This window comes from Kitasatospora sp. NPDC089913 (assembly GCF_044748625.1).
GTDB lineage: Bacteria > Actinomycetota > Actinomycetes > Streptomycetales > Streptomycetaceae > Kitasatospora.
Window position 1 is genome coordinate 207,927 of record NZ_JBIVGI010000011.1, and the last position, 44,412, is coordinate 252,338.

The following is a 44,412-nucleotide window of genomic DNA, read 5'->3' on the forward strand; positions in this document are numbered from 1 at the left end:
GGGGGGGGGGGGGGGGGGGTGGGGGGGGGGGGGGGGGGGGCGGGGGGGGGGGCGGGGGGGGGGCCCCCCCCCCCCCCCCCGCCCCGGCCCGCCTCAGCCGATCGGCCGATCCGTCGTCACTTCTGTTCCACCAGCGCCTTGTTGAGCAGGACGACATTGACGCCCGGCTGTCCGAGGAAGCCGAGGGAGCGGCCGTCGGTGTTCTGGTCGACCAGCTTGCGGACGGTATCCACCGGCAGGTTGCGGGCCTTGGCGACCCGGTCGACCTGCTGCTCGGCGTAGGCGGTGGAGATGTGCGGGTCGAGGCCCGAGCCGGAGGCGGTGAGGGCGTCCACCGGGACGCTCGCCGGGTCGACGCCGTCGAACGCGGCGACGGCCTGGCGGCGGTCCTCGATGTTCTTGGCGAGGTCCTCGCTGTTGGGGCCCAGGTTGGAGGCGCCGGAGGCCTTGGGGTCGTAGGCGCCCGGGCGGGGCTGGAACCACTGCGGGTCGGGGCGGGGGGCCTCGTCCGGGTCGTCCGGGTTCTGCTTGGGGAGGTTGAAGTTCTGGCCCAGCAGGCCGGAGCCGGCCTCCTTGCCGTCGACCTTCACGATCGAGCCGTTCGCCTTGTCCGCGAAGGCCAGTTGGGAGATGCCGGTGACCAGCAGCGGGTAGGCGATGCCGAGGAGCACCGTCAGGACCAGCAGGGCGCGCAGCGCGGTGAGGTGGGTGCGCACGGCGGTGGGCAGGGGCTTGGACATGATGCGTCTCTCCTCTCGTACTAGTTGAGGCCGGGGACGAACTGGACGACCAGGTCGATCAGCTTGATGCCGACGAACGGGACGACCAGGCCGCCGAGGCCGTAGAGGCCGATGTTGCGACGCAGCAGGGAACTGGCGTCGGAGGGGCGGTACTTCACCCCGCGCAGGGCCAGCGGGATCAGACCGACGATGACCAGGGCGTTGAAGACGATGGCCGAGGTGATCGCGGACTGGGGGCTGTGCAGCTGCATGATGTTGAGCTTGTCCAGGCCCGGGTAGACCGCCGCGAACATCGCCGGGATGATCGCGAAGTACTTGGCGACGTCGTTGGCGATGGAGAAGGTGGTCAGCGCGCCGCGGGTGATCAGGAGCTGCTTGCCGATCTCGACGATCTCGATCAGCTTGGTCGGGTCGGAGTCCAGGTCGACCATGTTGCCGGCCTCCTTGGCCGCCATGGTCCCGGTGTTCATCGCGACACCGACGTCGGCCTGGGCGAGGGCGGGGGCGTCGTTGGTGCCGTCGCCCGTCATCGCGACCAGCTTGCCGCCGGCCTGCTCCTTCTTGATCAGGGCCATCTTGTCCTCGGGGGTGGCCTCGGCGAGGAAGTCGTCCACGCCCGCCTCCTCCGCGATCGCCCGGGCGGTCAGCGGGTTGTCGCCGGTGATCATGACGGTCCTGATGCCCATCCGGCGCAGCTCGTCGAACCGTTCCCGCATGCCCTCCTTGACCACGTCCTTGAGGTGGATCACACCGAGCACCCGGGCCGGCGTGTCGCCGATCCTGGTGGCCACGACCAGCGGGGTGCCACCGGCCGCGGAGATCCCGTCGACCAGGTCGGCGACGTCCTTGCCGACCGTGCCGCCGTTCTCGGTGACCCAGTTGGTGACCGAACCCGCCGCGCCCTTGCGGACCTGGTGCACGCCGTCGGCCTCGTCGAGGTCCACGCCCGACATCCGGGTCTGCGCGGTGAACGGCACCCAGGTGGCGTGCGTCAACTCGCCCTGGGCGCGGGCCCGCAGACCGTACTCGGTCTTCGCCAGGACGACGATCGAGCGGCCCTCGGGGGTCTCGTCGGCGAGCGAGGAGAGCTGTGCGGCGTCCGCGAGATCCCCGACCGCGACGCCCTCGGCGGGCTGGAACTCGGCGGCCTGGCGGTTGCCGAGGGTGATGGTGCCGGTCTTGTCGAGCAGCAGGGTGTTGACGTCGCCCGCCGCCTCGACGGCCCGGCCCGACATCGCCAGCACATTGCGCTGGACGAGGCGGTCCATGCCGGCGATGCCGATCGCCGAGAGCAGTGCGCCGATGGTGGTCGGGATCAGCGCCACGATCAGCGCGACCAGCACGATCATCGACTGCGGGGCGCCGGCGTAGGTGGCCATCGGCTGCAGGGTGACGACCGCCACCAGGAAGACGATGGTCAGCGAGGCCAGCAGGATGTTGAGCGCGATCTCGTTCGGCGTCTTCTGCCGGGCGGCGCCCTCGACCAGGGCGATCATCCGGTCGATGAAGGACTTGCCGGGCTCGGAGGCGATCTTCACCACGATCCGGTCCGACAGCACCTTGGTGCCGCCGGTCACGGCCGAGCGGTCGCCGCCCGACTCGCGGATCACCGGCGCGGACTCACCGGTGATCGCCGACTCGTCGACGGAGGCGACGCCCTCGACGACGTCGCCGTCCCCGGGAATGACCTGGCCGGCCTCGACCACCACGTGGTCACCGAGCCGCAGCGCGGTACCGGCGACCTCCTCCTCGGCCCGCGAGCGCGGCCAGTCGGTGAGGCGGCGGGCCACGGCGTCGGTCTTGGTCCGGCGCAGGGTGTCCGCCTGCGCCTTGCCGCGGCCCTCGGCGACGGCCTCGGCCAGGTTGGCGAAGACCGTGGTCAGCCAGAGCCACACCGTGATCGCCCAGGCGAACGCACTGGGGTCGGCTATCGCGGCGACCGTGGTGACGACCGAGCCGACCTCGACCACGAACATCACCGGGTTCTTGACCATCACCCGGGGGTCGAGCTTCTTCACCGCGTCCGGCAGCGACGCCAGGACCAGCTTCGGGTCGAGCAGGCCGCCGGACACTCTGTGCGGCGACCCGGCGGACGACGTCTCCGGCTGCGGGACCGGCTTCTCGGCCCGCTCGGATTCTTCGGTCATGGTGGACGACATCAGGAGAGACCTTCCGCGATCGGCCCGAGAGCCAGGGCCGGGAAGTAGGTGAGGCCGACGACGATCAGGACGACGCCCGACAGCAGGCCCACGAACAGCGGCTTGTGGGTGGGCAGGGTGCCCGGGGTGGCGGGGACCGGCTGCTGCTGCGCGAGCGCGCCGGCCAGGGCCAGGACGAAGACCATCGGCAGGAACCGGCCGAACACCATCGCCAGACCGATCGCGGTGTCGTACCAGTCCGTGTTCACCGTGATGCCGGCGAACGCCGAACCGTTGTTGTTGGCACCCGAGGTGAACGCGTACAGCACCTCGGAGAAGCCGTGGGCGCCGGAGTTCAGCATCCCGGCCCGCTCTCCCGGCAGCGCCATCGCGACACCGGTGCCGACCAGCACCAGGGTCGGCGTGGTCAGGATGTAGAGGGAGGCGAACTTCATCTCCCGGCCGCCGAGCTTCTTGCCCAGGTACTCCGGGGTGCGGCCGACCATCAGACCGGCCACGAACACCGCGACGATCGCCAGCACCAGCATCCCGTACAGGCCCGAGCCCACACCGCCGGGCGCGATCTCGCCCAGCATCATGTTGAACATCGTCAGCCCGCCGCCGAACGCGGTGTACGAGTCGTGGAAGGAGTTCACCGCACCGGTCGAGGTCAGCGTCGTCGAGGCCGCGAACAGGCTGGACGCCGCGATGCCGAACCGCTGCTCCTTGCCCTCCATCGCCCCGCCCGCCGACTGCAGGGCGGTGCCCGCGTGGTGCGACTCGGCCAGGGTCAGCAGCGCCACCGAGGCGACCCAGAACAGGCCCATCACCGAGACGATCGCGTAGCCCTGGCGGTTGTCCCCGACCATCCGGCCGAAGGCCCGCGGCAGCGCGAACGGGATCACCAGGATGAGGAAGATCTCCAGGAAGTTGCTCAGCCCGGTCGGGTTCTCGAACGGGTGCGCCGAGTTGGCGTTGTAGAAGCCGCCGCCGTTGGTGCCCAGCAGCTTGATGACCTCCTGCGAGGCCACCGCCCCGCCCGGGACCGACTGCGGGTCGCCCGCCAGCGTGGCCACCTCGTGGAAGCCGTGGAAGTTCTGCACCACGCCGGTGGCCACCAGGGCCAGCGCGAACACGATCGAGACCGGCAGCAGCAGCCGGACCGCGATCCGGGTGAGGTCCACCCAGAAGTTGCCCAGCCGGTCGGTGCGGTTGCGGGTGAAGCCCCGGATCAGGGCGGCGACCACCGCGATGCCGACGGCGGCGGAGACGAAGTTCTGCACCGCCAGACCGGCCATCTGGGCCAGGTGCCCCATCGCGGCCTCGCCGCTGTAGGACTGCCAGTTGGTGTTGGCCACGAAGGAGATCGCGGTGTTCCACGCCTGGTGGCCGGACATCTGGTCCACGCCCAGACCCAGCGGCAGCCACTGCTGCACCCGGATCAGCGTGTAGAGGAAGAGGACGGACACCGCCGAGAACGCCAGCACCGAACGCAGGTAGACCGGCCAGCGCTGGTCGGCGTCGGCGTCCACGCCGATCACCTTGTAGAGGGCCTTCTCGGCTCTCAGGTGCTTCTTCGAGGTGAGGGTGTGGGCGATGTAGTCACCCAGGGGGCGGTAGCACAGGGCCAGCGCGCCCACCAGGGCGAGGACCTGCAGCCAGCCCGCGAGAGTCGAACTCATGTCAGAACTTCTCCGGGTAGATCAGCGCGAGGACGAGGTAGCCGACGAGGGCCACCGCCACGATGAGACCTGCGACGTTCTCTGCGCTCACAGCTTCTCCACCCCCCGCGCGATCAGGGCGATCACGCCGAACACGGCGACCGTGACGACGACGTAGATGAGATCGGACATGGACTCCACCACGGTGGTTCGGAGGTGGCCGCGGCCCGCGTTCAGGTGCCGGCACGGCGCGCCGGCGGAGAGGCCGGCAAGGCCCAGCCAACCGCGCTCACGGAGCGTCAACGGCGTTCTTGACGCCCTCCATACGGCGCCCGTTCGATTGTTGACGGGCTCCATACGGGGCCTTGTCCGGGCTGTGACCGGGCCCGTTCCGGACATGGCGCGGCCCCGGTCAGCAGGGTGCTGCCCGGGGCCTCGTGCCTCGTCCTCGGATGCCTACGCGTGTTCGGGGGCCTGCAGCTTCTCCCGCTCCCGCCGCACCGCCGGCTCGCCGCGCCGGACCGCGCCCGGGGCCCGTCCCGAGGGCCGGTCCGCCCGGTTGGAGGAGGTCAGCTGCCACGGCACGCTGATCACCATCACCCCCGGGGTGAACAGCAGCCGGCTCTTCAGCCAGAGCGCCGACTGGTTGTGCAGCAGGTGCTCCCACCAGTGACCGACCACGTACTCCGGGATGAACACCGCCACCGCGTCCTGCGGGCTGGTCCGCCGGTAGTCCCGCACGTACTGGACCACCGGCCTGGTGATCTCCCGGTACGGCGAGTCCAGCACCTTCAGCGGCACCGGCAGGGCCAGTTCCTCCCAGCGGCGTTCCAGTTCCCCGGTGGCCTCCGGCTCGACCGCGACCGTGAGCGCCTCCAGCGAGTCCGGCGCGAACGCCTGCGCGTAGCCGACCGCCCGCAGGGTGGGCTTGTGCACCTTGGAGACCAGCACGATGCCGTGCACCCGGGACGGCCGCACCGACTCGGCCTCCGGGTCGTCCACCGCCAGTTCCTCGGCGACGCCGTCGTAGTGCCGGCGGATGCCGCGCATCATCACCCACAGCACCGCCGCCGCGACCACGGCCAGCCAGGCGCCCTGGGTGAACTTGGTCAGCAGCACGACGACCAGCACCAGCGCGGTGGTGACCGCGCCGAAGAAGTTGATCACCCGGGAGCGCTGGGCGGCGCCCCGCACCGCCGGGTCGGTCTCGGTGGCCAGGGCCCGGTTCCAGTGCTTCACCATGCCGATCTGCGACAGCGTGAAGGAGGTGAAGACGCCCAGGATGTAGAGGTGGATCAGGCTGGTGACGTCGGCGTCGTACAGCCAGAGGAGGCCGCCGGCCACCACCGCGAGCGCGATGATGCCGTTGGAGAAGGCCAGCCGGTCGCCGCGGGTGTGCATCTGCCGGGGCAGGTAGCGGTGCTCGGCCAGGATCGAGGCCAGCAGCGGGAAGCCGTTGAACGCCGTGTTGGCGGCCAGGATCAGCACCAGCGCGGTGACCGCCTGGATGAAGTAGAAGAGGACACTGCCGTCCCCGCCGAGGATCGCCGCCGCCAGCTGGGCGATCACGGTCTGCTGCGGCGCGGTCGCGCAGTCCCCCGGGAAGCCGGTGAGGTGGCAGGCGTTGTCGGCGATGTGGACCTCGGAGATCAGCGCCAGCGCGGTGATGCCGATGAACATCACCACCGCCGTGGTGCCCATCACGGCCATCGTCGCGGCGGCGTTCCTCGACTTCGGTGCCCGGAACGCCGGCACGCCGTTGGAGATCGCCTCCACCCCGGTCAGCGCCGTGCAGCCGGAGGCGAAGGCGCGCAGGCCCAGCATCAGCAGCCCCAGCCCGGCCAGGGTGTCCTTGCCGTCCTCCGGCACGATCCCGTACGCGGCGCTGGCCGCCACCGGGGCGTCGCCGAGCGCCACCCGGACCAGCCCGGTGACCACCATCAGCAGGATGCCGCCGATGAACAGGTAGGTCGGTGCGGCGAAGGCCTTGCCGGACTCCCGGACACCGCGCAGGTTCACCGCCATCAGCAGGACGACGAAGCCGACCGCCAGCTCCACCCGGTGGTCCGCCAGCGAGGGCAGCGCCGAGATGATGTTGTCGACGCCGGAGGCCACCGAGACGGCGACCGTCATCACGTAGTCGACCAGCAGCGAGGCGGCCACCACCAGGCCCGAGTTGGCGCCCAGGTTGCGCGACACCACCTCGTAGGAGCCGCCCCCGCTGGGGTAGGCGTGCACGACCTGGCGGTAGGACATCACCACGACCGCCATCAGCGCGACCACGCCGGCCGCGACCCACGGGGTCAGGTTGAGGAAGGCGGCGCCACCGACGGTGAGCACCAGCAGGATCTCCTGGGTCGCGTAGGCGACCGAGGAGAGCGGGTCGGAGGCGAAGATCGGCAGGGCCAGGCGCTTGGGGAGCAGCGTCTCGCCGAGCTCCTCGCTGCGCATGGCCCGGCCGATCACTAGGCGCTTGAGCGCCTGGGGCAGGTTGAACACATGGGCGAGCGTAAGGGCGCACACCGGGCGCGCAATGGGCCGTCATGGCGTGCGCGGGACGCCCCGCACGCCCGAGCGGCGGGATGTTTCCGCAGGTAGGAGCCGCTATGGGTGGGGCGTTCCGGGCAGGGCGGAGGCATTTCGGCGGGCTGCCGGAGGGCCGTTAAGACATCGTCAAGATATGACGATCGGCTCGCTTACATCCGGGCATAAGGCAGCAATTCACCCGGCATCAATCCCCCCCCCCCCCGCACGGGCTCCGGCCCTCGTCACATCCGCATCCGGAGCCGGCAGACCACCGCGTCGGTGTGCCGGCGCAGGGCCCGGTCGATGACGGCGCCCCGGCGGTTCTGCAGCGCGCGCTGCCAGGGCCGGGCCGGCTCGACCTCGGGAATCAGGACGGTGAGGCGGTCGTAGGCGTGCTCGGCGGCGAGCCCGTTCACGAAGTCCGCGATCGGCTGCCCCAGCCGGCGGTGGCCGTCCGGGATCTCCACCAGCGGAACGCCCGGGGCCCACAGCTCCCAGTCCCGGCGCAGCGTCTCGGTCTCGGCGCGGTCGTGGACGACGGTGACGGCCATCACCTCGTCGCCGAGGGAGAGGGCGGCGGAGAGGCCGTCGCGGGTGAGTCGGGTGATCGCGGTGACCGGGACGACGACCAGGCTGCGCTGCGGGGTGAGCGGGCCGGGGACGCGGCCGAGTTCCAGCCGCTCGCCGATCCGGGCGTAGCCGCGGTGGACCGCCTCGAAGAGCAGCACCAGCAGGGGCAGGGCCAGGCAGATGCCCCAGGCGCCCTCGGCGAACTTGGTGCCGGTGACGACCAGGGCCGCGGTGCCGGTGAGCAGCGCGCCGAAACCGTTCAGCGCGGCCCTGGCCCGCCAGTGGGCCGGCTTCTCCAGCGCCCAGTGCCGGACCATGCCGACCTGGCAGATCGTGAAGCCGACGAAGACGCCGATCGCGAAGAGCGGGACCAGGCTGTTGACGTCGCCGCCGGAGGCGACCAGCAGCACGGCCGAGACGGCGGCCAGGAACAGCACGCCGTGGCGGTGCACCTGGCGGTCGGCGCGCAGGGCGAAGACGTGCGGCAGGTGGTTGTCGCGGGCCAGCAGGTGCAGCAGGACGGGCAGGCCGCCGAAGGAGGTGTTGGCGGCCAGGCCGAGCAGGACGACGGTGGCGCACTGGACGACGTAGAAGCCGGCGCCGTGGCCGAGCGAGGCGTCGGCCAGCTGGGCGAGCACGGTCACGCCCTCGACCGGCTGCAGGTGGAAGCGGCCGATCAGCACGGCCAGTCCGATCAGCATCACGCCGAGCAGCGCGCCGAGCACGACCTCGGTGCGCTGGGCGCGCTTCACGCCCGGCGCGCGGAAGGACGGGACGGCGTTCGCCACTGCCTCCACGCCGGTCAGCGCCGAGCAGCCGGCCGCGAAGGCCTTGAGCAGCAGCAGTGCGCCGACCGCCGTGGCGTTCTCCGTCAGCACCGAGGCGTGCCCGGCGGCCGCCTCGGTACTCGCCGGCGCGTCCCGGAACAGGCCGACCACGACGATCGCCAGGATCGACAGCACGAAGACCGCCGTGGGCGCCATGAACCAGCGGGCGGACTCGGCGATCCCGCGCAGGTTCACCGCCGTCACCAGCGCCAGCACGCCCAGGCAGAGCCAGACCCGGTCCTCGTACAGGCCCGGGACGGCGGAGGTCAGCGCCGCCACACCGGCCGTCACCGAGACCGCGACGTTCAGCACGTAGTCGATCACCAGGGAGGCTGCGGCCGTCAGCGCCGTCCGCCGGCCCAGGTGCGCCTTCGCCACCGCGTAGGAGCCGCCGCCGTCCGGGAACGCCGCGATCACCTGCCGGTAGGAGGCCACCAGTACCGCCAGCAGCACCGCGATGGCCACTGTGACCGGCAGGGTGAACCCGAGCCCGTACGCCCCCGCTGCCGCGAGCACCAGCACGATCGACTCCGGCCCGTACGCCACCGAGGCCATCGCGTCCAGGGAGAGCGCCGCCAGTCCGCCGGGCACCGTCAGCCGGTGCCGGTCCTCACCGCCCGCGTCGGGCGGCGCGGCGCCGGTGCCGGGCGGCTCGGGCTCGGCGGCGAGGGCCGGGGGGAGGGCGAGGGGGCTGGGCATCGGACGGGACCTCCGCAGTCGATCGGTGATCCGATCCTGCGGGCCGCGCGGCGGCGCGGGCACTGGTCCGAACGGCTCCTTGACGCCCTCCGGCCGGCTCCTGACGGTTCTTTGACGGTCCGGGGCGACCGGCTTGGGCGGGGTGGGCGGACCGCTGTCCCGGCGGGCGCCGGTTGGGAAGACGATCAGCTGCGAAGGAGGACTCCCGGCGCACTTCCGCACGACCGGGACTGCTCTGCGGAGTAGCCGAAACGGTCCGGCCCCACCCTGCTCCACCACTGTGCTGCCTGCCACAGGTAATTGCAAGTCATTCGCAATAAGTCGGACTCCGGCAATCCGCTACTCTCCGCACATGTCCAACCACTCCCCGCCATCGCCTCTGCTCCTGGTCGACCTGGACCACACGCTGGTCGAACGCGAGGGCGGCCCCGACGCCTGGACGCCGGCCTTCTGCGCCGCCCACGGCCTGCCGCCCGAGGCCGCCCCCACCGTCTTCGCGCTCCTCCGCGCCGACCGCTCCCCCACCGGCTTCGCCCGGATCGCCGCCCACTACGGCCTCCCGCGCACCGGCGCCGACCTCTGGGAGGAGCACGTCGCCCACGAGGCCGCCCGCACCCACCCGCTCCCCGGCGCCCCCGAGGCCCTCGCCGCCCTGCGCGCGGCCGGCTGGCCCATCGCCGTCGTCACCAACGGCTGCACCGACATCCAGCGCGCCAAACTCGCCCGCACCGGCCTGCTCCCCGCCGTCGACGCCGTGGTCGTCTCCGAGGAGGCCGGCGCCCGCAAACCCGACCCCGCGATCTTCCACCTCGCCGCCGCCCGCCTAGGCCGCACCCTCGGCCCCGCCGACTGGATGGTCGGCAACAACCCCGCCACCGACCTCCGCGGCGCCCACGCCGCCGGCCTCCGCTCCATCTGGATCACCCCGACCCCTCCCCCACCCCTCCCACCGGCCCACCCCACCCCCACCCACACCGCCCCCGACACCCCCGCCGCCGCCACCCTCCTCCTCGCACCCCCCTGACCCGGAGGCCGGCCGCCGGCCGCAGAACCCCGACCACCCCGAACCCGAACCCGGAGCACCCCCACCACCGACACCCCACCCGACCGCTTCCCGCGACACCCCACGCCATCAGCACCCGGACAACGAAAAGAGCCCCTGCCACGCGTTTCCGCATGACAGGGGCTGCTTCTCTATCCTGTGGCTGGTGCAGGGTTCGAACCTGCGTAGCTTGCGCGACAGATTTACAGACCGCTGACGGGAGTGGCACTGACCAGCGGCGGAGCGGAATGCGCCCGGCCGTGGTCCGCCACTGGTCCGGATCATGGTCGAATCGCCTCAAGAGCGGTGAGCATCTACCCCATGGCCACTTCGTCCCGAAGCAACCCGAGGGCACTCTCTGCCTGCAAGTGATCGGCAGCTGACCTGCAGTTCCGTTCCATAAGCGTCCGCCTCCGTCCGTCGGAGTACGGGGCTCTTGCAGCGCAGTTAGACACTCAGTGCCCATGGGTACCCCCAGCTCAGCCCCTGAGCCTCATCTGCCCGCTCCGACCGAGCGACGAGCAGAGGCGCCGGCGGACCTATGGCAGAGGTCCCTGCTGCCGGGCGTCACCGCGATGGGACCATCAACTCTTCCACGCCCCATGGCAGGCCCAGCTAGAGTAGATCGCTGTGAACCCAAGCGGCAGCCAGCCACAGCGCGGCGTCCCCACAAGCCATCAGCTGCTACTTCGTGTCAGCAAGGCTGAGCAGAAGACCCTGGGCTACTACGCCGAGGGAATCAACCTTGTGAGTGCGACCGGGCGAACCCTGATCGACCTGCAGCATCAGGCATGTGCTGACCGGATCGTGCTAGCCAAAGGATTCCTTGACACCGGCGACCGACTCATGCGCACGAGACCGCAGCAGTATCGAAGCGCTATCAGTCGCTACTATTACTCGATGTATCACGCCATTCGAGCAGTCGCGTATTTTCATCTGGGAGGTGACGACAAGCAGTCACATTCGGCCCTGCCGGGTGCCCTCCCAGACGACTTCGTCGATAGCGCAATTTGGCAAAACGAGCTGAAGGATGCGCGATCGCGCCGCAACGAGGCTGACTACGACCCGTATCCCATAGCGGACACGGATTGGCGTCCGGTTGCCCAGGGGCTCCAAGCGAAAGCCCCCCAGCTTTTGGCCCATGCAGAGGCCTACCTGAGAAAGAAGGGATGCACCAACCTATGACTCCCGCGAGCGATGATATTGCGGACTTCTTGCGTCGGGAATTTCGATCCCGTGGGGGCGTTGAGGTTCTGGAGATCTCTGTCCGCGCCTATCCGGATGAGACGAATTATATCGTTCTCGTAAATGAAGAAGATGTCCCGGTTTCTGCCCAGATCGGCAATGACCTGGATGGGATCATCTCCTCTCCTGAAAGCCGGGCGTTCGTAATTGTTCGCAAGGCTCCGCCGGAGCTCGTAAAAGCGTCTTCGTCGCCGCTCACCGAGGGCGTTCAGGACTCACGCGCCACGGACCTTCAGCGGCTAATTAGCGCGCGCTCGCGGGTTTCCGAGGCGCAACCAAGTCTCTCGTACATCCGCGACATGGAGTTCAATCTCTCGACCGTCACGGCATCCCGTCATCACTTGATCTTTGGTCGACGCGGTGCAGGGAAGACTGCATTGCTGGTCGAGGCAAAGCGGAAGCTCCAAGTCGAAGGGGCCATTTCGTGCTGGGTGAATATGCAAACCCTGAGAAATGAGTCGCCAGATCGGGTATTCCTCTACATCCTTGATGAAGTTGCGCAGGCGGTAGTAACTCGACAGCAGCAACTTAAGCCGGAGTCGGTAATTTCCGTCAAGGCAGTCGAGCTCTACGAGGAAGTAGGCCGCCTTCTCTCTTCTCACGGGGAGGTGAACTCGCAGGCAGTCATGCGGATCATTCCACAGGCCCAGCGCGTATTGCGCCGTTTCCTGGATATGAATGACTTGCGCCTCTATGTCTTCGTGGATGACTTTTACTATCTTCCCCGAGCCGACCAGCCTCGAATTCTGGACATGCTCCACGGGGCGGTGAGGGACTGCAATGCCTGGCTTAAGATCGCCTCAATTCGCCATCTTACACGATGGTTCCAGTCGTCCCCTCCGCTAGGGTTGCAGACGATGCATGATGCGGATTTGATCGACCTGGATGTAACTCTCCAAGATCCTCTCCGGGCAAAGAACTTTCTGGAGAGCATTCTCCATCAATATGCAAAGCACGTCGGAATTGCATCGCTTGGCCGCCTCTTTCACCCGGCCGCATTGGATCGCCTGGTGCTAGCGTCTGGGGCAGTCCCCCGAGACTATCTGGTCTTGGCAGGGAGTGCTATTGCGAAAGCTCAGCGGCGCCAAAATGCTCGGCTTGTTGGCGTTCAGGATGTGAATCTGGCAGCTGGTGACGCTGCGGCGGTGAAGCTGCAGGAGCTTGAGGATGACATGGCTGCCGATGTTGAGTCGGCGACCCGAACCGTGTCAGGCTTGAAGGTAATTCGAGACTTCTGCCTTGAGGAAACCAGCTTCACTTACTTCCTCGTCCGATACCGAGACAAGGAAGATAATCCGCATCTCTATAGCGTCATCACTGATCTGCTTGATGTTCGAATGATTCATCTGATCGACGCCGGCGTTTCAGATGCACATGCCGCGGGCCAGCGCTCCGAGGTTTACATGCTGGACCTGAGTCAGTTTTCGGGGTCAAGGCTCAAGCAGGGAATTCAAGTTCTGGACTTCTCCGGAGGGAAGATCGAATCACGGAAGACGAGGACTTCTGAAGCTGCAAAGACTGGCAATACTCCTCGGCAGGTAATCGCAATCCTTCGGGCTGGTCCTACTTTCGAGCTTACTAGGCTGCGAGAGCTCGTTGCTGAATAGCGAGCAAGCGTAAAGTTGACCTCGCTGGGCGGCGGAGCAGTTTTGGCCGGTGTCCTGTCGGGATTGGGTCCGAGCATGATCGGTGGCCGTAAGCTGACCCGCAAATCGGGCAGGCTCCTCGCCTGCCCGCAATCTGGTCGAGTGCCCCCGTTCTTGCTGGGCGCCGGCCCCGGGCTCGACGGGTGGGTAAAACCGCGGAGCCGCCCGTCCCCAGCCACGGCGGGGTTGGCCCACCTCGGATCGTCCGTCCCGCCTGGCGCGGCCAGCCGCTGCCAAAGCGGGGCGAAGACAGGAGCGACGGCGAGCGAGTGGGGCCGCGCGCGGCGCGCTTGACTCTGAAGAAGAAGTCTTTACGCAGCCCAGAGTTGATGTAAGCCTGCTGCTGATTTTCCCATCGCAACCTGATCAGCAACCCACTGCCCCGTTCTGGCGGTCGCGTCGGGATCGGGGCAGCGGCGCCGCAGGACTGAAACTCAGGCCAGGGCGTCCGCGATGAACCCCATCGAGTCCACGATCGCCACGGCGCCAGCGGCGGCCAGCTTGGCAGCTTTCCCCGGCTTATTGGCGTAGCCGATCGTCCGGACGCCGGCGGCGGCCCCTGCCTCGACGTCGCGGGCCGCGTCGCCAATGAACATGCAGTGCTCTGGGCCAGTGCCAGCGGCTTCCATCGCTTCGAGCAGGAGACGCGGGTTCGGCTTCATGGACGAGGGGTCGCCCGGAGTGCGGCCAAAGACGCCAGCCACATAGTCGTAGAGGCCGTGTTCGGCGAGGTAGGCCTCAATGGCCACGCCCGCGTTGTTACTGACCACCGAGACCAGCCGCCCCGATCGGGCTGAAGCGCGCAAAACCGACTCTCCCCCTACGGTCGGGCGACCGACCTGGACAGCTTCGATCTCCAGCGCGGCCAGCGCGGCGTCTGTGCTCTCCGTGAGATCAGGCCTCGCGTCCGAGACTAGCCGGAGCAAGGCCAGCGGATCGCTCTCCTCTGCTGTTCCTGCCGGGGCCTGCTCGCCGATCGCAAGCAGGCCCTCACGGAGTCGCCGTGCGACTTCCGGAGCAGGGAGGCCCGCGAAGACCGCGCACACCGGGCCGTCGAAGTCGAGGAGTACGTGCTTCACCGGCCGTAGCACGTCGGCGAGTTGCTGAGGGGTGGCGATCATGACTGCCGCTCGTAGGCGATCGTGCTCCACACGCTGTCGAACCACATCTGAGCCTGCTGGACGTACTGCGATCCGAGCGAGGCGTCGTCCGGGCCGGCGGCGTGATGGAACAGGGTGGTGTCCTTGCCGGTGACGTCGTAGAAGGTGTGGGCGGTGTCGTCGATCGCCACAGTGCGCTCACGGAGCGGGTAGAAGCCGAAAAACGCCTCCGACCGGTTCAGGATGTACAGCTTGAAGAGGCTGGACGCCCGGTGGACCTTGACCTCGACGCTCGCCTTCTGGACGAGGCCCAGTTCGGCCAGCATCTCCACCGAGTGCGCGATGCCGCCTGCGTTCGTCAGGGCGATGTTGCGGGCGCGCTGCCGGAGTGCGGCCTCGTCCTGGAGCCCGTCGACGAGCACCGGCACAGCCATCGGCGCCGTGGTGTCCGGCAGTAGCAGCCGGATGGCGATGGACTCCGGCGCCATCCGGCCGGAGCGGACCTTGTCCAGCGGCTCCTGGAGCGCGTTGTGCAGCGTCTCGCTGGAGAACCCCGCGAAGTCGAGGGTCACCTGCTGCTGCTCGAAGGCAGCTTCGAGGTGAGGCCGCAGGCCGACCGGCCGGGAGGTCCGCTCCCGGACGAAGGAGCCGCTCCCCTGCCGGGTCACGATCAGTCCTTCGGTGCGGAGCAGGTCGAGCGCCTTGTCCACCGTGCCGCGCGCCACGCCGAAGTGCTTCGCCAGCTCGGGGCCTGAGGGGAGCTTGTCGCCGGTCTCGAAGCCCGGCTTCTTGGTGAGGATCGAGGCCCGCAGGGAGCTGCCGACCTGCTGATACGGGGGGCGGGAGTCGTCCGGGTCCAAGGCCATGGACCAATGCTAGGGGAGGTGCTCAACAGGCGCGAGAAACCCAACTCTCTTGACCTGCCTAAGCAGGTTCTCTATGTTGTGAGTGTCGCACCGAGTGAGACAGGCGTGACACAGAGGGGCCTTCTTTGGGCTGCTCTGACCTGCACGAATGCGCCCGTAGACGGCCGGCCTTCCGCCGTGCCCAGGGCGAAGGGGCCCGGGACAGATCGGGCCGAGGCATCCCGGCGCCTTGTCAGATCGGAGACCTAGATCAAAAGGCCGCGCCCACCTGCAAGGGCGCAGACCTGCTGACCGTCCTGGGCAACCGGGGCGGCCAGTGCTGTTGATCAACGTTGGCCGGGCCTGTGAGAACGGGGCCGCCGCGCCTTCCTTGGCCGGAGCGCGGCGACCCCTCACGGGCCCACACCCCAGAGAAGAGGTAGGCCCATGAGGCTGATTATCGCGGGCCAGACGGCCGCGGACGAGGACGAGTTCGCCGAGTTGGCGCTCGGCGTGGACGAGCAGCTGTTCGCCGGGGTCGCCGGCGAGGACGAGAACGAGCGCGCGGCCCGGCTGGACGCTGCGCACGCGATGCTGGCGGACCTGCACCGGGAGGACCCGGAGCTGGCCGCGTTCGCCGAGCGCCTCCTGCGGTCGGCGCCGGTGCCGTTCCGGCGCCCGGCCGTCATCCGCCGCATCGCGAGCACCTACCGGGCGGCGGCGTGAACGGCAACGTGTTCACCGCGCTCACGGTCGCCGTGAGCGTGCTCACCAGCCGCTCACCGCGGCCGGATCGGAGGCCGCGATGAAGGCGGCGATGAGTCCCGCTCAGATCCGTTCGGCGGAGCGGGCGCTGAGCGTCGGGACGTGGACGATCACGTTCGGCGCGGTCCTCTACAGCGTGCTCACGGTCACCCCGCTCATGGCCGGCCACACCCCGAAGGGCTGGCAGTGGACCGCGCCGATCCTGCCGCTCGTGGTCGACGCAGCGGTGGTGATCGTGGTGCGCATGGACGCCACGCTCGCCCGCCTGAACGGCGACGGCGGGCGCTGGCCGGTGGTCCTGCGGTGGATGACCGGCCTGATGACGGTGCTGCTCAACGTGGGTCTGTCCGCCCTGGACCGGGATGCGGTCGGGGTTGCGGTGCACTCGGTCGCGCCGCTGCTGCTGATCGTCACGGCGGAGACGTCCCTCGCCTACCGGCGGGCGATCGGCGCCGCGCTGACCGCCCGTGAAGCCGCTGAGCGGGCCGAGCGCGAGCAGCGCGAGCAACGGGCCGAGGCCCGACGCCGGGAGGAGCGGGCCGACCGCTTGGAGCGCTTCGAGGCCGCCGAACGGGGCGAGCGTGAGCGCCGTGAGCACGAGGCCCGCCTCGCCCGTGAGCAGCGTGAGCACGACGCGAGCATGGCTCGCGACCAGCGCGAGGAGACAGCCCGCCGTGAAGACGCGGCGCGCGAGGAGCAGGCACGGCGGGAGGCCGCCGCGCGGGCTGAACACGAGCGTCGTGAGCGCGAGGCGGGTGAGCGTGAGCGCCGTGAGCACACCGCCCGGGCCGACCGTGAGCGGAGTGAGCGGGAGGCCGCCGAGCGGGCCCGTGCCGAGTTGCTGTCCGCCGGCCCGGCCGCCGAGCGGCTGGCGGAGGAGCGGGCCCGTGAGGTGGTGAAGGCCGCCGTCGAGGCCGGGTTGCCGCAGCGCCAGGCGGTGGAGCTGACCGGCTGGTCCGTCGGCTGGATCGCCGCCCGCTACAAGGAACACCCCGCCGTCCGGCCCGCCCTGCACGCCGTCCCCACCACGACCGCTGAGGAGCAGGCATCGTGACCACCAACCACACCGCTTCGGGGCTGATCAACGCGGCCGGAGCGCTGATGGCCGCGCTCAGCGCCCACGCCGGCCTGCCCGCCCCCAGGATCACCAGCGAGCGGGTCGTGTCCGCCGAACGCGACGCCTCCGGCGACCTGGTCCTCGTCTGGGGCCTGTGCTTCGGCTTCCACGGCGACACCGCGCTGAGCGACTTCGAGCAGTGGCGCCAGGCTCTCGTGGTCGCCCCCGCCACGGTCGACCACAGCAGCACCGGTCCCCACGCCTGGCTGAGCGCCGCCACCACCTACGCCGGCGTCCCGCTGACCCTGACCGGCTACTACACCCGTGCCCGCCGCGACCTGCACGTCGACTGCGGCATGCCGGTCGGCGAGGGTGGCGGTGCGAAGTGAAGGCGATCACTTCCCTGCCGCTGGTCGGCACCGTCCGCCGCGACGGCGTCGCGTACCGCGTCGCGGACCCCGTGCCGCTGGACGTGGTCAGCGGCCTGATCCGCGAGTCGTGGTGCTCGCGCCTGGTCGTCACCGACGCCGGGAGCGGCGGCGCCTGCCCCGGCGAGTTCACCGCGATGTGCGTGGTCGACGGCGAGCCGTTCGTCCTCGTCGGCCGCATCTGGCAGCGCTGATGTTCGGCCGCGACCCGAAGCCGCCCGAGTCCGGCCAGCGGCGGCGCGCGAAGGCCGTCCGCGAGGCGGACCGCGCCGGGCAGCGCCAGGTCGACGCCCGCCGCGCCAGCCGGTCCACCACCGCCTGGCACCGCGCCGAGTCCCCCCGCGCCTGGTGGCGCTCCTCCTGACCCGCTCCCCGACGCGCGCCCCGCACACCCCCGGTGTGCGGGGCGCGCGTCCTCTCCGACCTGGGAGTTTCCATGGGCTACCTGCTGAGCCTGTTCCTCGTGCTCCTCGACGCCGCGATCGCCGGCGTCGCCGTGCGCGAGCTGATCCGCCGGGGGTCGAACCGATGACCACCCCGCACAACGGCGACTGGGACGACGACCTGGCCGACGTCCTGCAGAGGCTCGTCACCCTCGCCCCTCCCGCCTCCGCCCCGTCGGCCCCGCCCGTTCCGCCGGTGCCGTCCACGCCGCCCACGGTCCCGCCCCAGGGCCCGGACGCCGTGGCCGGCACCGGGCCGGTGGTCGACGAGTGGTGGCGCAAGTCGGGCCCCGTCGTCCACACCCCCGTCCTGCTCGGCGGCGACCAGAGCGCCCGGCCGTCCTTCGAGGCCGCCGCGCAGGCGTTCTGGGCGCCGGTCGGCCGGATCCTGTCCGAGCAGGTCCCCACGATCGCCTCGCAGGTCGGACAGCAGGTCACCCGGCTGATGACCGAGACCGAGGCCCAGCGCGCGGCCCGCGAGCAGGTCCAGTACGAGACCCTGGTCGCCCAGCAGCGCGCCGAGCGCGACGCCGCGTTCGCCGTCGCCGGCGAAACCGCCGAGCAGCGGGCCGAGCGCCACCGCGTCGAGCAGCTGCTCGCGCCCGGCCACCGCCGGGACGACCTCGTCGGCATGGTCGACCTGCTCGCCGAGCGGATCGGCGAGACCCCCGAGGAGCGGGACACCCGCCGCCGGGCCGAGCACGAGCTGGACCGGCAGCGGGCCCGCGCCCGGGAGGACGCCGAGCGCGCGGCCGCCGGGGAGACCCCCGAGCAGCGCACCCGCCGCCACCGCGAGCAGCAGCTCGCCGACCAGCGCGAGGCCCGCACCCGGGCCCGCCGCCGGCGCCGCCGCGCCGCCCGCACCACCGGCCCGTCGGAACGCACCCGCCGCTTCCGCCGCTGGTGCGTGCTCACCGCGATCAGCGCCACCGGCGGCTGGGCGACCGGCCTGGTGCCACTGATCGCCCCGGGCGGGCCGTTCGTCGGCCTGCTGGTCGCCGCCTTCGGCTGGGCCCTGGACCTCCAGGTCCGCGACCGCGGCCGCCAGCGCGTCTCCGAGGTCACCGGCCCCTTCCCGCTGATCACCCTCGTCGCCCTGCGCGTGCCGGTCGCCTCCGGCCTGGCCGTGGCCGCCGGCGTCGACCGCCTCTTCGCCGCCCTCCCCCTCCACTGACCGAAGGAGACACCCCATGAGCAGCCTCATCGCCCTCGGCACGGGCGGCGCCGCCACCGTCACCACCATGTACCTGTACGTCGGCGTGCGCGGCAAGAACAAGATCAACGTCGCCGACGAGCACGTCCCCTACTGGGCGTTCGGAATCGGCCTGCTGTCGGCCAACGCGGGCACCGCCTTCCAGCAGCTCGCGGGCATCGGCCAGCAGCTGAGCAGTTCCTTCCAGGGGAACGCCGCCCTGGGGGAGTGGCAGACCGGCGCCACCGCCGCAGTCCTGACCATCGCCGTGTTCGGCCTCAAGCCGAAGCCGTGGAAGGACGCGCTGTGCGGCGCCGTCGCCCCGTCCCTGTTCGCCGCCGCCGGCGGACTCTGGGCCCTGCCGGCCAGCATCCTCAGCGGGCTCATCACCTCGTTCATCGGCTGACCGCCGTGACCGAGAAGATCATCCCCACCGAGAGGCTGATCCCGACCCTGCTCTACCCGGTCACCGGCCTCGTCGCGGGCACACCCGTCCTCGTCCGCAAACTGACGGCGCCCCAGCGCGAGCGCCGGGCCGAGGCCGCCGCCCTCAAGGCCAAGCGCGACGAGATCACCACCCAGGCCGCCGAAGCCGCCGAGGCCGCCTTCACCCAGAAGCTCCTGGCCGAGGCGGACCCGGTCAAGCGCGCCGCCATGCTCCAGGCCCAGGAGGCCGCGCAGGTCACGGCCCGCCAGGTCGAGCTGGAGCAGGCCAAGGCCGCCCGCAAGGAACAGCGGAGCAGGCTCGGCGACACCGCCGGCGCGGCGGCCCTGCTGCTGATCGTCGGCGGCCCCCTGGTCTGGTCCCTCGCCCGCCCCTGGATCCAGCCCGGCATCGGCGTCCTCCTCGGGGCCTGGTGGATCGCCGCCCTGATCCACGCCCCCGCCCACGGGAAGGACGCCCCGGCCGAGGGCCAGGAGGACCAGGACCAGCCGGTGCCCGCGGTCGAGGAGAAACCCGCCGAGGAGGACCCCGTCGAGGCTCCCCAGGCGACCGTCCCGACCCCCGTCGAGGCCCACTCCCTGACCGCCTGCCTGACGGCCTCCGGCAGCTCCGTTCTGCTGACCCGGCTGGCCGCCGATCTGGGCGCCGCCCACCCCTCCTGGACGGGCTCCACCAAGGCCGTCCGCGCGCTCCTCTCGGAGGCCGGCGTCCCGGTCCGCGAGGGGGTCCGCACTCCGGACGGCAACGGGCCCGGCGTCCACCACCAGGACGTGCCCCCGCTCCCCTCCCCTCCCGAGACCCCCGCTGTTGCCAACGTTGGCCCAGGTCAGAGTGCCAACGCCAACACCAACAACGCCCGGGAGTGGTCCACCCGAGAGGGGTTCGTCATGCAGACCGACCCCGACAACCCGGCTCGAACGATCATCGTCGGCCGCACCACCGCCGCCTGAACCTCCCCTTCGGCCCGCGCCCGGCACCGCCCGGGCGCGGGCCGCTCGCTCCGTACGAAAGAAGCCGCGTTGAGCACCGAGGCCACGCACCCGAACGTGATCCCGTTCCGGCCCGAGCCCGCCGAGATCAAGGCCGCCGAGCAGGCCGTCATCGGCGCCGCCCTGCTCGACCCCGTCCAGATCCCCGCGCTGGCCGCCCAGCTCGGCGATCCCGGCGCGTTCTACCACCCCGCGCACGAGACGATCTGGCGTGCCATCACCCGCATGGCCGACGGTGAGCGGCCGGTGGACCCGCTGCTGCTGACCGGTGTCCTGCGCGCGCAGGGCGACCTCGGCCGGGTCGGCGGGCCCGGCTACCTGCACGCCTGCGTCGAGGCGACCCCGACCGCGGCGAACGGCGACTACTACGCCGAGATCGTGCGCGTGGCCGCCGAGCGCCGCCGGATCAACACCGCGACCAGCCGCCTGGCCCACATGGCCGGCGACGGCCAGGCGGACCTGGACGACGTGCGCGCCGCCGCCCTGGCCGCGCTCGCCGACCTCGCCACCGGCGAGAGCTGGCTCGACCCCGTCCCGCTCGGCTCCCACGGCACCCTGCCCACCTTCCCCGTCCACGCCCTCCCGACGTGGGTCGGCGCCTACGTCGCCGCGGTCGCGGAGTTCACCCAGACCCCGCCCGACATGGCCGCCACCATGGGCCTCGCGGCGCTGTCGACGGCCGCCGGCGGGCGGGTCGGCGTGGAGATCCGGCCCGGCTGGCGCGAGCAGTCGAACCTCTACCTGGTGTGCGCGATGCCCCCGGCCAGCCGCAAGTCCGACGTCTTCGCGTTCATGACCGCACCGGTCTACCGCGTCGAGGACGAGCTCCGCGCCGAGGCCCGCGCCCGGATCATCGAGGCCGAGACCGCCAAGGAGACCGCGCTCGCCGAGGTCGACGCCCTCATGGCCAGGGCCCGAAAGAACCCCGACCTCGACCGCGCCCACCTGGTCGCCGAGATCTCCGCCGCCCGGATGATCGCCGACGAGATCGTCGTCCCGCCCAGCCCCCGCCTGACCCTGTCCGGGGACATCACCCCCGAGACGGTCACACACCAGCTCGGCGTGCACCGGTGCCTGGCCGCGCTCTCCCCCGAGGGCGACCTGTTCGACAGCATCGTCGGCCGCTACAGCAGCAAGCCGAACCTGGGCGTGTTCCTCCAGGCCCACAAGGGCGAGCGGCTGCAGGCCGACCGGATCACCCGCGAACAGCCCACCGTCGACAAGCCCGCGCTCACCATCGGCGTCACCCCGCAGCCCGCCGTCCTCCAGGAGCTCGGCGCCGCCCCCGGCGCCCGGGACCGGGGCCTGCTCGCCCGCTTCCTGTACTCCCTGCCGCCCTCCAACCTCGGCTACCGCAAGATCCGCACCACCCCCGTCCCCGAGCAGGTCGCCGCCGCCTACGACCTGCGCCTCACCGCACTCCTGCACACGCTCACCGCCCTCGACGAGCCGGTCACCGTCAGGATGACCGCGGCCGCCGACCTCGCCGTGGAGAAGCTGCAGGAGAAGTTCGAGGTCCAGCTCCGCCCGGACGAGCCGCTCGCCCACATCAAGGACTGGGCCGGCAAGCTCGTCGGCCACATCGCCCGCATCGCTGTCCTGCTGCACCTCGCCGACCGGGTCACCGGCGACTGGCGCGCACCCGTCGAGGCCGCCACCGTCGACCGGGCCGCCGAGATCGCCGAGTACTACACCGCGCACACCCTCGCCGTCTTCGACCTCATCGCCGCCGACCCCGCCACCGAGGACGCCCACGCCCTCCTCCAATGGCTCCGGCGCCCGAAGAAGGACGGCACCCACCGCACTCACATCAAGGCCCACGACGCCGTCGCGTCGTCCCGGCGGTTCAAGAAGGTCGCCGACGTCGAACCCGCCTTGAACCTGCTCGAACAGCACGGCTGGCTCCGCACCGACCAGCCGCCCGCCGGCGGCCAACGCGGCCGCCAAGCGGCAGTTACCTACCGTGTCCACCCGGCCGTGAGCACCCCCATGGACGGGGCCGAAGCCCCGTAACCGTCAGGGATGTCAGGGAAAATCCCTGACCAGCGAAAACGTCGCCGGACGGCCTGTCAGGGAACGTCAGGGATGTCAGGGAAAAGGCGATTTTCCCTGACATCCCTGACAATCCCTGACGCCCTGCCAGGAGCTAAAACCGCAGGTCAGCGATTTTCCCTGACATCCCTGACACTTTCCGCCCTCCGCGCCCGTCCGCGAGAGGTCCAGTAACGCTCCGCAACCACCATTCGCACCCGCCGATGGAGTCGCCGCCATGCCCACGCAGGACCCGAAGCTCAAGCTCGTCGAGGTACTCGAAGAGCTGGAGATGTCCCGCTCCGCCTTCTACCGCATGGTCGCCCGCGGGAAGGGCCCGAAGCTCATGAAGCTCCCCAACAACCAGATCCGTGTCCGCCGCAGCGCCCTCGACGTGTGGTGGGCCGAGCAGGAGGTCGCCGCCTGATGCCCACCTCGTACAAGGTGAAGTTCTGGGAGCACCGCCACCGGCCGGACCGGCGGACGCCGTGGATGGTGCGGTGGACGGTGGCCGGCCGGGAGTTCTCCGAGTCCTACCTGACGAAGACCCAGGCCGACGGCCGGAAGGCCGAGCTGCTGGTTGCCGTCGCCTCGCACCAGCCGTTCGACGTCGAGACGGGCCTGCCGCTGGCCGAGCTGCGGAAGCGCCAGCAGGAGGAGAACGCCGTCTCCTGGTACCAGCCCGGCCGGAACTACGTGGAGGCCCGGTGGGACGGGGCGCCGGCGAAGACGCGGACGACATGGGCCGACGCGCTGGCGACCGTGACGTTCGAGCTGGTCAGCAGCAAGGTCGGGATGCCGGACAAGCGGGTCGTCCGGCGGGCGCTGTACGGCTGGGCCTTCAACATGAACCGGTGGACCGACGAGCCGCCGGTCGACGTCGCCAAGGCGCTGGCGTGGGTCGCACGGCACTCGGTGGACGTCTCGGAGCTGGAGGACCCGAAGGTGGTCCGGAAGCTGCTGGCCGCGCTGTCGGTGAAGTTGGACGGCACGAAGGCCGCCGCGTCCACGATCCTTCGCAAGCGCCGGATCCTCCACCACGTCATCGGCCGGGCCGTCGAGGACGGGCTGCTGACCGCCAATCCGCTGCCGCTGGTCCAGTGGCAGCCGCCGCAGGTCGAGGAGGAGGTCGACCCCGAGTACGTGATGAGCCCGGAGCAGGCCGCCGCGATGCTGGAGGCCGTCGGGCGCCAGGGACGGCGCGGGCCGCGGCTGGTGGCGTTCTTCGGGTGCATCTACTACGCCGGGATGCGGCCCGGGGAGGTCGTCCACCTGCGCAAGGATCGCTGCGTGCTGCCTGCGGAGGGGTGGGGGAAGCTCAACCTCAACGGGAACAGCCCCCGGGTGGGGTCCGCCTGGACGGACACCGGCGCCTCGCACGACCCCCGGGGCCTGAAGCACCGCGCCGAGAAGGCCACCAGGCCGGTCCCGATCCCGCCGGAGCTCGTGCAGCTGCTCCGGCAGCACATCGAGGCGTACGGCACGGCGCCGGACGGCCGGCTGTTCCGGACCTTCCGCGACGGCATGGTGCAGGAGAGCGGGTACGGGGTCGTGTGGGCGGCGGCCAGGGCCGAGGTCCTGAGCCCGGACGAGCAGGCAACGCCCTTGGCGAAGCGGCCGTACGACGGCCGGCACGCCGGGATCTCGCTGTGGCTGGCCTCCGGAGTGGCTCCGGCCGAGTGCGCGCGGCGCGCCGGGCACAGCATCGCCGTCCTCCTCCGCGTCTACGCGAAGTGCATCCACGGTGACGAAGACCACGCCAACCGGCTGATCGCCGAACGCCTCCAGCGCCGGCCCGGCTGATCCTGGTCCGCGCCTGGTCCGGAACCGCTGGTCAAAGCCGGGATCCGGGCGGCATCAGGTGGGACAAACCTCGCGAAATGGCCACGACGGCACGGCGGGTGTTCGAATAAACAAAAACAGCCTCTGATCCGCGTTTCCGCAGATCAGAGGCTGTTTTTCTATCCTGTGGCTGGTGCAGGGTTCGAACCTGCGTAGCTTGCGCGACAGATTTACAGTCTGCTCCCTTTGGCCGCTCGGGCAACCAGCCAGGATGTTTGTCTTCCGGGGCTTGCCCCGTTCGACTGGGTAAACCTTACCCGATGCCGGGGGGTGGTTCGCCACCCGGTTCCGCGGGGCCGGACGGGCGGGTGCGGTGCGGGCGTCCCGGGCGGGGTCGGGGGTCGGCTGGATAGGCTGGGACGGCGGACGCCCGGTGGGGCGGGCCGTGTCAGTGCAGCCAGAACATCAAGGAGACCAACACCCATGGCCGACTCCAGTTTCGACATCGTCTCGAAGGTCGAGTGGCAGGAGGTCGACAACGCGATCAACCAGACCTCCCGCGAGATCTCCACGCGCTTCGACTTCAAGAACGTCGGTGCCGAGATCAAGCGCTCCGGCGAGACGATCGAGATGAAGGCCAACGGCGAGGAGCGCGTCAAGGCGATCCTGGACGTGCTCCAGAGCAAGTTCATCAAGCGCGGCCTGTCGCTCAAGGCGCTGGACGCCAAGGAGCCGCAGCTGTCCGGCAAGGAGTACAAGATCTTCGCGGACATCAAGGAGGGCATCTCCCAGGACGATGCCAAGAAGGTCGCGAAGATCATCCGGGACGAGGGTCCGAAGGGCGTCAAGGCCCAGGTCCAGGGCGACGAGCTCCGGGTGACCTCGAAGAGCCGTGACGACCTCCAGACCGTGCAGGCCCTGCTCAAGGGCAAGGACCTGGACTTCGCGCTGCAGTACGTGAACTACCGCTAGGCGCGGGCCGCCGCCGGGGCGGCGACCGGGCGAGGGCGCGGTGACGGGGACAGCCCCGTCGCCGCGCCCTCGTCGTGCTCCCCGGTCGCGCTCCGCCCGTCGGCGGTGGAGGTCCGGGCAGCGGGCGGCCCCGGCCGGAAGCCCTGGGTGGGCTTCCGGCCGGGGCTGTCGTCAGCCGGTCGTCGTCAGCCGGTCGCCGTCGGCGTCAGCGGGTGGCGGCGGCTGCCGCCACCGCGTCGCCGAGGGCCTTGGTCCGGGACTCGAGGGTCGCCAGCTGGTCCGCCAGGGAGGCCGGCGGGGCCGGGACGGCCGGGGTGACCGCGGTCGGGGGTGTCACGGTCGGCGGCGGGGTGGGGAGGGTCGGGAGGGTGGGCGGCGTCGGGAGCTGGCCGAGCAGCCCCTGGAGGGTGCTCTCCAGGGAGGCCAGGAGTTGCTGGACGACGCCGAGGTCGACCCCTCCGAGTAGGGCGGGGACCGCCGAGAGCAGGCCGCCGACGAGATCGAGCACGCCGCCGAGGGCGGAGGTCGGGTCGGGGGCGTCGGCGGGGAGCGCCGGGGCGGCCGGCAGGCCCGGGGCGGCGGGAGCCGCAGGAACGGCGGGCGCGGCGGGAGCCGCCGGGATCCCCGGTGCCGCGGGGAGATCCGGCAGGGCGGGCAGGGCGGGGAAGCCCGCCGGCAGCATCGGGGCGTTGGGGGGCGCCGGGACTGCGGGGAGGCCGGGGACGGTCACGGGGGTGATGGAGAAGGTCGTGCGGTGGGGGGCGTCGGCTCCGTTGCCGACGGCGGCGGAGGCTGTCGCGACCGGGGTCAGCGCGAGGGCTGCGGTCAGCGCGGCGGCCGTCCAGGTGGTGCGCATGGGGGATGCTTTCCTCTCGGTACAGATCGGGCGTCAGGCCTGATTCGGAGATCGGGCGTCATGCCTGACCTGATTCACACCGTGGGGCAGCCCCCTTGGCCCAGCCACCGCGTGTACGCCGAACGGTGCACGACACGCGGTGACACGCGACGACACGCGGTGGGTGAGTGGGTGAGTGGGTGAGTGGGTGAGAGGTCGTCCGGCCGGCCGGGCGTCAGCCGCCGGACACCCAGGAGGCCGTGGCCCGGTGGGCCCCGAGCCCGACCGCGTCGAACTCGTCGCGGGCGTCGTCGCCCTCCCCCACCCGGGCGCCGAGCCGCCGCAGGGCCTGGGAGATCGGACTGCCCTCGGGCGGGAAGGGTTCGAACTCACCGCTGGTGACGGGGCCGACGTCGAGCCGGCCGTCGGCCCAGACGGCGGCGCGCTGGGTGCCGGTGCCGCCGAAGTAGTCGGCCTCGACGCAGGCGATCGGCGCGGCCTTGGACCAGGCGGCGAGCCGGCGTTCGAGGCCGTCCGGGAACCAGTCGAACGGCACCGGGCCGGAGGCGCGCGGAGCCGCCGGGGCGGACGGTGCTCCCTGGGCGGACGGGGCTCCCGGGGCCGGCGGAGTCCCCTCCCCGCCGCGGAAGGCGGCCAGGAACTCGGGGGTCGCCGGTATCAGTGCCAGCCCCTGGGCGAGCGGCCGCGGGCGGGCGGCCGGAACCTCGGCGGCCGCCACCGCGACCAGCTCCGCCGGGCCGATCAGCGCCTGAAGTTCGTATGACATTCAGTCATCCTGAACCATGGCACCGACAGTCCGCCCGACGTTTACGATTCCGTGCCCGGCCCGCCGTCGTTCCGGGAGCCGACGGCCGGGGACGGCTCCGGAGCCGGAGCAGCGGACGGGTCCGGGGACGGGGCCGAGCCGGCCGCCGGGGCGGGGCCGACGCCGTACAGCAGGGTGAACAGGGTCACGTCCACCGCGTCCTCGGCGACGCTGTTCCCCTCGGCGTGCAATTCGTCGAACACCGCCACGAGTTGGCGACGCAACCGGATCAGCCGCTCAGGGGCGACCCGGTAGGTGAAGTGCGAGAAGAGACCCGACAGCGCGCCCGAGCCGTCCCGGGAGAAGTCGACCCGGCCGGCCGTCGCGTCGGCGCGGAAGTCGCCGCGGACCCGGTCCATCGCGGCGAGCATCGCGTCGTAGGCGTCGTTCCTGGTCGGGGAGTCGGACGAGAAGATCTCCGGGGCGAGCCGGAGCGACTCCTGTGCCGGGCCGTACCGGCTCTCGACGATGCCGGAGACCAGGCGGGTGCCGGCGACCCGGATCAACCCGGCCTTCTCCAGCTGCTTGATGTGGCGGTAGAGCTTGGTCTGCGGCTCGTCGAGCGCGGCCGCGATCTCCTTCGCGGTCAGCGGACCGGTCCCGGCCGCGGCCATCAGGACGTCGAGGATCGCCAGCCGCAGCGGGTCGGCCAGGGCCTTGAGGGTGGCGGCGTCCTCCACCCGGCGCTCCTTGAGCACGGCGGGACCGGCATCGTCCCCGTTCACGACGCCCCCGGCGTTCTGGGCGCTCTCGGCGTCCTCGGCGTTCTCGACCACGGCCTCACCCTCGCAGATCGCCGACGCTCCGGGCAATCACACCTTCACTCTTGCGCAAGCACTCACCATCACGCCATCATTCACGATGTTGTGAATGGTTACGCCACAGTGAGTGGCAGCCGACGGAGGGGCGGGCGAATGAGCACGGGCACCACGGCAGCGAGCACGACAACGAGCGCCGCGATCAGCGCGGGGAGGACGACGACGGACGGGGCGACGACGACCCCGCCCGTCCCACTGCGGCGCAACCGGCGCTTCCAGGCCCTCTGGGCCGGTCAGGCCGCCTCCACCCTCGGCCTGCAGATCATCGACACCGCGTACCCCCTGCTGCTCCTGGCGCTCACCGGCTCCTCGACGCTCGCCGCCGCGTTCGGGGCACTGCAGATCGGCGCGTCCGTGCTCTTCGGCATCCACGGCGGCTCGGTCGCCGACCGGTACGACCGCCGCCGGATCCTGATCATCGGCGACACCACCCGGCTGATCGCCTGCGCCAGCGTGCCGCTCGCCCTGGCGCTGGACCGGCTCACGGTCGTGCACAGCCTGCTGGTCGCCGTGGTGGTCGGCGCGACCATCGCCTACACCGGTCCGGTCCGACTGCTCGCGGTGCGCTCAGTGGTCCCACCGGAGCAGCTGCGGCAGGCGCTGGCGCAGGACGAGGCGCGGATGAGCGGCGCCGGCCTGATCGGGCCGCCGCTGGCGGGCGCGCTGTTCGGGCTGGGCCGGGCGGCGCCGTTCGTCGGTACGGCCCTCACCTCGCTGCTCGCGCTGGTCGTCGCGGTACTGGTCCGCTTCCCGGGCCGCCCGGAGTCCGCGGCCGGCACCGCCGGAGCCGCAGCCGCCGGGACCACCGGGCGCACCGGGCGCACCGGGCCCACCGCCCTGGCCGGCTACCGCTACCTGGCGCGCAACGCCCTGCTCCGCCCGATCCTCGCCGTCGTCCTGCTGATCAACCTCGCCGGCGCCGCGATGCTGCTGCCGGTGATGGTCGTCCTGCGAGGCCAGGGCACCTCGGACAGCGGGATCGGGCTGGCACTGGCCGGCGAGGCGGTCGGCGCGCTGGCCGGCGCCCTCCTGGTGCGCCGGCTGCACCGGCTGGCCGGGCCAGGGACGCTGCTGCTCGCGGTGTCCTGGCTGACCGTCCCGGTGGTCCTCGCGCCGCTGCTGCCCGGCGGACCGGCCACCGTCTTCGCGGGGCTGTTCCTGGTGGGCCTGGGCGTCCCGACACTGCGGGTGATGATCGACGTCCTGGTGTTCCAGCAGGTCCCGGACGCCCTCCGGGGGCGGGTGATCGCCGCGACGATGACGATGTTCACGGTCGGGATGCCGGCCGGGACGGTCGGCAGCGGGCTGCTGCTCGACCGGCTGTCCCCCGCCGCCGCGCTGGGCACGGTGGCCGCCCTGCTCGCCGCGGGCCTGGTCCCGGCGACGGCCGGACGGACGCTGCGCCGCGCCACCTGGCCGGAGCGCACGGCAGCGTGACCCCACCACAGCCCCCGCTCTCCGACCACCACCCCTCCGGCCCCCTCCGTCCACCTCCCCTTTCAGCACCACCACCCTCCTGACCACCACCCCTTCAGCACCACCACCCTCCTGACCACCGCTCACCCGGCCGGACGCACGCCGCATGCGGCCGCATCGCCAACCGGGTGAACTGGCCGGGTACGGCCCGCCCCGGGGCCACACCCCGGACCAGTGCTGTCGGGCCACCCCAGGAGGACCCATGAGTTCCATGGACATACCGTCGTCCGGCCGGGGCAGTCCCGGCACAGGCGCACCCCTCGGCGGCACCTCCGGCGGAGGCACCTCCGGCGGCGCACCGGACGGCCCGTCGCAGCGGTCGGCCCGCGAGCGCAGCGGCTCGGTGGCCACCAGGATCGCCAATGCGCCCCGGATGTCCTGGCTGACGCTCGCCCTGATGACCACCAGTTCGGTCGCCAGCCTGCGCGCCGCGCCCACCATGGCGGTCTACGGCCTCGCCTGCGTCTTCCTCTACCTGCTCCCGGCGATCGTCTTCCTGCTGCCGACCGCGCTGGTCTCGGCCGAGCTGGCGTCCGGGTGGGAGGGCGGCGTCTACCGCTGGGTGTCGGAGGGCCTGTCGAAGCCCCTCGGCTTCCTCGCCGTCTGGTGCCAGTTCGCGATGACGATCTTCTACTACCCGTCCCTGCTCGCATACGTGGCCTCGACCATCGCCTATGTCGTCAACCCCGCGCTGGCGAGCAACGGCCTGTACACCGCGATCGTGATCATGGTGCTCTACTGGGCCGGCGTCTGGGTGTCCTCCCGGGGCACCAAGGCGGTGGCCGGGCTCTCCTCGATGGGCCTGGTCATCGGGACGCTGATCCCCGGCACGCTGCTCGTCGTGCTCGGCATGGTCTTCCTCGGCCAGGGCAACCAGTCCGCCGCGCCGATGAACGCCTCGCACATCTTCCCGCAGTGGACCGGCCTGGCCAGCCTGGTGCTGATCGTCAACAACTTCCTCAGCTACTCCGGCATGGAGATGAACGCGGTGCACGTCTCCTCGCTGCGCGACCCCGCCAAGGAGTTCCCGCGCTCGATGTTCACCGCCTCGGGGATGGTGCTGGCGATCTTCATCCTCCCGGCGCTGGCGATCAGCTGGGTGGTGCCGTCCGCCGAGCTCAGCCTGACGGCCGGCGTGATGCAGGCCTTCGACGCCTTCTTCCAGTACTTCCACATCGGCTGGCTGACCCCGGTGATCGCGGTGGCGCTGGTCGCCGCCTCGCTCGGCGGCATGCTCACCTGGCTCGCCGGGCCGTCCAAGGGCCTGCTGCTGATCTCCCGCCAGGAGGGCTACCTCCCGCCGTTCCTGCAGCGGCTCAACAAGGAGGGCATCCAGCAGAACCTGCTGGTCACCCAGGGTGTGGTCACCACCGTGATCGCCCTCGCCTACGCGCTGATCCCGAACGTCTCCAGTGCCTACTGGGTCTTCTCGGTGATCACCACCCAGGTGTACCTGATCGTCTACCTGCTGATGTTCGCCGCAGCGATCCGGCTGCGCCGCACCCAGCCCGACCACCCGCGCGGCTACCACGCCCCGGCGCTGGTCCCGATCGCGGTCACCGGCCTGGTGGCCTCGGCGGCGGCGATGGCGATCGGCTTCGTACCGTCCTCGCAGTTCGGCAGCGGCTCGGTCTGGTCGTACGTGCTGATCGTCGGCGGCGGACTGCTGGTGCTGGGCCTGTTGATCCCGTACCTGTTCCTGCGGCTGCGCAAGCCGGAGTGGCGCTCGCCCGAGGCACAGGCCGAGCTCGCCGCCCAGGAGGCCGCCGAACTCGGCGGGGCGGGGGCGGACGGCCCCCGGAACGACGGAGGTGCGGCATGACCGGCATGATGGCCTCCCGGCACCGCTGGATCTACCTCGGAGCGATCGTGCTGCTGGTCGGCATGCTGATCACCGGCCTGCTCACCTACACCCAGCTGCACCAGACCAACGAGGCCAACCGCAAAGCCGAGCAGCTGAGTTCGGCACTGAGCGCGGCCGGCTACCCGGTGCCCACGCAGAACCAGATCGTGCACACCCTGGGCGAGGACGGCGGAGCCGTCTGCGAGGACCCTGCCGACGCGCTGAAGCAGGCCCAGTGGAAGTACGGCATGTCCAACGGCGCGGCCGGCCCGGGTCAGCGCCCGGTGCTCTCCGACCGCGAGGTGGTCTTCGCCGAGTCGATCGTGCTCTCGGTGTACTGCCCGGACAAGCTCGCCGCCATCAAGGACAAGATCGCCGACCTCAAGCTCGACGACACCGTCCGCAACTGACGCCCGGCCCCAGCTCCCGCAGGAGACCCCCATGACCGACGAACTCGCCCGCCGGATCGCCGACCTGATGCCGCGCGCCAAGGCCGACCTCGCCGAACTGGTCGCCCTCCCCTCCGTCGCCGACCCGCGCCAGTACCCGCCCGAGAACTGCCGCCGGGCCGCGGAGTGGGTCGCCGCGGCCTTCACCGAGGCCGGACTGCGCGACGTCCACCTGGAGGAGACCCCGGACGGCAGCCACGCCGTGGTGGGCCACCGCCCGCCGCCGCCCGGCGCGCCGACCGTCCTGCTCTACGCCCACTACGACGTCCAGCCTCCGCTCGACGACGCCGCCTGGACCTCCCCGCCGTTCGAGCTGACCGAGCGCGACGGCCGCTGGTACGGGCGCGGCACCGCCGACTGCAAGGGCAACATCGTCATGCACCTCACCGCGCTGCGGGCCCTCGGCGACGACCTCCCGGTCGGCCTCAAGCTGGTCGTCGAGGGCTCGGAGGAGCAGGGCACCGGCGGCCTGGAGGCCTATGTGCCGCCGCACGCGGGCGAGTTGCACGCGGACGCGCTGCTGGTCTGCGACACCGGGAACGCCGCCGTCGGCGTCCCCACCGCCACCACCTCGCTGCGCGGTCTGGCGAACGTGGTCGTCACCGTCTCCGCGCTCGGCGGCGACATGCACTCCGGCATGTTCGGCGGCCCGGCCCCGGACGCGCTGGCCGCGCTGATCCGGGTGCTCGACTCGCTGCGCGACACCGACGGCGGTACCCGGATCGACGGGCTGGACTGCACCGGAACCTGGGCCGGGGTCGGCTACGACGAGCAGCAGTTCCGCACCGACGCCGGCGTCCTGGACGGGGTCCGGCTGACCGGCTCCGGCACCGTCGCCGACCGGCTGTGGGCCCGGCCCGCCGTCACCGTGCTCGGCATCGACTGCCCGCCCGTGGTGGGGTCCGCCGCCGCGATCCCGGCCACCGCCCGGGCCCGGGTCAGCCTGCGCGTGCCGCCCGGGACCGACCCGGGCACGGCCAGGGACGCGCTCACCGCCCACCTGGAGGCCGCCGCGCCGTGGGGCGTGCGGATCGAGGTGGCCCCGGAGAGCACCGGTTCGCCGTTCCGCGCCGCCACCGGCGGGCCGGCGTACTCCGCGCTCGACAAGGCGATGCAGGAGGTCTACGGACGGCCGATGTCCTTCCTCGGCCAGGGCGGCTCGATCCCGCTCTGCAATGTGTTCGCCCAGGCCTTCCCGGAGGCGGAGATCATCCTGATGGGCGTCGAGGAGCCGCGCTGCCTCATCCACGCGCCCAACGAGAGCGTCGACCCCACCGAGATCGAGCACATGGCCAACGTCGAGGCGCTCTTCCTCCGGCACTACGCCGACTCGCACCGGCCGTGACGCGACGGCGCCGCCCGTGACCACCCCGCACCGACCGCCGCCCGCATCCGTGCCCGCGCCCGTACCCGCACCCGTGACGAACACGCACCACCCGTGCTGGAGTTGACGCGCAACCGGCCCGCCCGTCGACCGCACCGCACCGCACCGTCAGGAGACCCGCATGCCCCCGCCTGGAGAGTCCCGCATGCCCCGCCCCTTCACCGCCGAGGACTACCGCACCCGCCTCGACCGGGCCACCGCCGCCGCCACCGCCGCCGGACTCGCCGGACTGGTCGTCGCCCCCGGCCCGGACCTCGTCCACCTGACCGGCTACCGGCCGACCGCGGTCACCGAACGGCTCACCGCCCTCGTCCTCACCGCCGGACGCGAGCCCGTGCTGATCGTCCCCGCCCTGGAGCGCCCCGACGCCGAGCGGGCCGAGGGCGCCCCCGCCGTCCGGCTGCTCGACTGGACCGACGGCCAGGACCCGTACGCCGCCGCCGTCCCGCTGCTGGACCCGGCCGGGCGGTACGGCGTCTCCGACAACACCTGGGCGATGCACCTGCTCGGCCTCCAGTCCGCCCTGCCGGGCGCCGGCTGGACCTCGCTCACCGAGACCCTGCCGATGCTGCGCGCGGTCAAGGGACCGGACGAGCTGGAGCGCCTCGCCGCGGCCGGCGGCGCCGCCGACGCCGCCTACCGGGGCATCCTGGAGGTGGAGTTCGCCGGCCGCCGGGAGACCGACGTGGCCGCCGACCTCAGCGCGCTGCTGATCCAGTACGGGCACAGCCAGGTCGACTTCACCGTGGTCGGCTCCGGCCCCAACGGCGCCAACCCGCACCACGAGGCCGGCGAGCGGATCATCGAGGCCGGCGACACCGTCGTGCTGGACTTCGGCGGCCTCAAGGACGGCTACGGCTCCGACACCACCCGCACCGTGCACGTCGGCACCGATGTGCCGGACGAGGTGCGGAAGGTCCACGACGTCGTCCGGCAGGCCCAGCAGACCGCGTTCGAGGCCGTCCGGCCCGGCGTCGCCTGCCAGGAGATCGACCGGATCGCCCGCCGGGTCATCACCGAGGCCGGGTACGGCGACTACTTCATCCACCGCACCGGGCACGGCATCGGCATCACCACGCACGAGCCGCCGTACCTGGTCGAGGGCGAGCAGCAGCCGCTCGTCCCCGGCATGTGCTTCTCGATCGAACCCGGCGTGTACCTGCCGGGCCGGTTCGGGGTGCGGATCGAGGACATCGTCACGGTCACCGAGCAGGGCGGCCGACGGTTCAACAACACCCCGCACGAGCTCGGCATCGTGTCCTGACGCCGGCGCGGGAGACCGGAGCCCCGGGAGCCCCGGGACCACCCGGTCGGCCGTCGCCGCACTGCACCAACCGGGGCAATTCTGAACCCTTCCTGAACGGACCGGACGTTCGCACCGAGAGTTCTCCAAGAATGCCTTGCTAGCTTCGACCGGCATGACCAGAATGCTCCGCCCGGCGCCGCCCACCCCGTCCGCGAGCGCCGGGCGGCTGCGTCCGGCCACCGGTCCCCGGAGCGGCCGGCGCACCGGCGCCGCCGCCCGCCTCCGGCTGCTGGCGTGGCCGCTCTACCTCGCCGCCCTGCTGTGGTACCTGCGGGCCTACGGCCTGCCGTACACCAATGACCTGGTCTTCCTGTGGCTGATCGGTGCGCTGGTGGCCGCCGGTGTGCACAGCGGCCACGGTCCCCGCGGCTTCCTGCTGGTGCTGCGCGACTGGGTCCCGGTGATGGCCGTCGTCTGGACGTACTCGCTGCTGCGGGGCTACGGCGCGCACACCCCCTGGGGCCCGTACCTGTGGCCGCAGCAGCGCGCCGACGAACTCCTCGGCTTCGGCGAGACCCTGACGGTCCGGCTCCAGCACGGGCTGTACACGCCCGGCGCGCCGCACTGGTACGACTACGCCGCGGTCACCGTCTACATGTCGCACTTCTTCACGGTCTTCGTGGTGCTCGCGGTGCTCTGGCGCCGCCGCCACGACCGGTTCCGGCACCTGCTCACCTGCTACCTGGTGCTGACCTTCGCCGGCTTCGCGACCTACATCCTCTACCCGGCGGTGCCGCCGTGGCTGGCCTCCCAGGAGGGCCACCTGCCGGCCCTGACCCGGGTGGTCTCGGACGTGCTCGGCCAGAGCGGACTGCCCCGGGCCGCCTCGGTGTTCGAGAACGGCAGCCAGTTCGCCAACGACGTCGCGGCGATGCCCTCGCTGCACTCGGCGTACCCGGCGATGCTGCTGTTCTTCTTCTGGCCGACCGCCACCCGGTGGGTGCGGGCGCTGCTGGTCGCCTACCCGCTCGCGATGACCTTCACCCTGGTGTACGGGGCGGAGCACTTCCTGGTGGACGTCTTCGTCGGCTGGGCGTACGCGGCGGCGGCGGTGTACGGCGTGCGGTGGCTGCGGGAGCGGCGGCGGACCAGGTCGCTGGCGGCGAGCGGGCCGGCTCCGGTCCCCGCGGCGGCGGAGGCGGGCGTCCGGGCCACGGCCGGCACCGGCAGACTGGACCCGTGACCCACAAGCCCACCAGGAACCCCGCGCCGGGCGCGGTGGCCAAGCCGACCGCCGAGCAGCTGCTCGGCGCCCGTGACAGCACGATCGAGGACATCACCGCCCCCGGTCTGCGCGTGCTGTTCTGCGGCATCAACCCCGGGCTGTGGTCCGGCGCCACCGGCCACCACTTCGCCCGGCCCGGCAACCGCTTCTGGCCCGCGCTGCACCGCTCCGGCTTCACCCCGCGGCAGTTCCGCCCGGACGAGCAGCGGCAGTTGCTCGGCCTCGGCCTCGGCATCACCAACGTCGCCCCGCGCGCCACCGCCAAGGCCGACGAGCTGACCGCCGAGGAGCTGCGCGCGGGCGGCGCGGCGCTCGCCGAACGGGTGCTGCGACTGCGGCCGCGCGCCCTGGCGGTGCTCGGCATCGGCGCCTACCGCACCGCCTTCGGGCGGCGGACGGCGTCGATCGGACGGCAGGAGCAGGGCATCGGCGACACCGCCGTCTGGGTGCTCCCCAACCCCAGCGGTCTCAACGCCCACTACACCCTGGACGCGCTGGCGGCGGAGTTCGCCGGGCTCCGCGCGGCGCTGGACCGCGCGGACGGCCCGGCGGAAGAGCCGCTGGAGGAGCCGGCGGAGGAGTTGGCCGACGGCCCGGCGGAGGACCGGTCCGCCGGGCCGGCGGACCGCCGAGCCTGAGCCTCAGGCCGCCGTCAGCCCCTCGGGCAGGGCCCCGCCGCGCAGCTCCCGCAGCTCCCGGACCAGCGCCCGCACCGCCGCCGTGCCCGCGAGCTCCGGCGTCGTCACATACCCGACGTACCGGCTCGGCGGGTTCGGGCCGAGGTCGGTGACGGCCAGCCCGGGCGGGGCGCCGAGCAGGGCGGTCCGGGGCATGATCGCCATCCCCAGGCCCTGGGAGACCAGCGAGACGGCCACCGTGTCGTCCTCGACGTCGATGGTCGAGGGCGGGATCCAGTCCTGCCGGCCCCACCAGTCCCGGGTGTAGGAACCGCAGTTCTCGTCCCAGTCGACCAGCGGCAGCCCGCGCGGCGCCGGGTGCCCGGCCGGGTGCGCGAGCGCGTAGGTCTCCTCGAACAGCCGGGCCGCGACCAGGCCGGGCACGGGCGGCGGCGCGGCGGGGTCGAGGGTCGCGAGGCCGAGGTCGGCCCGGCCGTCGGCGACCTCCCCCGCGGTGCCCCGGCCGATCTCGCGGACGATCCGCACCCGCGGCGTCAGCCCCGGGTGCCGTGCGGTCAGCCGGGCCAGGACCGGTGGCAGCAGATGGGCGGCGACGCTGCGGAACGCGGCGATCCGCAGCGTCCCGGTGACCTCCCCGGCCCGGTCGCCCGCACCGGTCGCCCGCACCTCCGGGCCCATCACCGCCAACAGCCGCAGGATCCGCCGGGCGTACGCGACCGCCCGCTCCCCGGCCTCGGTGGGGCGCGCGCCGTGGCGCCCGCGCTCGAACAGCACCGCGCCGAGCTTCCGTTCGCAGGCGCGCACGGCGTGCGAGACGGCGGACTGGCTGCTGTCCAGGCGCGCGGCGGCGGCCGTGAAGCCCTGCTCCTCGGCCACGGCGACCAGGACGCGCAGTTCGTGCGGGGCGAGATCGGTCATGGCGGCGACGCTACCGGATCCATCGATTCCGTTCATGGAACCGCTCCATCCATCGACGGCGGCCCCTGCCCGGCCGCCCACCGGCTCCCTACGGTGATCTTCACCGCCCCGTTCGCACCCCTGGAGCCCCCGTGTCCCGCCCCACCGCCCGCGTCGTCCACCTCGTCTCCCGCCCGACCGGCGAGCCCACCGCCGACAACTTCGCCTTCCTCGACGAGACCGTCCCGCCGCTCGCCACCGGCGAGGCCCTGGTCGAGAACATCCACCAGTCCGTCGACCCGTACATGCGCGAGGAGATGGACGCGACCGGCGGCTGGCGGCTGCACGCCCCGCTGGAGGGCCGCACCCTGGGCCGGGTCGTCGAGTCCCGGACGCCCGCGCTCCCGGTCGGCACCCTCGTCCACCACCGCCGGGCCTGGCGCACCCTCTCCGTGGTCACCCCGGACGGGACCACCGTCCTGCCGGACTTCGCGGGCGTCCCGCTCAGCGCCCACCTCGGCATCCTCGGCGGCACCGGGCTGTCCGCCTGGGTCGGCCTGACCCGGATCGCCCGGCTGCGGCCCGAGGAGACGCTCTTCGTCTCGGCGGCCGCGGGCGGCGTCGGCACCGCCGTCGGCCGGATCGCCCGGCTGCTCGGCGCCGGCCGGATCGTCGGCAGCGCCGGCTCCGCCGCCAAGGTCCGTCACCTCACCGAGCACCTCGGTTTCGACGCCGCCTTCGACTACCACGAGGCGCCGATCACCGACCGGCTGCGCGAAGCCGCCCCGGACGGCCTGCACGTCTACTTCGACAACGTCGGCGGCGACCACCTGGAGGCCGCCGTCGACGCCCTGCGCGAGGGCGGCCGGATCGCCTGGTGCGGGGCGGTCGCCCAGTACAACAGCCTTCAGGCGCCGCCGCCCGCGCCGCGCAACCTCTTCGACGTGGTCGGCAAGAGCCTGCGGCTGGAGGGCTTCCTGGTCCGCAACCACCTCGACGCCCGGCCCGAGCTGTACGACTTCCTCGTCCCGCACCTGCGCTCCGGCGCCGTCCGCCCGGACGAGACGGTCGTCCGGGGCTTCGAGCACGTCGTCGACGCCTTCCTCGGCATGCTCAAGGGCGCCAACACCGGCAAGATGATCGTCCAGCTCGCCGACGAGCCGCGCTAGCGCGCGTCCCGGCCGGGCAACGAGAGCTCCAGCGCCGCCAGCCGCGCCGGGTCCGCGACCACCTCGAACCCGGCCACCCGGCCGTCCAGGACCTCGAACCGCAGCAGCAGCCGCAGCCGCCCGTCCGGCGCGATCGCCGCACAGACCTCGCCGTCCACCAGCACCGGCACCGCGAACCGTGCCCGCCGCCCGATCACCCGGGTCTCCCGGGCCACCGCCCCGGCGCCGCGCAGCAGCACCGGCCGCCCGGCGGGCAGCGCGGCCGGGTCGGCCCGGCGCACCACGTCCGGCGCGAGCACGGCGAGCAGCGCGTCCAGATCACCCCCGCGGGCGGCGGCCAGGAACGCGTCCACCACCTCGCGCTCCGCCGTCCCGTGCTCCGCGTCCGCCCCCCTGACCCGCTGCCGGGCCCGGCTCGCCAGCTTCTTCGCGGCCGCCGTGTTCCGCCCGACGATCGGCCCGATCTCGTCGAACGGCACCGCGAACCCGTCGTGCAGCACGAAGGCGACCCGCTCGGCCGGGCCCAGCCGGTCCAGCACCACCAGCATCGCCCGCCCCACCTCGTCGACCAGCTCCGCCTCCTCCTCCGGCCCGTCCACCGCCGCCTCGACCACCACCGGCTCGGACCGCCGCCCCCGCAGCACGTCCAGGCAGATCCGCGACACCACCGTGGTCAGCCACCCCGGCAGGTTCTCCAGCTCTGCCGGGTCCACCCGCTCCAGCCGCAGCCAGGCCTCCTGCACCGCGTCCTCGGCCTCCGCCGTCGACCCGAGCATCCGCCGCGCCACCGCCCCCAGCCGCGCCCGCTCGGCCTCGAACCGCACCGCCAGTTCCTCGCGCCCGTCCATCGGTCACCTTTCCGTCCGCGCCCTCGTCACGGGACTGACGATGCCCACCCCCCGAAGGTGACCAGGAGCCCTCCCATGCCCGCCTTGCTCCACCTCGACTCCAGCGCCGGCCCGCTCGAGCACTCCGTCAGCCGCCGTCTCACCGCCCGCTTCGCCCGCGCCTGGCAGGGCCGCCACCCGGACGCCGGCTACCGCCACCGCGACCTCGCGGCCGACCCCGTCCCACTGATCGGCCCCGGCTACGCCTCCCTCGGCATCCGCGTCGAACGACACGGCGCCCCCGTCCCGCTCGCCGACGTCCCGTCCTTCGCCACGACCCCGTCCGAGCACCACGAGTGGTCCCTGACCCACCCCCTGATCACCGAACTGCACGCCGCCGACACCCTGCTGCTGGGCGTCCCGATGTACAACTTCACCGTCCCGGCCGCCCTCAAGGCGTGGATCGACCGGATCACCTTCCCCGGCGCCCACACCGGCCGCCTCACCGCCACCCGCGTCGTCGTGGTCGCCGCCCGCGGCGGCGGTTACGGCCCCGGCACCCCGCGCGAGCCCTTCGACTTCCAGACCCCGTACCTGCGCGCCTGGTTCACCGAGCACCTCGGCGTCCCGGACGCCGGCCTCCGCTTCGTGCACGCCGAACTCACCCGCGCCACCGACATCCCCGCCCTCACCCCCTACCGCGACCTCGCCACCACCTCCCTCGGCACCGCCCGCACCACCCTGACCGCCCTCGCGCGCGCCTGAACACACCGAAGGGCCGGCGGGAGCACCCGCCGGCCCTTCTCCACGCTCGCTACCGCCCGCCCCAGGGCTCGTCCGTCGAGACGATCTCCCGCCCCAGCGGCATCAGCGACACCGGGATGAGCTTGAGGTTCGCCCAGCCGAACGGGATCCCGATGATCGACAGGAACAGCGGAATGCTGGTGACCAGGTGCATCAGCGCCAGCCACCACCCCGCGAACACCAGCCAGATCACATTGCCGACGCACGAGGGCGCCCCGGCGTCCGGCCGCTCCACGGCCTTCCGCCCGAACGGCCAGATCACGAACCCGGCCAGCCGGAACGACGCGATGCCGAAAGGGATGGTGATGATCAGGATGCAGCAGATGACACCGGCGATCACATAGCCGATCGCCATCCAGATGCCGCAGAAGATCAGCCAGATCACGTTGAGAACGAAGTCGATCACCTTCATGTCCGGCACCCTCTCACGCGCGACGACCGGCCCCTACGACCCAGATGCCCGCCGAGCTGCGTGTCTACGCGCCCGGGAACCGCATCTCAGGGACAACTCGGGGGCCGCACCTCGGGGTGCGGACGCGGGGCGGTCAGCGCTTCCGGGCGCGGTGCTCCCTCAGGAGGGCGGTGAGGCGGGCCGGGTCGGCGGCGCCGTTGAGCTCGGCGAGCAGCGCGTCGGGGCAGAGCTCGTAGTGGTCGCCCCACCAGCGGCCCGCCTTGTTGTCCCGGATCCGGTAGCCGCCGGGGACGCCCCGGGCCACGTAGCGACGTCCAGCCATGGACCGGACGGTAGACCGGGGGCCGGGCCGGGCGCCACCGGATTCAGAGCGGGGTGACGGCCTTGAGGATGAGCAGCAGGGCGACGGCGGCGTTGAGGGCGGAGAGGGCCGAGGCCGCGGTGCCGAGGGCGGCGACCAGGGCGGCGAGGCCGGCGGGGGTGCGGGCGGGGGGCCAGTTGCGGGCGGTCGGCACGGGGCCGAGGAGGGCCGCGACCCGGCGGGGGACCGGGCCGGGGGCGGGGCCGGGGGCGGCGAAGGCGGGGAACACCGTGTAGGCGGCGGGAGCCGTGCGCGCGGCGAGGGCGGCCCGGGCGACGGCCCGCGCGGTGACCCGGCGGTCGCCGACGGCCTGCGCGGACTCCTCGTCGGCCCAGCGCTCCGCGCTGTAGGCGACGGCCCGGTGGAGCGGCCGCAGGAACGGGTTGACGCAGCCGGCCAGCTGGGTGGCCAGCAGGTGGCGGTGGTGCCGGTGGGTGAGGTGGGCGCGTTCGTGGGCGAGCAGCGCGGCCCGCTCGTCCTCGGCCAGGCCGTCGAGCATGCCGGTGGAGACGACCACCCGCCCGGGCGAGCGGGGCGAGCCGGGCAGCGCGTAGGCGTACGGCGCCGGGTCGGGGAGCAGCGCGACGTCGGAGGCGGCGGGCAGGGCCCGGCCGAGGGCGCGCCGGGCGCGGGCGCGGATCCGCAGGTGCCGGACCAGGGTGCGGCCGACCGCGAGCAGGACGACGGCGAGGGCGAGCAGCGCCGCCGTGCCGACCGTCTCGTGGTAGGGCAGGGCGTCCCTGACCTCGGGGTCGGACCAGCTGTCGGGCAGCGGGTTGCCGGGGAGCTGCGCGGTGCCGACGACGCCGATCAGGCCGAGGCTGACCGCGCTGCACAGCGCCATCACGATGCTGAACCCGGTGAGCAGCCGGGCGGCGCCGCGCGGGTGGAGGTGCTGCTCGGTGAGACGGGCGATGGGCAGCGCCGTCAGCGGCAGGACGAGCGGGAGGAAGACGAAGAAACCCACGGTGAGGAGGTCAGCCTTCGCGGTCGGGGGCCGGGGCGATGGCGCTGTCGAGCAGGGTGCGCAGCAGTTCCTCGTCGTGCGGGAGCAGGGCGGTGACGAAGCTGGCGAGCACGGCGTCCCGGTCGGGTTCGCCGTCCAGGACGCGGCGCATCCGCAGGGCGGCGAGGCCGGCGGCGTCCGAGGAGGCCTGCCAGAGGTAGGAGCGGCCGGCGCGGGTCCGGCTGACCGCGCCCTTGGCGTGCAGCCGGGAGAGGATCGTCATCACGGTGGTGTAGGCGAGGTCGCCGTCGAGGCGTTCCTGGACCCAGCCGGCGGTGGCGGGGCCGGGTGCGTGCTGGAGCACCGCCAGTACCTGGGCCTCCAGTTCGCCCTGGCCGCGCCGCCGGGCCCGCGGGTCGCCGGTCACCGGGTCGCCGGCCACCGGGGCGTTGGTGTCCTCTGCGGTGTCCGCGGTGTCCTCTGCCATGCGGTCATCCTAACGAGCGGGCGTGGGGCCGGGAATCAGCGCTGTGGTTCGCGGACGTTCCGCTGTCGGTCGAGTGCGGCGATCCCGGGGTGGTGGAGGTCGAAGGCGGGCGATTCGGAGCGGATCCGGGGCAGGGTGGTGAAGTTGTGCCGGGGCGGCGGGCAGGAGGTGGCCCATTCCAGCGAGCGGCCGTAGCCCCACGGGTCGTCGACGGTGACCCGCCGCCCGTTCCGGGCGGTGTGCCAGACGTTGTACAGGAACGGCAGGGTGGAGATGCCGAGCAGGAAGGAGCCGATGCTGGAGACGGTGTTGAGGGTGGTGAAGCCGTCGGTGGCGAGGTAGTCGGCGTAGCGGCGGGGCATGCCTTCGGCGCCGAGCCAGTGCTGGACCAGGAAGGTGCTGTGGAAGCCGGTGAAGAGGGTCCAGAAGTGGATCCGTCCGAGCCGCTCGTCGAGCATCCGGCCGGTGAACTTGGGCCACCAGAAGTGGAAGCCGCCGAACATCGCGAAGACCACCGTCCCGAACACCACGTAGTGGAAGTGCGCGACGACGAAGTACGAGTCGGAGACGTGGAAGTCGATCGGCGGTGCGGCCAGCAGCACCCCGGTGAGGCCGCCGAACAGGAAGGTGACCAGGAAGCCGACCGTCCACAGCATCGGGGCCTCGAAGCTGAGCGAGCCCCGCCACATGGTCCCGATCCAGTTGAAGAACTTCACCCCGGTGGGGACCGCGATCAGCATCGTCATGACCGCGAAGAACGGCAGCAGCACCTGTCCGGTGACGAACATGTGGTGCGCCCAGACGGTGATCGACAGGCCGGTGATGGCGATGGTCGCGGCGATCAGGCCGCTGTACCCGAAGACGGGTTTGCGGCTGAACACCGGGACGATCTCGGTGACGATGCCGAAGAACGGCAGCGCGATGACGTAGACCTCGGGGTGCCCGAAGAACCAGAACAGGTGCTGCCAGAGCAGTGCCCCGCCGTTGGCCGCGTCGAAGGCGTGGGAGCCGAACCGCCGGTCGGACTCCAGGCAGAGCAGCGCGGCCGCCAGGACCGGGAAGGCGAAGAGCACCAGGACGGCGGTGAGCAGGGTGTTCCAGACGAAGATCGGCATCCGGAACATCGTCATCCCGGGGGCGCGGAAGCAAACGATCGTGGTGACGAAGTTGACCGAGCCGAGGATGGTGCCGAAGCCGGAGAAGGCCAGGCCCATGATCCACAGGTCCGCGCCGACGCCGGGGCTGTGCTCGGCGCTGTTGAGCGGCGCGTAGGCGAACCAGCCGAAGTCGGCCGCGCCGTCCGGGGTGAGGAAGCCGAGGACGGCGATCAGCGAGCCGAACAGGTAGAGCCAGTAGGCGAGCGCGTTCAGCCGGGGGAAGGCGACGTCGGGGGCGCCGAGCTGCAGCGGCATGATCCAGTTGGCGAACCCGGCGAACAGCGGGGTCGCGAACATCAGCAGCATGATCGTGCCGTGCATGGTGAAGAGCTGGTTGAACTGCTCGTTGGAGAGCAGTTGCAGGCCGGGGCGGGCCAGCTCGATCCGCATCAGCATCGCCATCAGCCCGCCGAGCAGGAAGAACACGAAGGCGGTGGTGAGGTAGAGGGTGCCGATCCGTTTGTGGTCGGTGGTGGTCAGCCAGCCGACCAGGGCCCGGCCGCGCCGACGGCGGGCGGCGGCGCGGCGCCGTTCCGTCCGCGGGGAGCGCGAACGGCGTGGGGGCTGCTCCACGGGGTCCTTCGGCAGAAGAGTCACGTGCCGCGCCTTCCGGGTCCGGGGCAGGGGTCGGACCAGCAGTACCGGTCGGCCGGCCGGGGCGGCCGGGGGCGCGCGGGGCGGGTCACCCGAACAGGTGCGGTCCGGTTGCCACGCCGCGGGCGGGGTCGGACGGTCGAAGTCCGTACCTCTCTCCGCACACCTGTCCGGGGTGCCTGTCGGACCCCGGCGTCCGGTTCTGGAGGAATCCATGAGCAGCAGCACGTCTCCCCCGCCTCCCGACCAGCCGCCGCCCTGGCGCTCCGGCTCGGACCGACCGCCGCCGGCCTCGCACGGCGGGTTCCGCGAGTGGGCGCCCGGCTTCGTGGTGTTCGCGGGTGTCCTGATGCTGATCAACGGCATCATGGAGGTCCTCCGGGGCATCATGGCGGTCCACGACGACGAGGTCTTCCTGACCACCGACCGCTACGTCTTCCGGTTCGACCTCACCGGCTGGGGCTGGATCCACATCGTGGTCGGCGCGCTGGTGGCGCTGGTCGGCGCGTTCCTCCTCAAGGGCGCCTCCTGGGCCCGCTACGCCGGTATCGCCCTCACCGCGGTGAGCGCCGTCGACAGCTTCCTGGCGATGCCGTACTACCCGGGCTGGTCGATCGTGGTGATCGCGCTGGACGTCTTCATCATCTGGGCGTTGTGCGTCCACAAGCCCGGCGCCGCCGGGTACTGAGCCCGCCGGCGGGCCCGGGGGGGGGGGGGGGGGGGCCCGCCCCGGGGGGGGCCCCCCCCCCCCCCCCCCCCCCCCCCCCCGGGGGGGGGGGCGGGGGGCCGGCCCCCCCCCCCCCCCCCCCCCGCCC

General features: G+C 72.1%; 44 protein-coding genes and 1 tRNA gene. 25 read left to right on the forward strand and 20 right to left on the reverse strand.

The features are described from left to right. Positions 1–116: 116 nt before the first annotated feature. The 7 genes from kdpC to ACIPYS_RS19360 all read right to left on the reverse strand — a co-directional run bounded on the left by kdpC (position 117) and on the right by ACIPYS_RS19360 (position 9,161). Positions 117–740 carry a potassium-transporting ATPase subunit KdpC gene (gene kdpC, locus ACIPYS_RS19330; RefSeq protein WP_360018598.1) on the reverse strand — a complete coding sequence of 208 codons (624 nt, stop codon included), beginning with the start codon at positions 738–740 and terminating at the stop codon, positions 117–119. 20 nt (positions 741–760) lie between these two features. Continuing rightward, entirely contained in the window at positions 761–2,899 is a 2,139-nt protein-coding gene (gene kdpB, locus ACIPYS_RS19335; RefSeq protein ID WP_400747438.1) for a potassium-transporting ATPase subunit KdpB, read from the reverse strand. Beyond that, positions 2,899–4,560, reverse strand: a complete 1,662-nt coding sequence (kdpA, locus tag ACIPYS_RS19340) for a potassium-transporting ATPase subunit KdpA (RefSeq protein WP_093861678.1) — start codon at positions 4,558–4,560, stop codon at positions 2,899–2,901. The genes kdpB and kdpA overlap by 1 nt, the downstream gene beginning before the upstream one ends. Position 4,561: 1 nt before the next feature. After that, a complete protein-coding gene (gene kdpF / locus ACIPYS_RS19345; RefSeq protein WP_037779658.1) occupies positions 4,562–4,651 on the reverse strand; it encodes a K(+)-transporting ATPase subunit F in 90 nt (29 codons plus the stop codon). Next, a complete protein-coding gene (locus ACIPYS_RS19350) occupies positions 4,648–4,842 on the reverse strand; it encodes a hypothetical protein (protein ID WP_093861677.1) in 195 nt (64 codons plus the stop codon). The genes kdpF and ACIPYS_RS19350 overlap by 4 nt, the downstream gene beginning before the upstream one ends. Before the next feature lie 153 nt (positions 4,843–4,995). Then, positions 4,996–6,990, reverse strand: coding sequence for an APC family permease (locus tag ACIPYS_RS19355; protein WP_400747513.1), 1,995 nt, complete (start codon positions 6,988–6,990; stop codon positions 4,996–4,998). Positions 6,991–7,307: 317 nt separating this feature from the next. Next, a complete protein-coding gene (locus tag ACIPYS_RS19360) occupies positions 7,308–9,161 on the reverse strand; it encodes an APC family permease (protein WP_093861676.1) in 1,854 nt (617 codons plus the stop codon). Between the two features lie 352 nt (positions 9,162–9,513). Here ACIPYS_RS19360 and ACIPYS_RS19365 point away from each other — a divergent pair, with 352 nt between their 5' ends. The 3 genes from ACIPYS_RS19365 to ACIPYS_RS19375 all read left to right on the forward strand — a co-directional run bounded on the left by ACIPYS_RS19365 (position 9,514) and on the right by ACIPYS_RS19375 (position 13,055). Further along, positions 9,514–10,185, forward strand: coding sequence for an HAD family hydrolase (locus ACIPYS_RS19365; RefSeq protein WP_400747442.1), 672 nt, complete (start codon positions 9,514–9,516; stop codon positions 10,183–10,185). Between the two features lie 648 nt (positions 10,186–10,833). Next, positions 10,834–11,388 (forward strand): HEPN domain-containing protein, encoded by a 555-nt coding sequence (locus tag ACIPYS_RS19370; protein WP_400747444.1) that lies wholly within the window; start codon positions 10,834–10,836, stop codon positions 11,386–11,388. After that, a complete protein-coding gene (locus tag ACIPYS_RS19375) occupies positions 11,385–13,055 on the forward strand; it encodes a hypothetical protein (RefSeq protein ID WP_400747446.1) in 1,671 nt (556 codons plus the stop codon). The genes ACIPYS_RS19370 and ACIPYS_RS19375 overlap by 4 nt, the downstream gene beginning before the upstream one ends. A 473-nt stretch (positions 13,056–13,528) precedes the next feature. Here the strand turns inward: ACIPYS_RS19375 and ACIPYS_RS19380 are convergent, their stop codons facing one another. Next, positions 13,529–14,215: an HAD family hydrolase gene (locus ACIPYS_RS19380; protein ID WP_400747451.1), complete on the reverse strand. Its 687-nt coding sequence runs from the start codon at positions 14,213–14,215 to the stop codon at positions 13,529–13,531. Continuing rightward, the gene (locus tag ACIPYS_RS19385; protein WP_400747453.1) at positions 14,212–15,060 is read right to left on the reverse strand and encodes a GntR family transcriptional regulator; all 849 of its coding nucleotides are present in this window, start codon (positions 15,058–15,060) and stop codon (positions 14,212–14,214) included. The genes ACIPYS_RS19380 and ACIPYS_RS19385 overlap by 4 nt, the downstream gene beginning before the upstream one ends. 426 nt (positions 15,061–15,486) lie before the next feature. On the opposite strand from ACIPYS_RS19385, the gene ACIPYS_RS19390 reads away from it, so the two are divergent. The 11 genes from ACIPYS_RS19390 (at position 15,487) to ACIPYS_RS19440 (ending at position 24,192) form a co-directional block, all read left to right on the forward strand. Next, positions 15,487–15,765 carry a hypothetical protein gene (locus ACIPYS_RS19390; protein ID WP_400747455.1) on the forward strand — a complete coding sequence of 93 codons (279 nt, stop codon included), beginning with the start codon at positions 15,487–15,489 and terminating at the stop codon, positions 15,763–15,765. Positions 15,766–15,856: 91 nt separating this feature from the next. Beyond that, positions 15,857–16,858: a DUF2637 domain-containing protein gene (locus ACIPYS_RS19395; protein ID WP_400747457.1), complete on the forward strand. Its 1,002-nt coding sequence runs from the start codon at positions 15,857–15,859 to the stop codon at positions 16,856–16,858. Further along, on the forward strand, positions 16,855–17,250 hold the full coding sequence (locus ACIPYS_RS19400) for a hypothetical protein (RefSeq protein ID WP_400747459.1): 396 nt from the start codon (positions 16,855–16,857) through the stop codon (positions 17,248–17,250). The genes ACIPYS_RS19395 and ACIPYS_RS19400 overlap by 4 nt, the downstream gene beginning before the upstream one ends. Further along, positions 17,247–17,483 (forward strand): hypothetical protein, encoded by a 237-nt coding sequence (locus tag ACIPYS_RS19405; RefSeq protein ID WP_400747461.1) that lies wholly within the window; start codon positions 17,247–17,249, stop codon positions 17,481–17,483. The genes ACIPYS_RS19400 and ACIPYS_RS19405 overlap by 4 nt, the downstream gene beginning before the upstream one ends. Then, positions 17,483–17,653: a hypothetical protein gene (locus tag ACIPYS_RS19410; RefSeq protein ID WP_400747463.1), complete on the forward strand. Its 171-nt coding sequence runs from the start codon at positions 17,483–17,485 to the stop codon at positions 17,651–17,653. The genes ACIPYS_RS19405 and ACIPYS_RS19410 overlap by 1 nt, the downstream gene beginning before the upstream one ends. A gap of 164 nt (positions 17,654–17,817) precedes the next feature. Continuing rightward, positions 17,818–18,906 carry a hypothetical protein gene (locus ACIPYS_RS19415; protein WP_400747465.1) on the forward strand — a complete coding sequence of 363 codons (1,089 nt, stop codon included), beginning with the start codon at positions 17,818–17,820 and terminating at the stop codon, positions 18,904–18,906. Between the two features lie 16 nt (positions 18,907–18,922). Continuing rightward, the gene (locus ACIPYS_RS19420; protein ID WP_030393886.1) at positions 18,923–19,330 is read left to right on the forward strand and encodes a hypothetical protein; all 408 of its coding nucleotides are present in this window, start codon (positions 18,923–18,925) and stop codon (positions 19,328–19,330) included. A 5-nt stretch (positions 19,331–19,335) separates the two neighbouring features. Then, positions 19,336–20,319 carry a hypothetical protein gene (locus tag ACIPYS_RS19425; protein WP_400747468.1) on the forward strand — a complete coding sequence of 328 codons (984 nt, stop codon included), beginning with the start codon at positions 19,336–19,338 and terminating at the stop codon, positions 20,317–20,319. 69 nt (positions 20,320–20,388) lie between these two features. After that, positions 20,389–22,371, forward strand: a complete 1,983-nt coding sequence (locus ACIPYS_RS19430) for a DUF3987 domain-containing protein (RefSeq protein ID WP_400747470.1) — start codon at positions 20,389–20,391, stop codon at positions 22,369–22,371. 256 nt (positions 22,372–22,627) lie between these two features. Beyond that, a complete protein-coding gene (locus ACIPYS_RS19435; RefSeq protein WP_400747472.1) occupies positions 22,628–22,816 on the forward strand; it encodes a helix-turn-helix transcriptional regulator in 189 nt (62 codons plus the stop codon). Continuing rightward, positions 22,816–24,192 carry a tyrosine-type recombinase/integrase gene (locus tag ACIPYS_RS19440; RefSeq protein WP_400747474.1) on the forward strand — a complete coding sequence of 459 codons (1,377 nt, stop codon included), beginning with the start codon at positions 22,816–22,818 and terminating at the stop codon, positions 24,190–24,192. Before ACIPYS_RS19435 ends, ACIPYS_RS19440 begins: the two co-directional genes overlap by 1 nt. A gap of 166 nt (positions 24,193–24,358) precedes the next feature. On the opposite strand, the gene ACIPYS_RS19445 is transcribed toward ACIPYS_RS19440, so the two are convergent. After that, positions 24,359–24,439, reverse strand: a tRNA-Tyr gene (locus ACIPYS_RS19445). Positions 24,440–24,654: 215 nt separating this feature from the next. Between ACIPYS_RS19445 and ACIPYS_RS19450 the strand changes: the two genes are divergently transcribed. Next, entirely contained in the window at positions 24,655–25,143 is a 489-nt protein-coding gene (locus tag ACIPYS_RS19450; RefSeq protein ID WP_093861674.1) for a YajQ family cyclic di-GMP-binding protein, read from the forward strand. Between the two features lie 205 nt (positions 25,144–25,348). On the opposite strand, the gene ACIPYS_RS19455 is transcribed toward ACIPYS_RS19450, so the two are convergent. The 3 genes from ACIPYS_RS19455 to ACIPYS_RS19465 form a co-directional block, all read right to left on the reverse strand. Then, the gene (locus ACIPYS_RS19455; RefSeq protein WP_400747476.1) at positions 25,349–25,999 is read right to left on the reverse strand and encodes a hypothetical protein; all 651 of its coding nucleotides are present in this window, start codon (positions 25,997–25,999) and stop codon (positions 25,349–25,351) included. 214 nt (positions 26,000–26,213) lie between these two features. Further along, positions 26,214–26,765, reverse strand: a complete 552-nt coding sequence (locus ACIPYS_RS19460) for a hypothetical protein (protein ID WP_197698610.1) — start codon at positions 26,763–26,765, stop codon at positions 26,214–26,216. A gap of 41 nt (positions 26,766–26,806) precedes the next feature. Continuing rightward, on the reverse strand, positions 26,807–27,616 hold the full coding sequence (locus tag ACIPYS_RS19465; protein WP_400747478.1) for an ArsR/SmtB family transcription factor: 810 nt from the start codon (positions 27,614–27,616) through the stop codon (positions 26,807–26,809). A gap of 102 nt (positions 27,617–27,718) precedes the next feature. On the opposite strand from ACIPYS_RS19465, the gene ACIPYS_RS19470 reads away from it, so the two are divergent. The 7 genes from ACIPYS_RS19470 to mug all read left to right on the forward strand — a co-directional run bounded on the left by ACIPYS_RS19470 (position 27,719) and on the right by mug (position 35,943). After that, positions 27,719–29,059: an MFS transporter gene (locus ACIPYS_RS19470; RefSeq protein ID WP_400747480.1), complete on the forward strand. Its 1,341-nt coding sequence runs from the start codon at positions 27,719–27,721 to the stop codon at positions 29,057–29,059. Between the two features lie 412 nt (positions 29,060–29,471). Then, positions 29,472–30,920: an APC family permease gene (locus ACIPYS_RS19475; RefSeq protein ID WP_231978824.1), complete on the forward strand. Its 1,449-nt coding sequence runs from the start codon at positions 29,472–29,474 to the stop codon at positions 30,918–30,920. Then, positions 30,917–31,351, forward strand: a complete 435-nt coding sequence (locus ACIPYS_RS19480; protein ID WP_093861671.1) for a hypothetical protein — start codon at positions 30,917–30,919, stop codon at positions 31,349–31,351. The genes ACIPYS_RS19475 and ACIPYS_RS19480 overlap by 4 nt, the downstream gene beginning before the upstream one ends. A gap of 31 nt (positions 31,352–31,382) precedes the next feature. Further along, positions 31,383–32,735 carry a dipeptidase gene (locus tag ACIPYS_RS19485; RefSeq protein WP_093861670.1) on the forward strand — a complete coding sequence of 451 codons (1,353 nt, stop codon included), beginning with the start codon at positions 31,383–31,385 and terminating at the stop codon, positions 32,733–32,735. A 184-nt stretch (positions 32,736–32,919) separates the two neighbouring features. Continuing rightward, on the forward strand, positions 32,920–34,038 hold the full coding sequence (locus ACIPYS_RS19490; RefSeq protein ID WP_400747483.1) for a M24 family metallopeptidase: 1,119 nt from the start codon (positions 32,920–32,922) through the stop codon (positions 34,036–34,038). Positions 34,039–34,192: 154 nt separating this feature from the next. Continuing rightward, entirely contained in the window at positions 34,193–35,263 is a 1,071-nt protein-coding gene (locus tag ACIPYS_RS19495; protein ID WP_093861668.1) for a phosphatase PAP2 family protein, read from the forward strand. A 35-nt stretch (positions 35,264–35,298) separates the two neighbouring features. Then, entirely contained in the window at positions 35,299–35,943 is a 645-nt protein-coding gene (mug, locus tag ACIPYS_RS19500; RefSeq protein ID WP_400747516.1) for a G/U mismatch-specific DNA glycosylase, read from the forward strand. Between the two features lie 3 nt (positions 35,944–35,946). On the opposite strand, the gene ACIPYS_RS19505 is transcribed toward mug, so the two are convergent. Continuing rightward, a complete protein-coding gene (locus tag ACIPYS_RS19505; RefSeq protein ID WP_093861666.1) occupies positions 35,947–36,861 on the reverse strand; it encodes a LysR family transcriptional regulator in 915 nt (304 codons plus the stop codon). Between the two features lie 131 nt (positions 36,862–36,992). Between ACIPYS_RS19505 and ACIPYS_RS19510 the strand changes: the two genes are divergently transcribed. After that, positions 36,993–38,009: an NADP-dependent oxidoreductase gene (locus ACIPYS_RS19510; protein ID WP_093861665.1), complete on the forward strand. Its 1,017-nt coding sequence runs from the start codon at positions 36,993–36,995 to the stop codon at positions 38,007–38,009. Here the strand turns inward: ACIPYS_RS19510 and ACIPYS_RS19515 are convergent. Next, positions 38,006–38,857: a sigma-70 family RNA polymerase sigma factor gene (locus ACIPYS_RS19515; RefSeq protein WP_400747486.1), complete on the reverse strand. Its 852-nt coding sequence runs from the start codon at positions 38,855–38,857 to the stop codon at positions 38,006–38,008. The genes ACIPYS_RS19510 and ACIPYS_RS19515 overlap by 4 nt on opposite strands. 75 nt (positions 38,858–38,932) lie before the next feature. Here ACIPYS_RS19515 and ACIPYS_RS19520 point away from each other — a divergent pair, with 75 nt between their 5' ends. After that, the gene (locus tag ACIPYS_RS19520) at positions 38,933–39,601 is read left to right on the forward strand and encodes an FMN-dependent NADH-azoreductase (RefSeq protein WP_400747488.1); all 669 of its coding nucleotides are present in this window, start codon (positions 38,933–38,935) and stop codon (positions 39,599–39,601) included. A 49-nt stretch (positions 39,602–39,650) separates the two neighbouring features. Here ACIPYS_RS19520 and ACIPYS_RS19525 read toward each other — a convergent pair whose 3' ends face one another. The 5 genes from ACIPYS_RS19525 to ctaD form a co-directional block, all read right to left on the reverse strand. After that, on the reverse strand, positions 39,651–40,052 hold the full coding sequence (locus ACIPYS_RS19525; RefSeq protein WP_093861662.1) for a YccF domain-containing protein: 402 nt from the start codon (positions 40,050–40,052) through the stop codon (positions 39,651–39,653). 133 nt (positions 40,053–40,185) lie between these two features. Continuing rightward, complete coding sequence (locus ACIPYS_RS19530) at positions 40,186–40,374, reverse strand: hypothetical protein (protein ID WP_162497194.1); 189 nt, start codon at positions 40,372–40,374, stop codon at positions 40,186–40,188. A 43-nt stretch (positions 40,375–40,417) separates the two neighbouring features. Then, the gene (locus ACIPYS_RS19535; protein WP_400747491.1) at positions 40,418–41,380 is read right to left on the reverse strand and encodes a M48 family metalloprotease; all 963 of its coding nucleotides are present in this window, start codon (positions 41,378–41,380) and stop codon (positions 40,418–40,420) included. Between the two features lie 10 nt (positions 41,381–41,390). Continuing rightward, the gene (locus ACIPYS_RS19540) at positions 41,391–41,846 is read right to left on the reverse strand and encodes a BlaI/MecI/CopY family transcriptional regulator (RefSeq protein ID WP_093861659.1); all 456 of its coding nucleotides are present in this window, start codon (positions 41,844–41,846) and stop codon (positions 41,391–41,393) included. Between the two features lie 35 nt (positions 41,847–41,881). After that, positions 41,882–43,576: a cytochrome c oxidase subunit I gene (gene ctaD / locus ACIPYS_RS19545; protein ID WP_093861658.1), complete on the reverse strand. Its 1,695-nt coding sequence runs from the start codon at positions 43,574–43,576 to the stop codon at positions 41,882–41,884. Between the two features lie 235 nt (positions 43,577–43,811). Here ctaD and ACIPYS_RS19550 point away from each other — a divergent pair, with 235 nt between their 5' ends. Next, the gene (locus tag ACIPYS_RS19550) at positions 43,812–44,285 is read left to right on the forward strand and encodes a hypothetical protein (RefSeq protein ID WP_400747492.1); all 474 of its coding nucleotides are present in this window, start codon (positions 43,812–43,814) and stop codon (positions 44,283–44,285) included. The last annotated feature ends 127 nt before the right edge of the window (positions 44,286–44,412 follow it).

What these genes read in the sequence shown, in the direction of transcription:
- kdpC (WP_360018598.1), bottom strand. Translation starts at nt 740, where the DNA reads ATGTCCAAGCCCCTGCCCACCGCCGTGCGCACCCACCTCACCGCGCTG.
- kdpB (WP_400747438.1), bottom strand. Translation starts at nt 2,899, where the DNA reads ATGTCGTCCACCATGACCGAAGAATCCGAGCGGGCCGAGAAGCCGGTC.
- kdpA (WP_093861678.1), bottom strand. Translation starts at nt 4,560, where the DNA reads ATGAGTTCGACTCTCGCGGGCTGGCTGCAGGTCCTCGCCCTGGTGGGC.
- ACIPYS_RS19355 (WP_400747513.1), bottom strand. Translation starts at nt 6,990, where the DNA reads ATGCGCAGCGAGGAGCTCGGCGAGACGCTGCTCCCCAAGCGCCTGGCC.
- ACIPYS_RS19360 (WP_093861676.1), bottom strand. Translation starts at nt 9,161, where the DNA reads ATGCCCAGCCCCCTCGCCCTCCCCCCGGCCCTCGCCGCCGAGCCCGAG.
- ACIPYS_RS19365 (WP_400747442.1), top strand. Translation starts at nt 9,514, where the DNA reads ATGTCCAACCACTCCCCGCCATCGCCTCTGCTCCTGGTCGACCTGGAC.
- ACIPYS_RS19375 (WP_400747446.1), top strand. Translation starts at nt 11,385, where the DNA reads ATGACTCCCGCGAGCGATGATATTGCGGACTTCTTGCGTCGGGAATTT.
- ACIPYS_RS19380 (WP_400747451.1), bottom strand. Translation starts at nt 14,215, where the DNA reads ATGATCGCCACCCCTCAGCAACTCGCCGACGTGCTACGGCCGGTGAAG.
- ACIPYS_RS19385 (WP_400747453.1), bottom strand. Translation starts at nt 15,060, where the DNA reads ATGGCCTTGGACCCGGACGACTCCCGCCCCCCGTATCAGCAGGTCGGC.
- ACIPYS_RS19390 (WP_400747455.1), top strand. Translation starts at nt 15,487, where the DNA reads ATGAGGCTGATTATCGCGGGCCAGACGGCCGCGGACGAGGACGAGTTC.
- ACIPYS_RS19395 (WP_400747457.1), top strand. Translation starts at nt 15,857, where the DNA reads ATGAGTCCCGCTCAGATCCGTTCGGCGGAGCGGGCGCTGAGCGTCGGG.
- ACIPYS_RS19410 (WP_400747463.1), top strand. Translation starts at nt 17,483, where the DNA reads ATGTTCGGCCGCGACCCGAAGCCGCCCGAGTCCGGCCAGCGGCGGCGC.
- ACIPYS_RS19415 (WP_400747465.1), top strand. Translation starts at nt 17,818, where the DNA reads ATGACCACCCCGCACAACGGCGACTGGGACGACGACCTGGCCGACGTC.
- ACIPYS_RS19420 (WP_030393886.1), top strand. Translation starts at nt 18,923, where the DNA reads ATGAGCAGCCTCATCGCCCTCGGCACGGGCGGCGCCGCCACCGTCACC.
- ACIPYS_RS19435 (WP_400747472.1), top strand. Translation starts at nt 22,628, where the DNA reads ATGCCCACGCAGGACCCGAAGCTCAAGCTCGTCGAGGTACTCGAAGAG.
- ACIPYS_RS19440 (WP_400747474.1), top strand. Translation starts at nt 22,816, where the DNA reads ATGCCCACCTCGTACAAGGTGAAGTTCTGGGAGCACCGCCACCGGCCG.
- ACIPYS_RS19450 (WP_093861674.1), top strand. Translation starts at nt 24,655, where the DNA reads ATGGCCGACTCCAGTTTCGACATCGTCTCGAAGGTCGAGTGGCAGGAG.
- ACIPYS_RS19455 (WP_400747476.1), bottom strand. Translation starts at nt 25,999, where the DNA reads ATGCGCACCACCTGGACGGCCGCCGCGCTGACCGCAGCCCTCGCGCTG.
- ACIPYS_RS19460 (WP_197698610.1), bottom strand. Translation starts at nt 26,765, where the DNA reads ATGTCATACGAACTTCAGGCGCTGATCGGCCCGGCGGAGCTGGTCGCG.
- ACIPYS_RS19470 (WP_400747480.1), top strand. Translation starts at nt 27,719, where the DNA reads ATGAGCACGGGCACCACGGCAGCGAGCACGACAACGAGCGCCGCGATC.
- ACIPYS_RS19475 (WP_231978824.1), top strand. Translation starts at nt 29,472, where the DNA reads ATGTCCTGGCTGACGCTCGCCCTGATGACCACCAGTTCGGTCGCCAGC.
- ACIPYS_RS19480 (WP_093861671.1), top strand. Translation starts at nt 30,917, where the DNA reads ATGACCGGCATGATGGCCTCCCGGCACCGCTGGATCTACCTCGGAGCG.
- ACIPYS_RS19485 (WP_093861670.1), top strand. Translation starts at nt 31,383, where the DNA reads ATGACCGACGAACTCGCCCGCCGGATCGCCGACCTGATGCCGCGCGCC.
- ACIPYS_RS19490 (WP_400747483.1), top strand. Translation starts at nt 32,920, where the DNA reads ATGCCCCGCCCCTTCACCGCCGAGGACTACCGCACCCGCCTCGACCGG.
- ACIPYS_RS19495 (WP_093861668.1), top strand. Translation starts at nt 34,193, where the DNA reads ATGACCAGAATGCTCCGCCCGGCGCCGCCCACCCCGTCCGCGAGCGCC.
- ACIPYS_RS19505 (WP_093861666.1), bottom strand. Translation starts at nt 36,861, where the DNA reads ATGACCGATCTCGCCCCGCACGAACTGCGCGTCCTGGTCGCCGTGGCC.
- ACIPYS_RS19515 (WP_400747486.1), bottom strand. Translation starts at nt 38,857, where the DNA reads ATGGACGGGCGCGAGGAACTGGCGGTGCGGTTCGAGGCCGAGCGGGCG.
- ACIPYS_RS19520 (WP_400747488.1), top strand. Translation starts at nt 38,933, where the DNA reads ATGCCCGCCTTGCTCCACCTCGACTCCAGCGCCGGCCCGCTCGAGCAC.
- ACIPYS_RS19525 (WP_093861662.1), bottom strand. Translation starts at nt 40,052, where the DNA reads ATGAAGGTGATCGACTTCGTTCTCAACGTGATCTGGCTGATCTTCTGC.
- ACIPYS_RS19530 (WP_162497194.1), bottom strand. Translation starts at nt 40,374, where the DNA reads ATGGCTGGACGTCGCTACGTGGCCCGGGGCGTCCCCGGCGGCTACCGG.
- ACIPYS_RS19540 (WP_093861659.1), bottom strand. Translation starts at nt 41,846, where the DNA reads ATGGCAGAGGACACCGCGGACACCGCAGAGGACACCAACGCCCCGGTG.
- ACIPYS_RS19550 (WP_400747492.1), top strand. Translation starts at nt 43,812, where the DNA reads ATGAGCAGCAGCACGTCTCCCCCGCCTCCCGACCAGCCGCCGCCCTGG.